The following is a 57,671-nucleotide window of genomic DNA, read 5'->3' as shown; positions in this document are numbered from 1 at the left end:
CGCTATGAAGGCGTCGATGAAAACTATCTCATTGGTATGCTAATGGTTCAGGCTGCTAATATTTGCTTTGCTACCGGTCAAGTAACTTACAAACGTTTAATGCAAGATCAGCAACTCCCCCACTCTCGGGTGTTTGCTTGGTTCTTTATTGGCGCTTTAATTGTCGCACTGATTTGTTACGGCTTATTTGGTGATACCAGTAAGCTGCCCACCACTACTACACAATGGGGCGTGTTAATTTACTTAGGCACGATCGCTTCAGGGCTTGGTTATTTCGCTTGGAATAAGGGCGCGACCATCGTCAATGTAGGTGCGCTGGCAGTAATGAATAACTTACTGATCCCAGCTGGGATCATCGTTAACATTGTTATTTGGAACCGTGATGCTGATATCATCAAGCTTGCCATTGGCGCAGCGATTATCTTATTAGCACTTATTATAAATCAGAAACTTAATAAAACTGCCATGGAGCAATGATAAGCTAAACTCTATTAGATTAGAGGAATGCTGTTATGCGCGCACTGGTTTTATGTTGTTTAGTTTTCATTATTCAAGGTTGTAAGAATCTGCCTGATGAGCAGGCAGTGCAAGTTGGCGCTAGGCCTTACTATTTAATCGACAATATGCCTGATGGGCCGTTAAAGCAGCAACTTGCGGCATGCGGTAATGGCCCTTTTTACAAAACTGATTTTGTCATTGGTCATCGCGGCGCCCCCATGCAGTTTCCTGAGCACAGTAAAGAGTCATATTTAGCCGCTGCAAGAATGGGCGCTGGCGTACTTGAATGTGACGTCGCCTTTACAAAAGACAAACAACTCGTGTGTCGTCATTCACAGTGTGATTTACACACCACTACCAACATTTTAGCGATTCCTGAGCTCGCAGAAAAATGCAGCCAACCTTTTACCCCTGCCAAAGACGGCCAACCAGCTCAGGCTAAATGCTGCACCAGCGATATCACCCAAGCTGAGTTTTTAACCCTAAAAGCTAAAATGGATGGCGCTAATGCAAATGCCAAAACGGTCGCAGAGTATATGCAAGGCACACCAAGCTGGCGCACTGATTTATACGCAAAAAGTGGCACCGTAATGACCCACCAGCAAAGCATTGAGTTATTTAAATCACTAGGTGTAAAAATGACGCCCGAGCTAAAAAGCCCAGAAGTTAGCATGCCATTTAACGGTTTTAGTCAGCAAGATTATGCGCAAAAAATGCTTGATGAGTATCGAGCTTTAGGTGTGAATAGCCAAGATGTTTATCCGCAATCATTTAATCTTGAAGATGTGAAGTATTGGCTAAACAATCACCCTGAATTTGCAAACAGCAGTATTTATCTTGATGGCAGAGATGAGCAAGCACACTTTGATGCCATGGATGAAACAACTTGGCAGCCATCAATGCTGGCTCTGTATAACGATGGAGTACGCATTATCGCACCGCCAATGTGGATGCTTTTAAGCCTTGATGAGTCAGGTAAAATTGTGCCTTCACTTTATGCTATTAAAGCTAAACAAGCCGGGCTGAACATCATTACTTGGAGTTTAGAGCGCTCTGGTCCATTAAATAATGGCGGGGGTTATTATTACCAGTCAATTGCCAGCGTGATTAAACAAGACGGGCAAATGATGAATGTAATAGACGTCCTTGCTAAGCAAGTGGGTGTGATGGCCATTTTCTCTGACTGGCCTGCTACTCTTACCTATTACGCAAGCTGTATGCAGTACCCTGCTTCAAAGAAATAACTGAGCATCAATAAATTTCAAGGGCTTTGACTCGTCCAAAAGGTGGGGCTGAGGTATTATTAGCTAAACCGATTTTACAAGGATTAACATGATTATTCAGCACCATAGCCACGACATAGCGACCAACACAGGAGCAATGCGCACCAGTATTTATCGTCCTGTAGAAGAAGGTAAATACCCGTGTGTTATTTTCTATTCTGAGATCTTCCAAGAAACAGCACCGATTGCGCGCTCTGCTGCAATACTTGCTGGTCATGGCTTTGTCGTATTAGTGCCAGAAGTTTTTCATGAGTTAAATCCTATTGGGACGGTACTTGCCTATGATGATGCAGGTAAAGACAAAGGCAATGCCGACAAATGGGCAAAACCGCTTGAGAGCCATGACTCAGATACTGACGCTTTAATTGCATTTGCGCGTCAGCAAGATTACTGCACAGGAAATGTAGGTGCCATGGGCGTATGTATTGGTGGTCACCTCGCGTACCGCGCTGCATTAAACCCAAGTATCAAGGCCGCTTTTTGTTTATACGCGACAGATATACACAGCGATACCTTGCCTGCACAAGCGGGTAATAACTCGTTTGAGCGCATGGCAGATATTAAAGGTGAAATTCATTTTATTTGGGGTAAACAAGACCCACATGTACCAAAAGAAGGCCGCCTTAAAATTTACCAACAAGCGGTGGCAACAGGAATTAATTACCAGTGGCAAGAGGTTAACGCCCAACATGCCTTTATGCGCGACGAAGGCGACCGATACGACCCAGCCCTTGCGATCAGCATGTATCAACAAGCCGTTGCTTTATTTAACCGAACACTGGTTTAAATTGTCATAGTAGCAACTTGATTAGTAAAATAATCTTTCAAGTAATCAAGTAAAACCCGCAATTTTTTACTTCCCGCCGCCCCTGGCGGGAACACCCCAAAAAGCTCAATATCTGCGGTTTTGTAATCATCTAAGATTGTCCGTAACAATCCCGCTTTGATCCTTGGCAGTGCATCATAAACAGGGATCTTCGCTAAACCATGCCCAGCTTCAACAAAAGCTGTTCGCGCAGCAGCATTATTGGTACTTATGCCACCACTAACAGGCACCTCATAGCGGCGTTTATCTTTTTCGAGTGTGACAATGGCACTACTTGGTTGATACACCACCCACGTATGCTCAGCTAAATCGGCAATGCTCTTTGGTATAGGGTATTTTGTAAAGTAATCGACTGAGCCACATATGCAGGTCGCCAGACTTGCAAACTTAGTGGCTTGTAGATTTGAGCTCTCAAGGGCTACGCCTCTAATCGCTAAGTCATAGCCCTCTTTGATAATATCAACCACATCATCACTGAGCTGTAAATCGATATCAATTTTCGGATACAAACGCTTAAACTGAGCCAGTGCCGGTACCACAAGTTGTAAGCCAACATTCACCGGACAACTCAATTTAATAACCCCAACGGGCTCACTCTTTAAGTTTTCAAGGTGTAAGTTAGCAGCCTCAGCATGCTCAGTGATAGCCTGACAACGTTCGTAATAAGCCATCCCTGCTTCGGTGAGGGCCATGGTGCGCGTTGAGCGATTAAGTAACGTCAGCTTTAATTGCTGTTCTAATTTCTTTAAGTGGTAACTGACAACGGCCCTTGATAAACCAAGTTGTTGAGCCGCTTTAGTTAAGCTGCCTTGCTGCACAATATGGGCAAACACCACCATGCTTTTTAATTGCTCAAACGATACTTTCATACAAACTCCTAATCTAACCTGAATAATTGTATCAATTATTAAACCAATGAAGTCAAATTTATCTGCGTTGTTTAACTCGATTTTCACCCCTATAGTGTTATTAACGATGTTTAATAAGCAAAAAAGGGATTCACTATGTCAGCTAAGAAAATTTTAATGGTACTTACTTCACACGATGAGCTTGGCGATACCGGCCATAAAACGGGCTTTTGGGTTGAAGAATTTGCGGCGCCCTACTACGCCTTTATTGATGCTGGTGCAGAGGTAACTTTAGCCTCTGTTAAAGGTGGCCAACCTCCGATTGATCCTAACAGTGCGGCACCTGATGCTGCAACTGATGCTACAAAACGCTTTGATCAAGACAGCGCAGCACAAACCTTAATGGCTAATACAAAACCTCTGGCTGACGTAAAAGCCAGTGATTACGATGCGGTATTTTACCCAGGCGGCCATGGTCCGCTATGGGATTTAGTTGATAACCAAGATTCGATCAATTTAATTGAGCAATTTCTTAATTCAGATAAGCCAGTAGGTGCAGTGTGTCACGCCAGTGCAGTATTACTTAATGCGAAAAATGCAGCTGGTAAATCTGTAGTGTTTGATAAAAAAGTAACTGGCTTTAGTAACTCAGAAGAAGACGCTGTACAGCTTACCAATGTAGTGCCATTACTTGTTGAAGATGAGTTAATTAAACAAGGTGGTCAGTATCAAAAAACCGATGATTGGGGCGAACTTGCGATTGAAGATGGCCTACTAATCACAGGGCAAAACCCTGCAAGTTCAGAGCTTGCTGCGAAAAAACTACTTACCAAATTAGGTTAACCCAAGCCTTTAGTAAACACCTTGCTTAGCAAGGTGTTTACCTTCACTTTTAATAAGTTATACTCATTCGGTCACCTTGATTTAAGAGCTTCTCATCATGACTGAAAAAAAAGCTGTCAAACTTTCTCCTATCAGTAGTAAGCGATTCGCCATTTTAGGCATTATGCTGGTGTGCTTGGTACTACAAATAATTAATACCCTACCCGGCATCAATTTGAATGGTTTAGGGATTTTACCAAGGCAAATGTCAGGTCTATCAGGGGTGTTTTTTGCGCCATTTTTACATGGTGGTTGGGCGCACCTTTTTAGTAACCTAGTGCCATTTGCTATTCTTGCATGGCTAGTTTGCCAATTTAGCGTAAAACGCTTTTGGCTGGTGTTTGCAGGCACAGCGCTTATTGGTGGATTACTAGTATGGCTATTTGGCCGCAGCAACATTCATGTTGGTTTAAGTGGTGTAATCTATGGTTTATGGGGCTACTTAATTTGCTACGGCATTATGCACCGCTCATTCAAAGCAATTTTAATCAGTATTGCGGTTGTTGTGTTATACAGCGGCCTAATTTGGGGTGTATTCCCGCAGCGCATCCATATTTCATTCGAAAGCCATTTATTCGGCGCAATTAGCGGCGCATTCATCGGCTATATTATGGCAAAACGTAATAAACATAAGAATCTGAAGCTTTAAACTTAAAGCTTCTAGCTTCTCAGCTTCATTGTCACCATCACAACGCCATGGTCGGTGCTTTGATCATCATAGGCAAATTGCGGGTTGATCAAGTGCTGATCGTAGGTGTGATAATCCACCACTTCAAAAAAACTGCTCTGAAACCCAGCATCAAACTCTCGAGATAACAAAATATAATCAAACACTGAGCTGCTACTGCCAAAATAGTGGGTTGCTTCTCTATCATTTTCGATTACAACATGGCGCTGATACAGTTGCCAACTATCTTGTAGTTTAAACTCTGAACGAGATGGGCTATTTTGCCTATGACCGCTAAAGCGAAGATGATCAGCTATTAGGTGGTTAAGCACACCATCGTGTAACTCATTATTAAAATCCCCCATTACAATCACCGGGTTATTGCTGTGCGCTCTGCGTTTAATAATTTCAACGAGTAACAATACGGCTTCACTGCCACGCTGTATGCTGGATGCCCAGCGTCCAAGAGCTTGTGATTTTAACTGCATAACTAAGTTTTGCTGTTCACTGTGGCTTTCATCATCCTGATGATGGAGCATGCTGCGCTTTGATTTAAAGTGCACCACATAGCAATCGACGTGCCCTAAGTGAGGTACTTCAAGTGTCGCACGAATAATGCGGCGACTAAAGTTGAAATTAGCGCTTAAGCCCATGGCTAAAGCATCATCTTGCACTGCCTCAACCTGACTTACATCGACAATTTTATAACGTGAGGCAATCGCGACAACTGGATCGCGATAAATAAAGTCATCAATGACAGTCGGCTCATCAACTACTGCAAAATAGGGGTAACCCTCTGCGTTAACTTGTTGTTTCAGTTCATTGATACTGAACACTTCTTGAAAGCCAATAATGTCTGGCTGCTGATTTTTAAGGTAATCGGCCAACCAGCGCTGCTTTTTGGCCCATTGCTCAGCACTATAAATACGCTGAAAATCATAAAATGCGTCAGGTGGCGCTAAATAATTATATAAATTAAATGTTGCGACCTTTAATTGATTATAGTCTGTCACTTATGTCCTTGTTCATATAGCCATTCGCGAGCGATTGTTGCATCTTCAAAGTACTTAACTTCGCCACTGGTAAACCAATTACCAACTTTCCTAGCAACTTGTTGCCATTTTTTATTACCCAGTACCGCAATGCGACAAAACTCTTTGTTATGTTTTAAGCCAAATTTAAAATCATCCCACGCCGCTTGTAATTCCCATCCTTCAAGCTCTGTTATATCTACAAACACTCTCATTTTGACCCGAGGCACCGAAGCAAGTGCATTATCAACCAGTGGCGTTAAGGTCGAATAATCGTCGTGAGTCAATTTACCCACCACTTTTAAGGTAAGGTAAAAGGTAGTGCCTGTTCGCTCTAAACCAATAGCTAAGCCATGCTTTTTCATAACAGCCTCCTGAAAATTATTTAAACTTAACAAGTTAACAATATCGACATAATACTATTTTATAACTCTACTTCCCTTGCTTAGGTTGATCAACTAGGATGGTAATCTCGTAATAACATTCATTAAAGCACAATTTAGGGAGTTTCAATGAGTAATACCGACAGTTATACGCCACCTAAAGTGTGGCAATGGGATGCAGAAAACGGTGGTGAATGGGCTAAGACTAATCGCCCGGTCTCAGGTGCGACCCACGAACAAGACTTGCCCGTTGGTAAACACAACCTTCAACTCTACTCACTTGCAACACCGAATGGTCAAAAAGTCACCATTATGCTCGAAGAGCTATTAGAGCTAGGTATTGATGAAGCCGACTACGATGCATTTTTAATTAAGATCGGCGATGGTGATCAATTCTCTTCTGGGTTTGTTAGTGTAAATCCTAATTCAAAAATTCCAGCCTTAATGGATCACAGTACTACACCTGTTACTCGCGTGTTTGAGTCAGGGGCTATTTTACAGTACTTAGCAGAGAAGTTTGATGCACTGATCCCAAGCGATCATACTAGTAAAACAGAATGTCGCAATTGGCTGTTTTGGCAAATGGGTTCTGCCCCCTACTTAGGCGGTGGTTTTGGCCATTTTTATAGCTATGCACCTTATAAAATGCAGTATCCGATTGACCGCTTCACAATGGAAGTTAAACGTCAGTTAGACGTGTTAAACCGTCACCTAAGTGACCATGATTATATGGCGGGCAGTGAATACTCAATTGCCGACATTGCTGCTTGGCCTTGGTATGGCAGCCTAGTGCTTGGCTATTTATATGATGCAGCTGAGTTTTTAGATGTCGAGTCATATAGTCATGTAATACGCTGGGCAAAACAAATCGAACGTCGCCCTGCCGTAAAACGTGGTCGCCGAGTAAACCGCACATGGGGTGATGAAGCTGAACAATTAGCTGAACGCCACTCTAAAGATGATTTTTAAGGGCTTAACGGCCCTTTTTCATAAATACTAACTATATGAAAAAACTCAGCAAAGAAGACATATACCAACGCCTTAGTAACACCGAAGATGCCCGTGCCTGCAAAGCAATTGATGAGGCGGCTTGTAAAGTCGTACCCGGCAATTTTATTACCTTATTAGTGAGCCAACTATTTAGTAAGTTTGCCGATGCCTTGTTAAACCCAAAGGTAACCCTGCCTTGGCTGTTACAAAGCATTAATGTGCCGAGCAGTTTTATTGCTTGGCTTGTGCCTATTCGTGAATCAGGTTCTATGTTGCCACAGCTGGCGATAGCAAGTGCCATTCGTAAGCTGCCCGTCAGAAAGTGGGTGTGGGTAATTGGCGCGATTGTGCAGGCTTTGTGTATTGTGGGCATGTTGGTTTGTGCTTTAACGCTGCAAGGTACAAACGCTGGGTTTGCTATTATTGCTCTTTTGATTGTTTTTAGCCTTGCTCGCGGCTTTAACTCTATTGCTGCAAAAGATGTATTAGGTAAAGTTATTCCTAAACAACAGCGCGGAGGTATAAGTGGTCTTGCTGCCAGCTTTGCCGGATTTGCAACACTCACCTTCGGTCTTGGTTTGTGGTATCTACAAAGTCTTGGTTATGAGAATGGAGTGTATATTGCACTGATGCTAGCTGTGCTTATGTGGGTTTTCGCAGCGCTTAGTTACAGTCGTATTAAAGAATACAAAGGCGCAACAGAAGGCGCTGAAAACGGCTTGCTACATGCTCTTAAAAAACTAAAACTGCTTTACCAAGACAAGCAATTTGCACATTTTATAATTACTCGTGCATTGTTATTGTGCTCGGCCTTGAGCGCCCCTTTTTATATCGTACTTGCCAGTGAACAAGCTTTCGACTTTTCATTGCTTGCTACGTTTATGGCGCTATCAGGACTAGCAAACTTAGTATCCGCTCCTATTTGGGGTAGGCTCAGTGATTTGTCTAGTCGCCGCGTTTTAGTGCTTGCTGCGATACTCGTTACTTTTAATGGCTTTGCTGTTTATTTGGTTGCTTACTTAAGCCCATCCACTCTCAATGAGTTTTGGTTATTACCACTGTGTTATTTTTTACTCACTGTAGCTCATCAAGGAGTACGCCTTGGCCGTAAAACCTATCTTGTTGATATGGCAGAAGGTAACAAGCGTACAGACTATGTCTCTGTTAGTAATACAGTGATCGGGGTTATCTTACTTTTACTTGGCAGCGTTGGCTTACTAAATGCGTACTTAAGCACCGCCGAGCTTATATTATTTTATAGCCTTTTAGGCTTGGTAGGTGCTATTAGTGCTTGGTTTTTACCAGAAACTTAATTCAAAAAGGCGACCAAAGTCGCCTTTTCTCTTCAGTTTTTCAAATTCTTATCGAAGAACTCTAAAAACGCTTTCAATGTTTTAATTCGATACGGCTGATGCGACAAATAGTGGTCACCATCTTCAAGCTCAATATAGGTTACGTCTTTGCCTTCGTCTTTAAGCTCATCTTCCATTTCTCGGCTATGATAAACAGGCACCACGTTATCATCAGAACCATGAACGAGTAACACTGGGCGATTAATTTGTTTTGCAAAATTAACTGGCGAGACCTTTTCTAATTTATCGCCATCAGTACCAAATTGCTTACGCACAATTTCTTTATTGGTGAAATATCGTGCCTTACTAACAATACGCTCAAGATCTGTGACACCAGCAAAGCTGGCCGCACATTTGAATGTTTCAGGGTGCTTAACCACCGCCATTAGTGCGGCATAACCACCATAACTTGCTCCACCAATACAGATTTTATCTTTATTAGCGATACCTTCACCAACAAGCCAATTCGCGGCATCTTGCAAGTCATCTTGCATTTCTTTACCAAAACCTTGTACAGCAGCCATTTCAAATTCATGACCATAACCACTTGAACCACGAAAGTTTGGTTGTAGCACTGCATAACCATTATAGGCAAGCAACGCAGTCCAGTAGTCAAAGTCTGCGTAATCTCGAGCCATTGGGCCGCCATGTGGGAACACAATGGTAGGCAATTTATCACCTTTTTTATAACCCACAGGTAAGGTTAAATACCCTTCAATAGTTAAACCATCACGGGCTTTATAACTGATTTTCTTTTTACCGCTGTAAACTGTGTCATCAATATCCGGAAATGCCGATACAAACACTGTTAACTCGTTCGTATCACGGTTACCTAACATATAGGTGCCGGGGATTTGCTCACCTGTAACCAAAACCACATATTGACGTTGATCTTTGCTGGTATCAATAATATCAATATCAAACTTATCTGCTGGCAGTACAGCGCGTAAGCCATTATAAAGGTTGCTTAAATCTTCATCCCAGTAATGGATCCCCTCATCAAGCTGTGAGTGAGTAAACCCTGCGACTTCACCAGTTAAAGGTGAATAGAATATATGACCGTCGAAGTCAGAGTTATCATCGCTAAACACTAACTCTTTATTCATGGTCGTTAGGTTCATTTTATAAAGCGCATCGTAGCCATCTTTAAGTGCTTTGTAATAAATAATATTAGGGTCTTTATCAAAGCCCAAAACACTTACTACATCAGGGCTAAATGCTTTATATTTGAATAATGTTTTACGTTTATCTCTATCTTCGTCATATAGAATATATTCAAATTCGTCTTCATCCATTTTAAGGGCAATACGTACATTGCCTTGGCGGTCAATAATCCAATCGGTAACTTTGTTGAATGAACGCTGCACTTTCTTTTTACGAAGTGTATATAAATCAAGTTCATACACACCTGGCGCATTAGCAAAATCAAAGTCACCTTGAACTAAGATTTTGTCTTTTTTACTCGGTAAAAAACTGATGACCTGATCGCCAAATTGCGGTTGGCGCTTGTCACGATTAAAGTCTGCTTCATTGGCTGGTCTAACTTTGCCTTTATCGTTAATGTTATAAGCATACATAAAAGTTGTTGAATATTTTGGGCCACCAAATTGACGTTGGATACGGCGTGCACCTATCAACAAAACTTCATCATTCGCCCACTCATACCAATCAAAGAAAATAGTGTGGTTATCTGAACGGATCAGAGAGTTGACTTCTTCTGTTTTACGGTTATAAACCGTTAACACCAACTCTCCATTTACATTTCGAATAAACGATAGATGACTACCATTTGGTGAGAGCTTTACTTGACTAAAAGCCCGTAAAGAGGCGAATGATTCTACAGGGAGTTGCGTGTTTTCAGCAGCACGGGGCATTAAGCTTAGTACCGCAAATAGTGAAAGCAGTAAGTACTTCATCATAAAGTCCATTTCATTTTTTACTGTTCCTAAATAATAACATTAAAAGAAAATAAAAGACTATGTAAGAAATTTCACCTCTGACAATCATTCGTTTAAAACGAACAAAGTACTCGATTAAAAGCATTATTAATTTATTTTTTGCTAATTATAATGACTGCACAAATTCAGTTTTCTTAGGTGACATGATGAAAAAAGTACTTGTGTTAAATTCATCTTTAAATGGTGAACAAGGTAATTCAACCAAGCTTAGCCAACAATTTGTTGAGCAGCTTGCTAACAACCAACAAATTTCAGTAACAACTCGCGATTTAAGCGACAATGCCATTGCTCACTTAACGCAGACAGAAATGGCTGCCTGGATGACTGATGCAAACGAACGCAGTGATGAACAAAAAGCACTTGCTGCAATATCTGACGATTTAATCGCTGAACTTAACGACAACGAGTTAATCGTTATTGGAATGCCAATGTATAACTTTGGTATTCCTTCGACATTTAAAGCTTGGATTGATCGTATTGCCCGTGCAGGTATTACCTTTAAGTACACTGAGCAAGGCCCTGTAGGTTTAGTTGAAGGCAAAAAAGTAGTGGTACTTGCAGCGCGTGGTGGTATCTATCAAGGTACCGACATGGATACACAAACTAAATACTTAAAAGATGTACTTGGTTTTGTAGGTATGACTGACGTTCACTTTATTTATGCTGAGGGCCTAGCGATGCCAGACGCAGAGCAAAGTCTAGAAGCAGCGAAAAACGAAATCAACACATTTGCTGCAGCACTATAATCAGCAAAGTGTAAAAAAGCGGTCATCATGACCGCTTTGTGATTTACGCTGTGACCGATAACAGCGAATCACCTTCAGATAAAGCAAACTTTTCTTGCACAGAGGCTAGAATCGCTTCTTTATCTTCTTCTCCCAGTTGATCAGAATATTGCGCTAACAACTCATCTAAATAACTGACAACCTCTTCAGTATCAACCTGCTCTAGTGAGTTACCACTTGGCGGCGGTGGTGGACCAGGCGGGCGTTCACCTTCAGGACGACCTAATTCACCGACTTCAGCGGCATCAAAGCCAGCTTCAGCCATAATTGCTTCCATTTCTTGACCAGGTTGAATACCTGCGTCCATAAATGTTTGCATAATGGATTGTGCATCTTCTGCAGTTAAGTTTTCAGGATCAAACTGAGCTAAGGTTTCATTCATTAACTCTGTTTGTTCACTGGTTAACGGCTCTGCTTGCGGTCGTTGCATGGGCTGAAAATTCGCACTCGATGAAACACTGTTGATCATCGTTGATTTTCCTTACGTTTTGGTGGTTTATGGTTGTTGAACTCGTCTTCAGTTACTTCACCATTTTGATCAGCATCCATGTCATTGAAAATGGTTTGCAGCATATCTTCTGGCATAGGCTGCTCACTAAACTCAGTAAAATCAATCACCCCATTGCCATCAATGTCAATCGTCGGAAAGTCAGGTCGTGGAGGTGGACCGCCTTGATGGTCGCGAGCAAAGCAAGCGGGCGCTGTGGCTAACAATGAAATAGCTAAAACAGAAAGTGCAGATAAATGCTTCATAGCGAACCTCTTATGTCATTCAATTGACCGTAAGCATAATCTGAATGCAAACCAAAAGTGTGTGGGTAATATGCAACAAATGTGGAAACTTTGTGGATTGCGTTAGCAATTAATCGAAGTTGTAACTTGTTACGTATGAAAAGCAAAACAATTTTCCAACACAACGATTATGGCAAGCTTAAATAAGCAAAAAGTGAATCTTGTTTGGTTCAAACGTGACCTAAGACTTTCTGATCATCAACCACTTGCCAATGCGATTGCATCAGACCTGCCCTGCATACTGATTTATAACTTTGAGCCACTGTTGCTCGAAGATCCCCATTACAGCTTAAGGCACTGGCGTTTTGTTGCTCAGTCACTTAAAGACATCAACCAACAACTCGAAAAATACAACGCTGAAATCACCATTTATAATCAACAGATGATTACATTGCTAGAAACACTCAATGACGAGTTTGAAATTGCTGGAGTTTATAGTCATGAAGAAATTGGGCTTTACAACACTTTCGAGCGAGATAAACAAGTAAAACTCTGGCTAAATAATAAAGCTATTCCATGGCATGAAACGCCATTAGGAGGAGTAAAACGAGCACGACCAAAACAGTTTGATTGGCAAACTCATTGGCACGAGGTGATGAACCAACCTCTCGTAAAACCAAATTGGCAAGCTTTTAAAGCCGTACTACCTAATAATTATCAAGCAGCAGAGTGTTTTGACGATTTTCTAAACCACGATCCTCAGTTTCAATATGGCGGCCCTCATGAAGCAAGAGCCTGTCTTAAAAGCTTTATAGAACAGCGAGCTAAAGGCTACCAAAGCGGTATTTCAAGCCCATCAGAAAGTAGAGATTCATGCTCAAGACTCTCTCCATATTTAGCATGGGGGAATTTAAGCCTAAGACAGGTTTATCAAACATTGAGATACTACCTACCAAAACAACCTAAAAGTTGGCGACGTTCATTGCATGCCTTTGAGTCACGATTACATTGGCATTGCCATTTTATGCAAAAGTTTGAAACTCAATGCAGCATGGAGTTTGCTCCGCAAAACACAGGCTACCAGCACTACCCTTATCGCGATGATGATCACCTTGATGAGCACCTAAATCGCTTTGAGCAAGGCCAAACAGGCATTCCTATTATTGATGCCTGTATGCGCTGCCTCAAAGCAACTGGTTACATTAATTTTAGAATGCGCGCTATGTTAGTCAGCTTTATGACCCACCATATGAACATTCACTGGCATCCTGTTAGTTTAATTTTATCGCGTTATTTTTTAGATTTTGAACCGGGAATTCATTACCCACAAATCCAAATGCAAGCATCGGTCACAGGAACCAACATCATTCGTTTATATAACCCAATAAAGCAATCTGAAGATAAAGACCCAGATGGCATATTTATTAAAACATGGTGTCCTGAGCTTAAAGAGCTGCCTGTAGAAGATATCCACCAGCCATGGCAACTGCCGCCAATGGAAGCTTTGTTTAATAACTTTAAACTAGGTGAAGACTACCCCGAGCCTATGGTCGATATAGAAAAGGCTGCCAAACAAGCACGTGAGCGATTATGGTCATTCCGAGAACGTGATGATGTAAAACGCGGCACAAAAGCCGTACTGCGTAAGCATGTGATTAGCCTAAAAAGGCAACGTCATGGCACATAAAAAACTTAATTTACCCAGCAAAACCTGTCCCGTATGTGACAGGCCATTTGTGTGGCGTAAGAAGTGGCAACGAGACTGGCAGCATGTTAAATATTGCTCTGAGCGTTGCAAGCGCGAAGCGAAAAGAAATATTGGCGTTTAAGTTGCAACTATATCGTTAACTCACACTTTTCGGCACGAAACCCTGAAAGCTTTTCACGGTCGTCGAAAAATTTACAAAGGAGATGACGATGACGATTAAAAAATCTGCACATACAAGTTGGTCTGGTGATATTAAATCTGGCAAAGGCTACATTTCTAGTGAAAGCGGTGCACTTGATAAACAGCCATTTGGCTTTAACACCCGCTTTGAAGGCAAACCGGGCACTAACCCCGAAGAACTTATTGCTGCTGCTCATAGTAGTTGTTTTAGTATGGCACTGTCGCTGGCACTAACCGAAGCAGACTTTGTGGCTGACGACATAACCACCAAAGCAACCGTTAGCCTAGATGAGGTTGACGATGGCTTCGAAGTAAGCCATATCGCACTAGATGTAAGTGCGAAAATAAAAGAAATTTCGAGCGAAAAGTTTGAGCAACTTTGTGAGCAAACCAAGCAAGGCTGCCCTATTTCTAAACTGATGAATGCTGAGATATCACTCACCACAAAGCTTAATTAATCCCGTTCGGCCAAGCACTGCTTGGCCTTTTCATAATCTAACAGGCCCACAACACTTTATTACAATGTAAATTCCTGCTTGTTGTATTATCTTTATGAAACAAAAACCAAATACAACAAGGATATGTATGTTTAAACAACTAGCCCCTATTGCACTTGCAACGCTCGCTTATTCAAGCTATTCAACAGCCGCAACAGAGCAACAGGTGAGTAAACAGTGGTTCAATAGTATCAATTACACTCACGTAGAGCATGACAGATATAGCTTTAATGGCTACCAATTAGCAAGCCATTATTACTTTGAAGAGCAGCAGAGCTCGGGTGTGCTCGATGATTATGGCTACCTAGATACAGATTCAAACATCCTAGTCAATTACTCAGGAGGAGATTATTACAATGACATTGGTATATTTGGCGAGTATTTTTTAAATAACTGGTTTGCTGTAGCCGATATAAGGGATGTGAGGGATTTAGACAATTACACTCTAGGTATAGGCTACTTATTTGCCGATGCCTTAAAAGTTTCTGTAAATAGGGATGTGCGTGAATATGGTGATGATTATTTCCGCTTGAAAGCGCAATATAACCTCCAAATCAACGATAAGGATTACCTTGGTTTTAGCGCAGAAACAGATGATGAACTCGACGTTTGGAATCTCTCGGCCAGATACTTTAATCACTTAAGCGGCAGCCATTACATTACCGTTGATGTTGGCCATCAAGACAGCGTTAATGATTCAGCAAGTAATGCCATGATCAGCTATTACTTTGGCGAACACTATGCCATAGGTGCAGGTTTGGATGATTCTGAACTCGTTTTACAAGGTAAGTACTTTATTAGTGATAAATATTATTTAACCGCTAATTACACTGAAAGCGGCTCAGCTGAACTCTACAACCTCAAGTTTGTTGCCCAATTCTAAACAGAAATGAGTCAACAGTTTTAAACAAAAACGCCGCTATAAAGCGGCGTTTTCAGTTTATAGAATTACATATTACCTAGCTTCATCATCATTGCAGTGTACATTTTTAAGTTCAGCGCTAACTGCTCTTCAGTAATAAACTCATGTTCTGAGTGACCTGTGTACTTTTTACCTGGCATTGATGGACCAAATGAAACAGCATTATCAAATAGCTTCGCATTGGTGCCACCACCGATTGACACAAAGCCCGCGTCTTTATCGCCCGTAAAATGCTTAAAGATATCAAGTAAAGCTTGGGCGTGAGGTGCACCATCTAACAGCATTGGCGTACCAATTACCACTTTTGTGTCTTTTAACGTGACATTGTTAGAGGTTTGCCAAGCGCTAAGTGCTTCATTAATTTGCTGTTTGAGCACAGCTTTTTGTTTACCAACAGGACGGCGCATATTAACCGACAATTTAATATCGTTACCATCGCGGCTTAATAACGTTGGCGAAACAGTCATCGGCCCCATAAAATCATGCTTGTAAGCAATTTCACCGAATTGCGCGCCATATAAATCAAGGCCAATTAGCTGATTAATAAACTCAATTGCTTGACCATCGCTATTGTTCTCAAGGTCGATGCCTTTGAAAATTTCTGCAAGATACGCAATGGCATTTTCACCCGCTTCTGGCTCAGATGAATGCGCTGAAATCCCCTTCACTTGCACTAACAAGCCATTATCTTGCTCTGTCATCGCCACTTTTACGTTTTTAAGCTGAGCGACATTGTCGTGTAATTTAGCTACTGTCGCAGCATCGGCGTTATGCACAACCACACTGGCATCTTCAGGGATTTGGCTAACAAAGGCACCGCCTTTTAAGTTACTTACATATAAGCCTGTTTTTGCAGAGGTCGCTGAGAAAGTCGGCGCAATTAAGCTCCAGCCTTTTTCTGCAACAACCACAGGGTAAGAAGCATCAATAGTGACAGCATATTTTGGTTGCTGATAGGTTTTCATAAACTCTTCGAGTGGTGCCCAGTCAGACTCTTCTGCAAGGTAAACCATTAATTCAATACGGTTATTTAAAGTAATGCCGTTATCTTTAATCGCCTTCATTGCATGCAATGCTGTGGCAATAGCACCTTTATCGTCTTCTGTACCACGGGCAATTAGCTTTCCAGGTTCAGAGGTTTTATCCATTTTAAATGGGCTTTGCTGCCATTTACTAGCATCGGCTGGTTGCACATCACCATGGGTTACTATGGTTACTTTATCAGCTTGGTTACCCATGCCAATTAACACTGTGTAGCCTAAATCTTGATAATCAAAACCAAACTGCGCCGCTTTCATTTTTAAGAACGACTTAAAGCCAATGAAATCTGGATTATCTGGAGTCGCGAGACCTTCTTTATTTACCGTTGGGTACGAAACTAAATTCTCTAAGGTATGAATTTGCGCTTGTTGATATTGCTCTACCGCGTAGTTAGCCAGCTTTTCACTTTGCTCAGACACATCAGCCTGACTAGAGAAGGCAGTTAATAAGAATGCAGCAAGTAATGAATGTTTCAAGATAAGCTCCAGAGTTTAAAAAGATTTTTAAAGGTACTCGTTAATTGTAACGATTCTGACCAAGACATGATATCTCTAATTTAAGTAAAATGTATCGCTTAAAAATAACAACAAGGTACAATAGCCATTCACCCTATTAATTCGTTTGTTAGACTCATGAACCGCAGAAAAAAGATCTTCACTAAACTTAAGCAAAAAGATAAGCGTGCCAATGCCAAGTTGCATAAAAGCAATAAACCGGCCTACATCTCAAAGGCAGATCGCGAAAAATTAGCACAGCAAGAAGCTGAGCAGGAAAGTTAAAATACCTAGCGGTAAGATTGTAGGCGCGATTTTATATCGCGCAACACTTCTATGATTCACAAAGAGGATAAGAGACGCTTCGCTTTAGAGAAAAACAAAAAAGTTTTAATATTACTTCCTCATTTTCTTCTCATTCTTTCTCTTTGTACAATTTGCTTTGACGCGAAATAAATTTCACGCCTACGTCAAAGACATTTATTTTCACAAAGAGGATATAAGGCGCTGCGCTTTAGAGAATACAACAAGTAATCTATTGTTTTCCCTCATTGTCTTCTCATTATGTTCTCTTTGTGCAATTTGTTTTAACGCGTAATAAATTTCACGCAGTCATCAAAGACATGTATCTGCACAAAGAGGATAAGAGGCGCTGCGCTTTAGAGAACACAACAAGTAACCTATTGTTTTACCTCATTGTCTTCTCATTCTGTTCTCTTTGTGCAATTTGCTTTAACGCGAAATAAATTTCACGCCTACATCAAAAACATTTTTTGCACAATGAGGATAAGAGGCGCTGCGCTTAAGAGAATACAACAAGTAATTTATTGTTTTCCCTCATTGTCTTCTCATTCATTTCTCTTTGTGAAGATATTTCGGCACCAAAGTACCTTCTACGAGCTAGGCATTTGGTAAAGGCCTGTAAGCAGCACCATCTGATAGCAGATCGCTCTTAGTGCGTTGGGTTTCGCTCCGCTCTACCCAACCTACGAGCTGATAGCTTTCTCTAAAACCGATAACTTACACTGGCATTATACGAGCGGCCTTGTCCGGCAAGTTGCTCAAAACCATTACTCATATCTTGCTTGTAATTAGCAATACTTACACCGCCAAGTGGCTGTTGGTAGTATTCATCAAGTAAGTTAGTAATTGCCAACTTAAAGGTTAAATTTTGCCACGTTTTCTGACTTGAGATAGCCAATAGCTGATAACTGTCGGTTTGGTTTTCTAAACGGCGTTCATCAACATGGGTTTTACTATCAACCCATTGCCAGCTCAGTGCGTTTTGCCAGCCTTTGTATTCGTGCTCTAGGCTCAGCTCAGTGTGCAGTGGCATAATTTGATATAAGTCTTCATTGCTATTATCACGTTCGCCATGTGTACTGGTTAGTGAGCCTTTTAACTGCCACTTCCCTGCTTGCTTTGTGTTGTAAAGCTCTACCAAGCCCGCAAGTTTTGCACCGTAAAGAGTGGCATCTAAATTCGTAAAGGTAAGAATATTACGCTTGGTATGCGCCATGTCGGTGCGATTAAAGCTCTTAGTCACTTCAGCATCAATATAATCATTTACTTGCGTGTACCAAACATTTGCGGTTACTTGCCAGCTATCGTCTTTGGCAAGTTTGGTGTAGCTAGAGCTCAATGTGTGGGCTGTTTCGGCTTCTAAATCTGGGTTACCAATGTAACCATTACCATCGCCAAACCAACCAATCATAGTGGTTGCCATCGAACCTACACCCCAGCTGTAACGCTCATATAAATTAGGTGCGCGGTTCTTACGAGCTAAACCAAATTGCAGCTCATCGTTGTTCGATAATTGATAACGAGCAAGTAAACTAATATCAACTAAGGTGTCGTCACGTTTACGGTCTAATTGGTTAAATTCCATCGCAGCTTGGGCGTCGGTTTTTGACATACCCATCATTGAGCCCATATTAGCCATGCCGCTCATGCCACCTTCGTTATAAGCCTGCACTTCGCCAGTATCTATGGTGACTTGCTCAACTCGAACACCTGCCGACACCCACCATGCTTGGTTTACTTGGTTTTGGTACTCAGCAAATGCAGCAAGGCGGTCACGTTTGCCATCGTTAATGTTTACGTATTCATTTGGGCCCATCATCATTGACCCTGCAACTGCAGGCCACCAATCATCAATTCGATAACCGTAGTATTCTTGCCCTAGCATTAATGATGACTGTTTTGATAAATCAGTGCGCCAATGAACTTGATAACTGTAATCTTGTGCATCGGTATTCATTGGCATCATGCCGGTTTTCTCATTACTGAAAAAACCCATTTCGTGTTTTACATCATGCGCATTCACTTGCACCTGCAAATCACCATTTTCAAGCTCTCGTTGATACTGAGCAACGAAACCATAGCTGGTGTTATCGGTCATATCCATGTATTGATTTGGAAAGCCTTGGTAAGGAATTTTTTGATGCGTCAGTTTAACAACAAGCTGTTGTTTTTCATCACGAATAGCGCCTATTAACGCATGATTTTGCACTCGATATAAGGTATCAAGTACACGCTCACCATGCCCATCATCATAGCTGTTCGCATCTTCAAAGCTGCCTTGGTAAGACAAGCTAAACTGTTTGCTCGCAAGGCTGGCACCTAGCGCGTATGCTTGGCTATCGTTAACGCTCTTGTACTGGGCGGTAACATAGCCTGCGCGCCAGTTCACTGAGTCTGTATCACTAAATTCAGGGGCAATCGTATTTACCCTAATAACACCGGCAATATTATCCCCGCCACTGCTTACCGGTGATACACCAGCAACGACACTGTAAGAGGCAATTTGGTTTGCCGACACATAAGAGAGTGGCGGGTTCATTTGATTAGCACACGCTGCTGTGACATCAGCACCATCGACTAAAACTTTAACTCTATCGCCCATCATGCCGTTCATTACTGGCAAGTTAGACACCCCTCCGGCCGCTGAAAAATCAACACCTAAATCTTTCAGTAACGCGTCTGCTGAGCCAACTAACTGATGGTTATTTTGGGCATGACCTTGTACTTCTATCACTTCAATTGAATCATCAGCAAAGGCCGAAATACTTAAAACACAGCTAAGTGCTGCAGCAATTTTAGAAAATAAAAAACCAGGGCGAGAAGATAGCGTGTTCATAACTCTTTTAAAATCAAAGCAAATAATTAATGACGCCGATTATAAAACTCATTAATTAGTCTGAACACGTGACATATTGTCGCACCCTGTCACAGGTAAATAACTTAGCGCAGCACCACTAAAGGAATACGGCTATCTTCAAGCATTTTTAAGGTCGTGCTGCCTAAAAAGAACTGCCGCCATTTAGAGTGACCAAATGCGCCCATCACCATTAAATCAACGGCGTGGTCACTTTTATATCGCCACAGCGCTTGGTAAACATCGCCATCGAGCATGCGCGCTCTCACATTAAAGCCATTTTCTGCTAGCCTTGCTGAGGCAGTATCAAGTTTGTCTTGGCAGTGACCATCTTGTTTATCCACCATCACCAAGTGGCAATCTAAGCCAGATAAAATTCCGCCATTGATAATTTGTGTAATCGCTTTGTCGGTACTTTCGCTGCCATCATAAGCCAGCATAAAATTTGTAGGCTCATGAAATTGCGGCGGCACAATCGCAACCGGGGTATGCACCTGACGGATCAGCGTTTCAATATGCGAGCCCAGTACTTTAAAATCATCGTAATGGCCTTTACCAGAGCGGCCAATAATCATCACACGGGCATTGTCTTCATGTTCAAGTAAGGCATCAACAAGACTCATTGAAAGCTGCTGTTGCTCAATCTCGGTTAGGCCTGCATGCTCGGCTTTTTTCATTGCTTCATCTAGCAATAATTGACCATGCTGCGACGCCACTTTGTTGCGCTCTTGTTCAAGTTTTGCCAATTGCTCTAACAATGAGGTTTGCGAACCTAAACCAATAATTGCGGTTAAATCATCACTGCCCTGCGGCAAAGGTGGCTCTAATGCATGCAGAAAATTAATTGGATGGCTGGAGCGCTTAGAAATCCAAACCGCCGCTTCTGTCACCGCATCGGTCATGCATGAACCGTCGATACAAGCAAATATCTTTTTCATTACACTCTCCTTCAAACCAATTTAATTAACCAAGTATAGTTGGCTTTTTCTCTGTATTTATTTTGAACAGCAAAGACTTAAGAAGTTCAGGTTATTTTCTTATAGCAAACAAATATAGAACGTTCCAAAAAGTACTGTATCAACCCCGTTAATTTGTATTACAATAGCGCTGGGCACACATCTCTACTTCAGAACAAAGTATTTGTTACTGGCATTTTCAATTATCAAAAATCTATTTTGTTTTTAAATTTATTTTAAAGGAATTACATGACTAACGTAGCCAACTCCCAAGGCAACGCAACCACGTTTACCATTCTGATAGTTTTGGCTTTAGGCACATTTATTTTAGGCCTATCAGAATTTTCTATGATGCCAATGTTGCCCCTGATCAGCGAAACATTTTCGTCTACGCCAGCGCAAAGTGGTTATGCCATTAGTGCTTACGCGATAGGCGTAGTCGTCGGTGCACCACTATTTATGATCACAACCGCCAACATGCGTAAGCGCAATGCACTGTTGATGTTTGTCACTATGATGTTTTTATTCAATGGCTTAAGTGCTTTTGCAAACTCGCTTGAGCAACTTATTTTATTTCGATTTTTAAGTGGTTTACCACACGGTGCCTACTTTGCCGCTGCTATTTTATTGGCAGCCGACATTGCCCCTGCCGATAAACGCGCAAGCTTTATGTCAAAAGTATTTATGGGTTTAACCATTGCCACTATTGTTGGTGTGCCCATGGTCACCCTAGTGGGGCAAAACTTTAGCTGGCGTTATTGTTTAGCGGGTACCGCTGTACTTGCGTTAGTTGCCTTGGTATTGATTGTGAAATACGTACCTAACGTAAAAAATACCGCGCCAACATCGATTCTCGATGAGCTAAGTGTATTAAAGAACAAGCTCGTATGGACCATTCTGGGTATCATCATTATTGGTTTTGGTGGTGTATTTTGTGTTTACACTTACATTGCCGACACTATTTTAGAAGTCACCCATACCCCTGCTTACACTATCTCTATTGCTATGATCATGTTTGGTATTGGCTGTACTTTAGGTAACTACGTATTAGGTAAAGCAGCCGACCACTCACCGCTGAAAACCACAGGCGCTGCGCTAATTGGTGCTGTAGTATTTGCAGCCAGTTATGTAAGCGCAAGCCATAATATTTGGCTGTTATACGCGGTGATTTTCTTTATTGGTTTTAGTGTTGGTTTAGGTACCGTGATCCAATCGCTATTAATGGATGTATCACCACAAGGGCATGCCATGATTGGTGCGCTAGTACAGTGTGCGTTTAATACAGCCAATGCGATTGGCCCTTGGCTTGGCGGCATGGCTATTGCCGAAGGTGCACTCCCTAGTCAAACAGGCTATGTTTCTGCGGCACTATTCTTAGGTGGTTTTTTAATGTGGTCGTTAAGTGCGATGCAGATGAAAAAACAAAGCTGTAAGCCTTAAGCTGTCAGCTGTAAGTCTGATCGCTGAAGGCTGAAGGCTATCAGACTTACTCATCCTGAAATATCTCTTCGATACTCAGGTTAAATAAACGCGCGGCTTTAAATGCTAATGGCAAACTTGGGTCAAATTTACCTTTTTCTATCGCATTAATAGTTTGCCTAGACACATCCAAAAGCTCTGCGAGTTTCGCTTGGGTGTAGTTGTGCTCTGCACGAAGCACTTTCAAGCGGTTTTTCATTCTTCGCCCTCGTCGTTTAACTGCTTATTCATCATTAAAAGACTCACTAAATAGGTTAAGCCCATAAAGAGCACGAGGTGTGAAATATCTTCTTTAAAACTAATTAAACCGCTTGATTGCACCACCGAATAAGCCAAACCAAATACCAAGCTTGCACCCAAGGTGATGGCCATTGCATTAAGGTGCATACGCTGCTGCAGCTCATCCATTCCTTGTATTTGTCGTTTGTTAGATAAAATCATCATGATGCCAACTACTACATTAATTAAGATTGCCACAACACTAAAAACAGCCTGCTCTTGCCATAAAAAATGCGGCCCAAATGAGGCAATCGCTAAAGTAATAACCCATGCAGATGTCCATTTCGCGAGGTTTAGCGTGTTCTGCTTATTACGTTGTTTAAAGGTTAATCCTGTTTGATTCATTATTCTCACCTTAAAAGTAAAGCAAACTTGACTAAAGATTAACCTAGCAACACAAAAAGTCAAACAAACTTTACAAAAAGTTTTGTATACACGACATTAATATGATTTTTTAATGTCAGAAAAGGCAAGGCGCTTGCTGTTAATCTCATAATATTGTATTAATCAAAGTATCCCGTAGTCTTATAAAAAATCGGTCCACTCGGACTGCGTTTCTAACAATAACAATGAAGATAACACTATGAATACGGCACTGTTTTTCGTTGGCGAATGGCAAGTTACCCCGGCCACCAACTCAATCCGACGCGGTGAACAAACAAAGCATCTTGAACCAAAGGCGATGGATGTATTACTGCTGCTATGCGAAAAACAAGGTGAGCTACTAACGAGCGAAGAAATTATCAGCCATTGCTGGCCAAATGTAGCGCTGGGTGACAACCCCCTACATAAAGTGATCACCCAATTACGTAAAGCCTTTGACGATAAAGCAAGCGATCCGCATTACATAGAAACCATTCGTAAACGTGGTTATCGGGTTATTGCCGAAATCAACTTTCCACTCAACGAAGAACAAAAAGCCAGCCAAACCAGTTGGCAAGGTGATTCGCCCTTTGTTGGCTTAAGTGCGTTTGCACCAGAGCAAGCCGATGTATTTTTTGGTCGTAACAAACAAATTGCCACTTTGCTACAGCGAGTGTCGGCTCAAATAGAATTTGGTCGCGCATTTTGCTTAATTTTGGGAGCCAGTGGTTCAGGTAAATCGTCGTTAGTTAACGCAGGTGTATTGCCCGCTTTAATGTCGAGTAATGGCTACGATGGCATTAGAGTACACAGTTACTGCCAACTCGACTTTGCCGATGTCAGCAAAGAGCGCTTACTGCTTGATTTAGCCTCAACCTTGCTCGATTTAGAAATAAACGACGCACCTGTACTTAGCGATATAAGCGCCGATGCGTTGGCTGAATTGTTATTAAAAGACCCAGAACAGGTTATTTCCCGCTGTAAAGCAGCACTTGCAGCGCTAAATGCAGAGCGCAATACGCCCTATTTATTTTTATTTATCGACAGGCTCGAAGTGCTATTGTCATCGCCGCTATTTAGCGATGACGAGCGCAACCAGCTTTTAGCACTTATTGAGCGCTTAGCAACAAGTGGCTGCATGATCATTTTTAGTGCCTGTCGTAATGACTTTTACCCGCAAGTAGTGAGTCAACCAAGTTTAATGTCGGGCAAAGCCAATGGCGCACATTTTGACTTATTAGCGCCAACTCGCTCTGAGCTTAAGCAAATGATCCGTTTGCCAGCACTTGCAGCAGGCTTAAGTTGGCAACATCACCCAGAGCACCACACACCGCTTGATGAACAACTTTGTAACGATACTGCCAATAACCCAGATGCATTGCCAATGCTGCAATACACCTTGCAGCAGCTTTACTTGCAGCGCAGCCCTGACAACGAATTATTGTTTTCTGAATACCAAGCCCTAGGCACCATCGAAGGAGCCATCGGCCAAAAAGCCGAACAGGTATTTTGCCAATTACCCAAAGACCAACAAACTGAACTTGCCGTAGTTCTTTCTAAGCTGATCACTTTAAATCCAGATGGCGAAACGCTCACCAGCCGCGCTGCACGTTGGAGCGAATTAACCAGCCCTGCTGCGACCAAGCTTGTTCAGGCTATGGTCGACAGCCGTTTGTTTGTGTCGCACCTTAAAAATGAGCAAGCCTGCTTTAGCCTTGCCCACGAAGCGCTGCTGCGCCATTGGCAACGCGCCATAGATTGGGTGCAAGAGCACCAACAAAGCTTAGCAATTCAAAGCCGCGTGCAACTTGCCACCGAGCGATGGCTGCTTGAACAAAAACACAGCGACTTTTTATTAGCCCAAGGCAAACCGCTGCAAGAAGCACAAAGCCTAGTTAAAAACCCTATGTTTAGCTTATCGAGTGACGAACAAGCGTTAATTAAGGCTTCTAACAATAAAGCCAAACGTAAAAAACGCGTGTTACAAATAACAGCAGCTGCACTTGTGTGCTTAACCTTTATTGCTACATTTATGAGCGTGCGCAGCTATCACGCCGAACAAATAGCAAAACAAAAACGCCAAGAAGCTGAGAGTTTATTGGGTTTTATGGTCGGTGAATTTGCCGACAAACTTAGAAGCGTTGAACGTATGGATTTACTTGATGGTATTAGCAACAAAGCCCTTGAGTATTTTACTAATCAAGACGAAGAAGCGCCTTCGTTGTTTGACTTTAGCGATACACAAGCCGAGTTTAATAACCGTTTTCAATACGCTCAAACCTTAGAGGCTATGGGCGAAGTGGCCTACTCGCGCGGCAAAACCGACGAAGCCTTCACTGCCTTTGAAAATGCGCGAACGCGCCTAGAATCTTTACTAAAAGTTCAACCCAATAACCTAGATGTTTTAATGCTCGCAGGGGCCAATGCGTTCTGGCTTGGTAATTTAACATATGAGCAAAGTAATTACTTAGCTACTGAGCCAATGTTTAAACGTTACTTGGCTTATAGTGAAAAAATGTATCAGCTTGCCCCTAATGACTTTAACTCTATTATGGAGCTATCTTACTCGCACAATTCTCTTGGTTCGTTGTATTTAAAGCAGTTTAATTATGCACTTGCAAAACAGAGCTTTACTGAATCTTTAAAACTGAAAAACCAAGCCCTTGAGCTTAAACCGAATAACAAAAACTTATTACGCGATAAAACAGACACCATTAGTTGGATTGCAACCACAGAAGATAGGCTCGGTAATTTAAACGCTGCACTCGAACTACTTGAACAAGCCTCTCAAGAGCTAATCAACATGCTTGAAACATCACCGAATGACGCAAGCTTACATAATTATTTAGCAAACACTTTTATGCAACAAAGCTTTTTATTGAGCTATTTTCCAAATAAGAGAGCAGCATTTTTAAAAGCTGAAAAAGCAACTGATGCAATTAATAGAGCAAGAATCCAAGATCCAAAAAATCAAAAGTTTCAACGCACCTTTTATAGAACACTTGCATACCAATTAATGCTGTTAGATAAAAGTAAAACAAGTGAAAGAGTAAAAGATGTTTTGAGTTACATTGATAACCAAGGGTTTTCAGATACAACTTTAATAAATATTCAAATAGGAGTGATTCATTATTTAATCAATCGAGACCTTTTAAGCGAAGCCAAAGACCTCTTGTTAAAATTAGAGAACAACTCAGACTTTATCGAGAGAATATCTGATACTAGCAAAATAGAAAACCTCGCTGCTCTAATAAAGGTTAATTTAATTAAAGCAAAGCTTTCTGAAGACAAAATAGCAAGACAAAAAGCATGCCAAGAAGCTATTAATGCAATAGAAGAAAATAAAAACGGCGATAAAAGTATAAAAAGAACTTACCCACTTATTCAAGCCTACACCTGTTTAAATAGGGTAAGTGAGGTAAACACAGTTAAAAGTAAACTAATAGAGTTAGGCATTACTAACTTTGAACTATAAAAAACAACTAGAAGGTAATAATAATGAGCGAAAGTCAAACTTTCAACTTTACAGTGAATATTAAACTTAACACTGAAAATGAAGCTTTATTTACATACTTCCAAGACGGTCAGCAAGTTTCTGGAGGCGGTACTGTCAATGAAAGAAACAGCCTAGGCATTTATACACTTGATGACGCAACTGTTGATGCTGGCTTTCAATTTACAGGCGCGAAATTTGCAAACCTTGAAGGTGATTGCGAGCAAGACTTTAGCTTTAAAGTCACTAACAATGGTCAAACAATTGAGATTGCAGATTCAGATGAAAATAGCGGTACTGCGTGTATGATTTTCATTGTAGAGTGCAATGGCACAAGCTATGAAAGTGCCGATCCACAAGTGAAAAATGATAAAGAAGACTAAAAAACACTCACTTAAAGCTCCTTTTATGGAGCTTTTTTACATTTAAAAACAAACAATTAAAACCAGAAGATTACCAGAAGGTTAATTTGCACTTTTTTAAGTAACTTTATAGACACCAAAATCGTTTGCATCGGCAAAAAGGAAACGAACGTGTCTACTAACAACAAAAATGAACAACCAAGCACTGCTAAATCAGAAGCTAAAAACGCACTTGCGCAGTCTATCAATTCAGAGCAACTTGCACTAATTGCCCAAATGTTTCAGAACATTCCTGAAGGGGTGTTTATCATTAATGGTCAAGGCACGTTTGAATTTGCAAACCCGATGGCGGCACAACTTTTAGGTGACAACCAAGAAGCGTTAATCGGTCAAAACCTGTTACATTACCTACACGACACCGACCGTGATAAATACATGTATACCCTACTCAGTTGGTTAGATCATAAAGACTCGCCGATAAGCCTTGGTCCAAACGAAGTTAAAATAAACCGCGCCGATAGTAAAACCCTTGAAGCGGATTTATGTATTTCAAGCTTGCCAAAAAACATTGCCGTTGCAGATAATTTATTTATTTGTGTATTACATGATTTATCATCGCACAAAGAGCAATATAATCGCTTAGTTAAACAGGCCACCACTGACCATTTAACCGGCCTTGCAAATAGATTAACCCTTGAGGAATCATTAAAAGAGCACTGGCAAGAAAGCGTGCAAACCAACCAAGCTATTAGCACTATATTAATCGACATTGATTATTTTAAATTATTTAATGACCGATTTGGTCATGTTAAAGGCGATAAGTGCTTACAAAAAGTAGCGAGTATAATTGCAGAATCACTCCCCTCTCATGACTGTTTGGCAGCCCGTTATGGTGGTGAAGAATTTGCGGTTATATTACCAAGGTGTCAAAAAGATACGGCAGCAGTTATTGCAAAACATATTCAAATAAAAATAAACAATATGTCATTTACTGAAATTGGCCTACCGAGTGATTTTAGAATAAGTGTAAGCCAAGGAATTGCTTGCGAGTTTAATAATCAATACCGTACTTCTGAGGCACTAATTTGTGCTGCAGATACTGCTTTATACCGAGCAAAAACAGAGGGCAGAAATAAAATAAGCATAAGCGCATAAAAGGTTATTTTAGTGTAGAACTATGAGCTAAATAGCTTGTTTAGATAATCATATAGTATACTTTTATGTTATTTGTTTGTTCCTTTTTTATTGATAAACTGCAACGTGAAATCAACGTCACAAGGGATCCAACAATGACACTTTTTAAAAAAGTACCTTTGCAACTCGCTATTGCAAGTACGCTAGCTACATCAGTGACTGCAATCGCTGCTGAGCAAACAACAGAAAACACTGCTCAAGATGTTGAAGTTATTTCTGTAACAGGTACTCGCCGAAGCCTTCGTAGTATTTCTGAAAGTACTGTACCTGTCGATTTATTAACAAGTCGCGATCTAACAAGCACTGGTCAACTTGATATGAGCCAAGTACTTGCCTCTCAGTTACCTAGCTTTAACTACCCTAGTGCCACCATTGCTGATGGAACTGACCATGCAAAACCGGCTGTTTTACGTGGCCTTGCTCCTGACCACACATTAGTACTTATCAATGGTAAACGCCGCCATGCGGGTGCACTATTAAATTTAAACGGTACAGTAGGCCGTGGTTCAACAGCTGTTGATTTAAATAATATTCCTACTTCAGCAATTAAACGCGTAGAAGTACTTCGTGATGGTGCTGCTGCTCAATACGGCTCTGACGCGATTGCTGGTGTGATCAATATTGTATTAAAAGACGCCGATGAAGGCGGCAGCGTGAGCTTCACATATGGTGAATACGATACACAAATGGCAGGGTCTCCTCAGCTACTAAACACCACAACTGATAGCGAAGGCAACCTTAGCTTTGAGACTGGCGGCGACCGTGAAGTAAATGATGGTATTTCACGCACAGCAAGCGCTAACGCGGGTTTTGCGCTGGGTGATAATGGCTTTATTAACCTGTCTATTGAGTCACGAAATAACGAGCCAACGAATCGCTCTGGTTTTGACCAACGCGAACAGTACAGCCGTGATGCAAATGGCAATTTAGACCCTCGTGAATTCGACTTTGACCGCTATAACCACCGTTTTGGTAAAGCAAGCATTGAAGATTTCGCGCTTTTTTATAACCTAGGTTATGAGTTTGATAACTCGTTATCACTTTACTCTTTTGCAAGTTACTCAAACCGTGAAGGTAACTCAGGTGGTTTTTATCGTCGTGCCAAAGACTCTCGTAACTTAACTGAAGTGTATCCTGACGGCTTCTTACCGCAAATAGATACTGATGTAGATGACTACTCATTTGCAATTGGCCTTAATGGCGAAACCAATGACTGGGCGTGGGATGTAAGCAGCAATTATGGTCGCAATGACTTTGGTATTGGCGTAAGCAACAGTTTAAATACCTCTATGGGTGTTAGCAGCCCAACAGAATTTGATGATGGCTCGCTCGTATATGAGCAATACCTAGTCAATATGGATGCCAGCAGCACGCTAGATTTAGGTTTACCTGATGATGTGTTTGTGACGATTGGTGCTGAATACCGCCACGAAAACTATCAAATCAAAGCGGGTGAAACGGCCTCTTACCTAACCGTATTAGATGACGAAGGTAACCCTGTTGCTGCCGGTGGCGCACAAGTATTACCGGGTTTCTCACCTGAAAGTGCAACTGATAAAAGCCGCCATAACATTGCAATATTTGCTGAGTTTGATACTTATCTAACAACAGATTGGAACCTTGTTTTAGCAGGTCGTTTTGAAGATTACAGCGATTTTGGTAGCACCTTTACCTCTAAACTAGCTTCGCGTTACAGCATTAATGAGTCACTGTCGTTACGTGGTGCAATTAGCACAGGTTTTAGAGCGCCATCACTTGCCCAAACTTCATATAAGTCGGTAAGTACTTTATTTGAGAATGGTGTGCCAAGTGAAGTAGGTTTATTCCCTGTAGATGAACCTGCAGCGCAAGCACTAGGGGCTCGTGATTTAGATGCTGAAGAGTCAGTTAATATGACGGCAGGTTTCATCTTTACTCAAGGCGGTTTTAGCTTAACTCTTGATGCGTATCGCATTGAAATTGATGACCGTATCGTATTATCTGAAAACTTAAGTGGCCCAGAAGTTGAAGCGATTTTAGCCGAAGCTGGCGAAGTTAATACACAACGCGTTCGCTACTTCACCAATGCCATTGATTCACGTACACAAGGTGTTGATATTGTTGCTACTTACTCATTAGGCTTAGAAAGCTATGGTGATTTACGCTTAAGTGCTGCGGTTAACTTTAACGACACTGAAGTAACACACGTTAAAGAAAATCCACCGGAATTAGAGGCGTTAGGTGACAGCTACGAGTATTTTTCTCGTCGAGAAGTAACTCGTTTTGAAAAAGGTACACCAGCGGATAAATGGAACCTGTCTGCAACGTGGGATTATGAAAACTTCCAAACCACATTACGAGCAACTCGTTATGGTGAAGTTATTGATACCTCAAATAGTGCTGAAAACGATGAAGTACTTGATGCAAAATGGATTGCTGACTTAGAAGTGGCTTATCGCCCTGATGAGCAGTGGAAGTTTGCATTAGGTGCCAATAACCTATTCGATCAGTACCCTCAAGATACTGTAAGCAATATTGGTTATAGCGATTTTAACCACATATTCCCTTATAGTGGCTTTGCGCCATACAGCTTAGATGGCCGTTTTATTTACGGTAACATCACTTATAGCTTCTAAATTAATGTGTGCTGGTTTAGGCTAGCACACAGCTAACTTTTTAAAATTAGGCGCTTTTTTAAATAATTTTTAAAAAAGCGCCTATGCCATAAACTTTATTCCCACTTGCTGCGACTAACTAATTAACATTACCTATTAGGAAGGACAGCATCATGAATTTACGAAATTTTACCACAAGAGCACTCCTCATCACTGCAAGTGCTGCATGCATCAGTTTAGCAAACGCAGATAATGCAGTTTCTCAGGGCGATTATCGCGTTATTACTTTTAAAGACTGTAAAAAGGTAAGCGAAAGTACCCTCAATAACGAACAGATTGCTGCATACCTAGAGCTTGAACGTGAACAAGTAAAACTAGAAGCGCTAGAACAACCAATTAGTACCATAGAACAACAAGTTACTGACTATTCTGAGCAAATAGAAGCGATCACCGAAGAAGCAGTTATTGAAGACGAGAACCACCTACGAATTAATAAAAGCTTATTAAAAGAGCAAGATAAACTGGCTAAAGAACTCAATAAACTTATGGCTGCTCATGATGCCGATTTTAAAGCGTTAGAACAGCAAGCAAAATTAATTGAACATGCCGCTAAACAATTTGATAAAACTATGAAACCGTTGATGGAACAAGGTGAGTCAACTCACCTACAAATTTTAGCGCCGGGTGAAGACGAAAAACCGGGCTGTTTTTACAATATTTAAAGTACGTTTTCTAGCTGTGCATAAAGCTTCGCGTGTGTTTTACGAATGTCACCTTTATGCACTTGCTTAAACCACTTTAAAGCTTGTTCTGGCTTGCCTGCCTGCCAATTGATTTCAGCCAAGCGTAGCTTATAAATAGCAAGAACAAAACGATCAGACTCTACATCAATATACTTAAGTGATTGAACATACAATTTATCTGCTTCGTCGTACTGAGCAAGTATTTGATACGTTCTCGCTAAATTGCCTAATGCTACAGAGATTTTACGTTTATGGTTTGTTTTTAAAATCCAATCTACAGCAACCCGACGACTTGCGAGTGCTCCATCTACATCACCCAGTGAATGGAAAACATTGGCTTTATTTGAAGCAAGTTCAAAATGAAAAATAGGATCTTTGCTCTTTCCAAAGCGACGTTCAGCCCTATCTAATATGTGCAATGCTGTTTCTTTGTTGCCAAACACGTATTGCAAATTGGCCAATTCAACCATGCGCATTGGGTTACCGAATGAATCGAAAATAGCCTGTAGGTTTTCAAATGCCAAAGTCGCGAATTTGCGGCCTTGTTCATGATTGCCGAAATATTGCATCGACTTTGCGTAATAAAAATAAACTTGAACTTGAAAAACAACAGGAAGGTCTTTGCCATTTATAAATGGCTCGGTGCTATCTTTAAGGGCGAGATATTCCATTTTGTCGTAAAAGTAATCAAACTGATACGACTTAATTTCATACCAGCGTGCCGAACCAGGCTCTGCTACCGCTAGCTGTTGATTAATATAATCTAAGCATAGAGCCTGAGGTTGTTGGCTACAGAATATCTCATGGTCACTAAAGTTCTCTGATGCTAAAGCATTAAAGCTGCAGAAACTAAATAACAAAAAGGTTAAACTTTTCTTCATCTACTAACTTCTAAGTGACAATACACACAGAAAAATAACAAAATATCCTGCTATATTACAGCACTTTTTAGTTAAATTTATAGTTAATATTAATAATTTAGATTCTTCACACAGTGAATTTAAGCATTTTTATACATTTAATAAGTTTGAAATTGCATGACTAACAAATAAGCAGGCTAAGCACCGAGTTAACCTGCTTTAAAATTATTTAGAGTAGCAACAAACTACCTAAGCCAAGAAAGGTGACAAAACCCACAATGTCGGTGACTGTGGTAAGAATCACAGAGCCTGAAAGAGCAGGATCGATTTTGAGCTTATCCAAAATAGATGGGATCACGACTCCCGATAACGAGGCAGCCACTAAATTAAGTAAGATAGCGATAGTAATGGTTAAACTTAACATGCCATCGTTGAACCAGAAATAAGTAAGCACGCCAATCACAAAGGCCCAAACACAGCCATTTAATGCCCCTACTCTTAGCTCTTTTTTCAACAGCGCTCTGCGGTTAGAGTCGGTCACCTGACCGAGTGCTAAACCGCGCACAATAACCGTTAACGTTTGACTACCTGCAATACCGCCCATAGAAGCGACAACCGGCATAAGTACCGCTAGTGCAACCACTTGCTCGATAGTTGCACCAAACAAACCGATAAACCAAGAAGCTAAAAATGCCGTTGCTAGGTTAATACCAAGCCATATACCGCGGTTTTTTGCCGATTTGGTCACGCTCGAGAACAGATCCTCGTCTTCACGTAGACCACCCGCTTTTGCAGCGGCTTCGTCTGTTACTTCTTGACGCAATTCATAGGCTGATGACACCGACAAACGGCCTAATAGTTTGTTGTCGGCGTTAACCACTGGCATCGCCATTTTTTCGCTATGAATAACCACTTCGGCCGCTTCGTATAAGTCGTCATCAGCGTGTAAAGCCGACACATCAAGGTTCGCGTAATCCAGCAGGCTGTCGTTATCATTGGCTTTAAATAACGAATTAATTGCAACTTCACCAATGAGTGTGCCTTTACGACTCACCAAATAAATCACTTCGGTGTACTGTGGTAAACCTTTTTGAAAAATTTTACGCGCGCCAGGTACGGTGAGTTTTTCTGACACTTTAAGCGCATCAAAATCGAGCCAGTGACCTAGCTGCTCAGGATTATATTGCTGTGCAAGGTCGTATTGCTTCGTTTGAACTTCATCAAGTTGTCTGCGTGCATAATCAACAAAGCGTTCGGGAATAATTTCTTCAAGTTCAAGTAGCTCTTCAACGCTAACTTCGTCAAGTAACTTAAAGCCCTCAGCTTCATCTAAACTCTGTAACAACCAGCGACAACTATCACCACCTAAGTTAATGAAAATTTCATGCTGGGTATCTTCATCAAGTAATTGCCAAATTTCTAAACGTTGTTCTTTAGGTAATGCTTCAAACAATAACGATAAATGCTCAGTAGAAAGCTTTTCTTTAGCATCAGCAAGTAACTTATTTTTACGTGTTGTAGTGTCACACTGAAGCAAGTCATCAATTAACTGGGGAAGTTGGTCAACAGGATACTCAATCATTTGAGACCTCGGTTAATTACATCAATAACAGTAGTCTAACGCAGCTTAATTAAAATAACTGCCCGTAATTGATATATTTTTATCTTCATCCAATCAGTCATATAGATGAGCTTAAGGGCTTTTTTCAATTATCACTCAGTAAAACTAAGTGAGTATTACCCCTTCAATTGACTTGGCGTAAGCCCGGTCCAGCGTTTAAATGCTCGTCTGAAATTAGCAATATCATAAAATGATAAGCGCATGGCGACTTGCTCATTGCATTGCTCGCGCATGGCAAGCAGGTAAATAGCTTTGCGCTTACTTTGCTCATCGTACAAGCTAGAAAAACGCACGCTATGAGCTTTTAGTTTGCGCTTGAAGGTTGCAGGGCTCATAGCAAATTGACTGGCTACCTGCTCTAAATTTAACGCTGGATTTTGATAAATTAATCGGCTTACGGCTTCCACAAAAGTGCTGTTTGCAGTATTTAATGCCGCTAGTTGCGAGTTAATTTGTGAAAACCTAAAACTACTAAACGCGGGGTTAGTGAGCCTAAGCGCGTGTTTATTCAATACCCAACGAGTTATAGGCTTTTCAAAAGCGACTTTGAGGCCTAAGTGTTGCTCGTATTCTTGGCTATGTCTGGCGCGCTTATAGGCAAACTCAAACTGACAAGGGACTCGCTCACCCGCCACTTTTTTAAGAACTTGGTAAAACGCGGCGCTGTAAATTTCCATAACGTACTGGCTTATTTCATCATCCAAGCCTACTGCGTTTTGCAGCACAATGTAATACTGCTCGTTATGCACATAACTATAACTAAATAACAAAGGTGCCAGTTGCATGCGCAAATTGTGTAACTGCTTTAAAGCTTGGCCGATATGTGCTGCATGTAACACGCCTTGGGCGGCAACAGAGGTATCGTTTGCCAGTTGACTGCCTAATAAAAAGCCACTGTCGGCGGATTTCATCAACTGCTTAAACTGCGTCAATAAGCGCACTTGCTGCGAAATACTAAACTGATGCTGCACACTCATTAAGTCTTGCTCAAACACCCCTGTGCCTCTGAGTAACTTATGCAGTGCAATGCCGCGACTTAAGGCCAGCTCCACCAGCGTGGTGATCAGGCCCTGTGCGGTAAGGTATTTGTCATCTTGGTTAAGATACGGCTTCACAATGGCTGACTCTTTGTTGTTTTTGTTGTTGTAACTTAGCGTGTAAACGCGAGCTTAAACTTTGTGGTGTATCGCCTTGCATACTGCCCACTAAGGCCGCTGTTACATCTTGAAACTTAGCATGTTTTTCGCCTTCAACCTTAAAAGCACAATGGCTCAGCGCCGAGGTAATTTGCGCCACCAGCTCTTTTGCTTGTACTGCGCTGGTATTTGGCATCAGCACCATAAAGCAGTCTCCTGCATAGCGGCACACTACATCGGTAAGGCGGCAATTCATCAATAAAAGCTCGCTTACTTCACGTAGTAAGCGGTCTCCTTCGATAAAACCAAATTCAGCGTTAAAATCAGCAAAACCACGAATATCAATGGCGGCCAGTTGCAGTGACTGTGGCTCACTTAATTGTTCTTTTAACACTGCTTGTAAGTAATCAGCCTTATACAGCCCTGTTATTGAGCACACTAACTCATGCTCACGATGCTGTGCTTCACGGCGCTTTAATTGCCTGTTAAGTACGTATTGCTCTTGATGCCATTGATACAGCCCAAGGCTTGTAAAAATCATACCTATCGGCGCAGGTAACGATTCAATCCAAGTAAGCCAAGTATTGGTTGGTTGATGTAACCACTCATCAAATAAATCGAGGGAAGCTGAAAACATAAAAAGCCCAAGCCCTAGCACTAAAAAACTGGTGACTTTGCCGGGCGGCCTCGAAATAAGCAGCGCAGCTATCCAAGTAAGGGTCATTAGCACAATGCCACCCTCGCCTAAAATATCTAACCATGCGATATCAGCAAGAGGCTTTAATTCTCCTGCTTGTGCGCTTAGCAAAAACGCAATTACAAATAGAGCAATAACTGCATTGGTTAAAAGTCGATGATGAGTAAAAGGGTTATATCGCATTCTCAGTACCTAACAATAATTCACGCTGCCATGCTAACTCGTTAGCGTTTAAAGCAGCAGGGTCATATTAGCTCAATGATGTGACAGCAAAACGACAGTCAAACCTTGTTAAACCCCTTAAGCACTGTATTTACCTTAACAAGATGGGGTTATTGCAGCTCAAAAGTACTTTTAAAATCCGCTAATCACTTGTTTTTACAGGCTGTTAGCGATTTTCTGTCACATTTGCGTCATTTAAGCTGCGTACTTTGCTCATCAAACCAAGGACAACCAGGAGCAAACCCATGAAACAATTTAAAACGAAGGCGTTAGTAAGCGCCCTCGCCTTATGCCAATTTGCCGCTTACGCACAAGACGAACAAAACAGCGATGAGAAAAAAGTAAAAGTCTCTGAAGAGCTTGTTGTCTATGGCGAGATTGGTTATCGCAACCGCTCACAGGAGCTGGCACCGACGCTTGAATACTCACAAGAATACTTTCAACGTTTTGAACCGCTTACTGCCGGTGATGCATTAAAACGCGTACCAAGTGTGACGTTTTTATCGGATGTTTTAGAGTCTGATGGCGCGCGTATGCGTGGCTTAAGCCCAGCTTACACAAAGGTCCTTATCAACGGTGAAGAAGTACCTGGTGCAGGTGCTGACCGCTCATTCTTTGTTGACCGTATTCCTGCTGAGCTAATTGAGCGTGTAGAAATTATTCGTGCTTCAAGTGCAAACCGCTCTGCCGATGCCATTGCCGGTACGCTAAACATTGTATTGCGTGACGGTTACAGCCTAGATGGTGGTTACCTTCGTGCGGGTGGCCTGCGTTATGACGATGGCGAATTAAAAGAAAGCTTTGCTGGTGTTTACGGCACCGAGTTTGCTGGCGGCCGCTTACTACTTGGCGCTAACTTACAAGGTCGTTATAACCCAAAACAAAAATCAAGCCTACGCTATGGCGATAGCCCAGAGAATAACGCTAATTACAAAACCGAAGAATTTGATAACCGCGAAGATCAATCAGATATTCGCGACGGTGACGATACCTCGCTAAATGCCAGCTACGAAATTGCTTTTGATGATGGCAGCAAGTTTGATATCAGCGCGATTTGGGTTGATACCGACCGTACTGAAGATGAGCGTTCATTTGAATATGACGACCCAACAGCAATCAATAACTCAATTGTTGAAGGCGGTAATCTTGAAACCGACAACGCCAATGTATCTTTCATCGATCAAACCAACTACAACATCAACTCGGGTTATGAGTTACCCCTTTTTGGTGGCACCAGTAAATTCAAACTTGGTTTTGCAAGCTTTGAAGAGTCTGTTTACGAGCAAGAAGTAGAAATCGATACCTCTGAACTACCTATGGTATTTGAGGAAGAAGAAGAAACCGTAGATCTTGATGACAAAGAGTGGTCATTACAATGGCAACATAGCTTGTTTGCAGGCGAGAACAAAACGATTCAATTTGGTGCCTTTGTACAAGGTAAAGAGCGCGATACTGCGGTTTATCAAGCCGAAGATGAAAGCGAACAAAGCTTTACAAACTGGGATCAATTCAGCCAAACACCAATGTCACTGGCAGGCTTTAACAACGAGTTTGAAGCAGCCTCTGGTGGCGTAAATAAACTCGAAGAAGACCGCCTAGATGTATTTGCATTAGTTAAGCACGAAGACCAAGACTTCTCGTGGGAGTTAGGTGTGCGCTACGAAACAACTGACTCAACCATTACAGACAAAGCAGAAGGTGTGAGCGCTAAAAACGATTATGACTTCTTCTTACCATCGGCACATTTACGCTACAACGTCTCTGAAAATGGCCGTGTTAGTGCCTCGGTTGCACGTAGCTTACGTCGCCCTGATTTTGATTACATCACCCCAGCTCTACTTGAAAAAGAATTAGGCGATAACGACTTTTTAGGTAACCCAGACCTACAACCAGAATCATCATGGGGTATGGACTTAGGCTATGAGTATCGCTTAGGTAAAAGCGGCGTAGTAGGACTCAACGTGTTCTACCGCGATGTCACTGACCTTATCGAAATTGCTAATACAGGCCAACAAGGTTCAGAAGGTGATGGTACTTACATTTTGCAACCGCGTAACACAGGTGATGGCAACGTAAAAGGTATCGAGCTTGATTTATCAACGCCGCTAAGCGCCATTAGCATGCCAAACACCGGGGTATTCTTTAACTACTCATGGCTTGATTCAGAAGTAGATGACACTTTCGGTAGCCGTAAATTCAACGACCAATCTGACTATGTGTTTAACGTTGGCTTTATTCAAGACCTACCTGATTTAGGCGCTTCGTTCGGTGCAACTTACCGTAAACAAGGTGATGCTTATGGCCGTATCGTGGGTGAAGAAGTGACCACACACTACGGCGCAGACCTTGAAGTATTCGTAGAAAAACGCTGGCAAGACGTCACGCTTCGTTTAGTGGGCTCAAACCTACTTGATGCAAGCAAAGACGAAACCTTTAACAAGTTCGACACGGTTGATGACCAAATCAACCGCGACTTTGACGAGTATGAACTGGAGTCTGAAGAAGCAGGCCCTGTTATTCAGTTAATGCTGCGCTACGCGTTTTAATACACAAAAGAGTTATTAAGGCAGCGCATTGCTGCCTTGTTGTATATTTGGGGATCCCATGAATTTTAAAAAACCACTTAATCTTGTTGCCAGTGCAGTAATACTGAGCACCCTAGCAGCGTGTAGCCAAACAACGGCAACCGAGGCACCAAGTAAAAACCAATTAACAGCCTTTGGCACAACTGAAAATATGCAAGGCTCACAAGCAGCAGCCCTTGCTGATGACGCTTGGCTATTAAGCTCACAAAGCCAAGGCCTTCAGCTTATTGATGCCGCAGGTAAACAGCACGCATTACAAAAAGGTAACTTCGAAGCGCTATCTGTTAAAGCAATCAACAAAAACAGTTACCTTGTTGCTAGCATCGACAACGAAGCCGACCAAGCGGTGATTTTTAGCTTACAAAAAGCGCCTAAATGGCAGCTGACTGAAATCAGCCGTATAAGCCCACCCAAAGCAAAACCTGAAGCGGTGTGTTTATTTGCTAACCCGACTACTCAAGCTGTGTCGGCATTTGTGGCAGATGCTCGAGGTCTTATTCGCGAAACACTGGTGTTTGATATGGCAAACAAGCGCGCATTAAACCTTGAATTACGCGAGTTTGCTGGCGTAAGTGAAACATCAGGCTGTGCGGTTGATGATCACAGTAAAACCCTTTACCTAAGCGAAGGCGAGCTAGGCATTTGGCAAATTAACGCCGACGCTGAATCTCGCGCCGATAAAAAGCCCCTTGCTATGATGTCGCCATTTGGCAGCTTAGCGCCTGAAGTTGGCGGTTTAAGCACAACAGATGATGGTAGCTTATGGTTTACCACTTCTGATGATAACCAATTACATCGCTACGAAAAGAGTACTAAACGTTTTCGCAGCTGGCAATTTGCTGGTGAACTGGCAATTGAATCTGCCGCAGTGCGCTTTAACAATAATCAAGCTGATATCGTGCTATACGATGATGAATCAGGTCATTATGTAAAAGGTCAAATCGATGGGCAAATTAAAGCACAAGCTAAGCAACAAAATAGCGCTAAAACAGCGGCTGTTACTTATATCAATGCACAAGCGCAAACCGATGCAGTGCGTGCTTTTGGTGATGCCGCCGATGACCCTGCCATTTGGGTAAATCCAAAAAATGGAGCAAAAAGCCTGATCCTAGGTACCGATAAACGCCGTGGTTTAATGGTGTATGACCTTGCAGGCAAAGAGCTACAAGCGCTAGAAACAGGCCGTTTAAATAATGTTGATGTGCGCCAACATGCCAGTATCAACAACGCAACGAATACCTGGATTGCAGGTAGTAACCGTTCTCATAACAGCATCAGTGTTTACACCGTTGATACAAGCAATCAGGTGCAACATCTTGCTGAGTTGCCAACAACCCTAAACGAAATTTACGGTATGTGTATGTACTCATCAAACACAGGCAACTATGTGTTTATGAATGACAAATCAGGCCTGTTTCAGCAATACAAACTAACTGGTGATAATGAGAGCGTATCAGCACAACTAGTACGCGAATTTAGTGTACCGAGCCAACCTGAAGGTTGCAGTGCAGATGATAAAACCGCACAGCTATTTTTAGGTGAAGAAGACGAAGGTATTTGGTTTATTGGCGCTGAGCCAACAGCAGGAAATAAACCTGTAATGTTACAAACCGTGAACGATATGCTGGTTGATGATGTAGAAGGCATGGAAATCTATCACGCGAAAGATGCCCGTTATTTAGTGGTTTCTAGCCAAGGTGATTACAGCTATGTGCTTTATAAAATTATCGATGGCAATACCCCTAGCCTAGAGTTTGCGGGTAAATTTGCAATCAGCAATAACCTAGAGTTAGCAATAGATGGCGTATCAGAAACCGATGGCCTAACGGTAACACCAGCTGCGTTACCGGGCTACCCTGAAGGGGTGCTAATTGTGCAAGATGGTTACAACCGTATGCCACAGGCACCGCAAAACTTTAAAATTATTGATTGGCGCGAAGTAAAAAAAGCTATTCAATAAATTACTCCGTAAAGGTGCTCGGTTTATCTGGGCACCTTTTTTATCTGCACATGTTTAATCAGTAAAATAGGTAACTAAAGCCCCCAACTATTGCTCCGTAAATTAGCATCGGCAAAAAGGTTTTCTTAAGCACTGGCCCTTCTTGATTATTCACTCCAACAATACTGGCTACAGCAATAATATTGCTAATACAGATCATATTACCCATCGCCGCCCCTGTTGATTGCAACGCAAGCACTAAAGTTTCTGATAAGCCCACTTGCTCAGCAATACCATATTGAATACCGCCAAAGGTAAGATTAGACACGGTTGCCGAGCCTGAAAAGAAAGTGCCGAGTGCCCCCAAGTACGAGGCAAATAACACCCAGTGCTCACCACTTAAATCAGCAAAGGTACTCGCCATATAAAATATGGGTGCATTATGGCCGCCTTGCATTAAAACATTCACCATCACCAATGCACCGATTAAAGCAATACATGGCATAGCAATACGGCCTAAGGTGTCGGAGCACATTTTCTTTACTTGTGGCTTACTCATCTTAAGTAACGGCACGCAGATCAACACCACCAATACAAACGGGATCAAGGCTGGAACAAACAAGGTTTTATACGACCATCCCACCGTCGTGCCAAATATCTCATGTAAAGATAAGATCAGTGCTTTGCTTAATTCAAATTGCGCAAAGCCCAAATTGACACTCAGCCAGAGCGTTTCGTCGTTAAGCAGTGCTTTAATACCCAGCTGATGAATACGGGTTATGACCAGCACAACAATCAAGAGTAATAGCGGGAATAAGGCTACAAACAGCGTTTTAGGTGTGAACTCAACCTTGTTTTTCGAGCTTTGTGTATTTGCAGCTGAGTTATCTAAACCCACTCCCCGGCTTGCTAAATAAATAGTGACTAGTAGCCCCACTGCACCACCAATCAACGATGGAAACTCATAGTTCCACTGGGCAAACAACCAATAAGGCAAGACACATGAAAACACGCTTAGATAAATGAATACGCTATTTTGACGCACCTTTTTTAGTGGCAGCACAAGACACAGCGCAATCATAGGAATAACCAAAGCAGCAATAACATGGCACAGTGCCGTCCATTTTGAGATAGCCAGCACTTGCCCATCATCTAACTGTAGCGCCGAAAAGCCAAACCACGTTGGCGTGCCCACAGCCCCAAAAGAAACGGGAATTGAGTTTAAAATAAGAGTGAAAACAATCACTTTAAAAGGCGAGAAACCAAGCCCAACCAAAATGGGCGCAGCAATAGCTGCTGGCGTACCAAACCCCGATGCACCTTCGAGCATAAATGCAAATGCCCAACCTATGATCATCAATTGCGCAACCTGATTACTACTTATTGATTCGAGCCAGTGTTTAATCGTGGTTTCGGCTCCTGATATTGCCAACATGCGATTAAGCAAAATAGCCCCGGCAATAATAGAAATGGGCGTCATGACAGACAACACACCAGCAAACACATTGGCAAGCAACAGCCTTAAATCAGCTTGAAAGTAAAACAGCTGCAGTAAAGCAGCGAGCAGCGCCGTTATTGGTAAAGCAATGTAAGAAGCGATGGGGCTGCGTTTTACCATCATCCAGATCAATAGCAAAATAGGCAGTGCAGCCACTAGGGTATTCATGGGTCATCCTGTTGTTTTTAAGCGCTTTCCTTAATTAAAAGTATAGACAGGATAACCATAATCAGTATTTTTTATTTGTTAAATGAGTGTGCTAAGCCACCAAATTAACAGTACTAACACAGAAATAGCGACTAAGGCTTTAGTTTTGTGCTTTTGAATAATTCGCTCAGCCTGATTACCCGCGTAATAAACAACTGCAGCAAGGGCAAAGTAACGGATTGAGCGCGCAATGACCGTAGCCAGTAAAAAGAGAAAAATTGAATACTTAGTTGCACCCGCGGCAAGCATGGCAATTTGAAATGGAATGGGCACTATACCGAGCGTCAATACAAACCAAAAGCCTTGCGCTTGCATTTTTTGTTTAACTTGCTCGAATTGCTCAGGATTTGAGAAGGTATTAATTACCCAATCGCCTACTACGTCAAATAGGTAATAACCAAGGGCATAACCAAAAATAGCACCAATAATACAGCCAATGGTCGCCATTAATGCGATTAACCACAGCTTTTCACGGCGAGCTTGCATTAACGGAACAAGCACAGCTTCAAGCGGTATAGGCACTATGGTTGACTCTAAAAATGATGCCACCGTAATCGATTTAAGCATATGTTTAGAGTCGATAAACTGCCGTGTTTTTTGCTTTAACTTTTTAGCAATTGCCATTATTCATCCTTAATCGTTTTGCTCGGCTTTAGGGTACAACAAAAACCCTTAACCGTCCCTTACGGTTTATGAATATAACGGCTACGGCCTTGGTTTTTAGCCTGATATAGTGCCTGATCAGCTCGTTTCATTGCATTACTAAATGTTTCTGTGGCGCGTTTTATTGCTGAACCTACACTCACACTGAGTGTTTTACTCGGCGTAACCATCACGTTACTGGCCAAGCACAATAGTTGCTGACATGTCTGACTCAATATTTCTTGATCTTCAGTCGGAACAAATAAAGCAAACTCTTCACCACCTATACGGGCAAATAAAATATGCGGGTCTAATGCCTTATGGCATTGCGATACAAAATCAATCAACACCTGATCGCCTACATCATGACCATGTTCATCATTGATCGCTTTAAAGTGATCAATATCTACAATTACAATACTATGCGGTGTATCTTGATTTTGCAGTACATAGTGGTAGAAATAACGGCGATTATAGGCTTTGGTAAGCACATCTGTTTTTAGCTCTTCTTCAAGTTGCTCGCGGGTTTTAGCTAAGTCTGACAAAGCTAAAAACAAACCAAAGCCAGTAACCAACATACCAATTGTTCGAGCAATATCCTCGATATAAATTCCCACCCAAATAGGCTGAAACACAAGTTCATCTAGAAAGTCGAAGGTCAGCCCGACACTCCATAGAAAAATACCAATACTTAAAAATAAATAGCTTCTTTGTGCTACTACCGATGTTTGCACAAAGGCAAATATACATATGAGGATCAATAGATTAATAGCATCTGTTAATACGCCATTGAGATAAATATCATTTTCTAATCGATTAAAATGGTAAAGATATGTCACCACAATCATCAACAATGAAATAATGAACACGCTTATAAAAAGCTGCTTTATAACTAGAGGTACTGAGTTTAACTCAGCTTTAACTTCGATTGGTGGAGGTTGTATACTCATAACAGATCACGACAACTTACTGCAATTGGCTCAACATTAGCAAAGCGTGTTTAAAAGTGCATGACAAAGCGACCGTGAATTTTAAAAACCAGCATTTTGGCTGGAGTAATTAACCTAAAGCAATCCCTTTTAACCAGCAAAAAAGTCTAACGTCATGCTATTTGTTTGTAACAGTCGCATTCTCGAGATTAATTTTTTATCATCTGAGCGAATTCTGTTTAAATAAATATTAGCATAATGATTAACGCACGCTTTATTCCTTTTCGTAAACACGACATCATCAACCTTTGCCAAGCCTATTTAGGTGAGTCGCAATCAAATTATTCGTTTAAGGAGTTTGCTACACTTTTGCAAAGCGTGACCCATTATCAATATCACGGATTGCTGGAGTCATTAAAAAACAACTATGCGCCATTTGACCCTAATAGCGATACCCGCACGCTGAAACCTATTACCGATGCTGAGCGTGCCAACTATCAATCAGCTTTTGCTAAAGATTTTGCCACGGTACTCAATGCCGCCAATTTTGAAACCATTACCAATCAAGACTTGCAAGATGCATTGAATGAAGAGTCTTTATTTAAAGTGCGTTTAGCCGTTGAGTTTGATGACTTCGCAGAAGTGGTCTTTTACCGCCGTGGTGAATCGCAAAAAACCGAGACGCTGCGCAGTTTTTGGGGGCTTAAGAAAAAACAGATTCAATTTACTAACTATGACCGCGTTGCCATATTCATCCGCTTTAAAGACGAGCAGTACTTTTTAGAAAAAGGCAAAATGCCGGTAGGATTCGAGCCCAATTCAACCATCGTCAAATTATTCCAGAATGTCCCCAAAGCCGATTTAGAAATGCTGTTTCCGAATAGCGAAGTAAAAATGCGCCCGATTGATAAACTTATCATTGGCTCATCTGCCCTGATTGGTGGTGCTGTGGTGTTGGTAACAAAATTAGGCGCGTCAATTTTACTGCTGATTGCCTTGATTGCTTTTTGGGGCGGTTGGCGCAGCGAAGAAGTGCATATGAGTCAGCAGCACTTTATTACCTTTGCAATCGGCATGGGTGTGTTTGGCAGCTTTATATTTAAAGAGTGGAGCAAGTTTAAAAATCGTAAAATTCGCTTTATGAAAGCACTGGCCGACAACTTGTATTTTAAAAATCTCGATAACAACGCAGGTGTTTTTCATACCCTCGTTGATGCAGCTGAAGAAGAAGATGTAAAAGAAGCGCTGCTTGCCTACACCTTTTTATTAAAGAGCAAATCTGAGATGACTGCAGAGCAATTAGATAAGCAAATTGAGCAATGGTTTAACGAGCAACATAATTGCCAGCTCGACTTTGAAATTGATGATGCTTTAGACAAACTCGTCAAGCTTGAACTGGTTAATCAAAACAATGATCTTTATTCGGCGGTTGATTTAGCCAATGCCAAACAACGCTTAGATAGTCGTTGGGATGACTATTTTAAGTTTGCCTAAGCCTTTAAAATCAGGTACTAGCGAAGCACATATAGACTTTGAGTCAATTCAACTGGGGTAAATGCAACTTTATCTCAATGTGCTTGCGCACAGCATGGTCTGCTTTTAGGATAAAATTTTACGGCTAAAAAAAGACCATTCCATGCAATTAAAAAAATCAATTTTTATTGGAGCCAGCTTGCTGTGCGCAGCAACAACAGCTCAGGTATATGCTAACGACAAATTTGTTTCTGAAGATATTTTTCAACTTGAATACGCAGGCGACCCACAAATAAGCCCAGACGGTAAAAAAATTGTTTATGTGCGTAGCGGCTACGACATCATGAAAGATGGCAACAAACGTAGCTTTTGGCTGTACGATTTAAAGTCTGGTCAACACACGCCGCTGTTTTCTGATGAACATAACTACAGCCAACCAACTTGGTCTCCAGATAGCCAAAAAATTGCTTTTACCAGCAATTCAAGCGGCTCAAATCAACTTCACGTTTATTGGTTAGCGCAAGACAAACAAGCACTTTTAACGCAACTACCAAAATCAGTACGTAACTTAACTTGGTCGAATGACTCAGAGCAAATTGCCTTCACTATGAGCATTCCGGAAGGTAAATCTGCGTTCGCTAAATCAGTAAAGCTGCCAAAAAAACCAAAAGGCGCCGAGTGGTCAAAACCAGTTAAAGTAATTGAAAAAGCGCGTTATCAAGCTGATGGTGCAGGCTTTTTAGAACCTTCATATCGTCACGTTTTTGTTATTCCTGTTTCGGGTGGCACACCACGCCAATTAACATCGGGTGATTATCAGCACTATGGTCCACTTGCTTGGGATCCAAGTAACACAAAACTGGCTTTTTCTGCTGATCGCAATGATGAGTGGGAATACCGCACTACTGAGTCAGACCTTTATGAAATTAACGTAAAATCAGGTGAGCTTACACAGCTAACAGATTTACCGGGCCGAGAAAGCAATCCTTACTATGCTAAAGACGGTGATGAACTAGCCTTTGTTGCTCGTGATAACGCCCCTGTGCCTTATATTAACTCAACGCTGTCATTACTTGATTTAGATGATAATTCAATCAAGCATATTACTGAAAAATTAGACCGTTCAGTGGCTGATTATAAGTGGTCAGGCGATGGCGACTTTGTTATTCAATACGATGATTTTGGTAAGCGTAAGCTCGCTAAAGTAACCAGCCGCGGTAAGGTAACTGATTTAACTGATACGCTATCGGGCACTTCAATTGGTCGCCCGTATGTTAGCGGTAGTTTTAGCATGGCCAACAATGGCGCCATTGCTTATACAAAAGGCAACGAGTATCGCCCAGCTGATTTAGGCTACCTATACAAAGGTAAAACTAAAACGCTTACTTCATTAAACGAAGATATATTAGGCCATAAAAAGCTAGGTAAAGTACACGAGTTGAATGTTAAGTCGCAGTTTGACGGCCAAGCCATTCAAGGTTGGTACATCACGCCACCTGATTTTGATGAGAGCAAGCAATATCCATTAATGGTTGAAATTCACGGCGGTCCACATCTAGCCTATGGCCCAAGCTTTACTGCTGAATTACAACGTTATGCCGCTGAAGGTTATGTGGTTGTATATGTAAATTACCGTGGTTCAACAAGTTACGGTAAAGACTTTGCATTACTGTTAGATGGTAAATACAGCTCAGAAGAAGACTTTGCTGACCATAACTCAGCGGTTGATGCCATGATAGCAAAAGGGTTTATCGACAAAGATAACCTATTTATTGCTGGTGGTTCAGCAGGTGGTATTGCAACAGCTTATGCTGTTGGTTTAACAAACCGCTTCAACGCGGCTGCAATTACCAAACCAGTGATCAACTGGTTAAGTAAAACACTGACTGCCGACAGCTACATTGGTCAAATTCGCAACCAGTTCCCGGGCATGCCATGGGATAATGTTGAACACTACTGGAAACGTTCGCCGCTTTCATTAGTGGGTAACGTAACCACGCCATCATTGATCATGACAGGTGAAGAAGACCGCCGTACGCCAATTTCAGAATCAGAGCAATTCTATCAAGCATTAAAACTGCAAAAGGTAGATACCGTGCTTATTCGTGTGCCGGGCTCACCACATGGTATTGCGGGTCGTCCATCGCGTATGATTTCGAAAATTGAATACACGCTTGCGTGGTTCAAACAATATCAGAAGTAATAAATTAAACAGGAGTGAGCTGCTCACTCCTGTTTAAAAATAATGATGACTAAGCGCAAGTTGGGCAGAGCCTATTGACTGCGCTTTTTCTCCGCACACACCTAAACTCACTTCACAGCTACGTAGTCCACGACTATCTAAGCGTGCAAATGCTGCAATTGATAACTGCTTGAGCTGTTCAAGCGCTTTACTCGGTAATGGCGAATCAATAATCACAGCTTGCATATCTAACAAACTTAAACTGTTATGCATGGCAATACTGATAGCTTCTGCGGCTTTTTCAAGCCAAGGCTGAACTAGCCCTTTATGCTCTGCAAACTGACAGTCTGTTAGCTCATACACAGAAATGCCAAGTTGCGCATTATTAAACTCGCTTTGCAATGACAGTAACGAACATTGGCTAAGTAACTGCTCCCGTTCAGCGTTTAGCATGGAGCCTATTGCACCGGCATTACCACTTTTGCCTTCGAGAAGCTGATGGTTAATCACCACAGCGCCACCTAAAAAAGCCCCTAAATAGACATATAAAAAATCGCTATAGTTATTAGGATTTCCGAGGCTTAACTCTGCACAGCAGGCTGCGTTATTGTCGTTACTAATATAAACAGGTAACTGAAACTGACTTTCTAAGTAGCCTTTCAAATCAAAGTTTTGCCATTGGCTAAGGGGATTTTTTGCTGAGTCTGAAGTTGCTTGCCATTGCCAAATATCAAACGGCATAGCGACCCCAAGCCCGCACACATGTGAGCGCAGCTCAGGTTCTAATTGACTGATTAATTTAGGAATATGTGTTTCTAAAAATACTTTAAGCTCATCAACCGATGCCTCATTCACCTCCAAAGATACAGACGCTCTTTGCGTGCTTTGTAAATCAACGAGTATCAGATCGAAGCGTCGTCGTCCGATTTTTAAACCAAAACTAAACGCGCCATCAGGGTTAAGTCTAAATGGCACACTTGGCTGCCCTACTCGGCCTTTAACAGGTGCATCACGAAGCAATAGCTTATCTTCTTCGAGCTTGTTGATATTCACTGTTGCCGCCTGAGCAGACAAAGCTAACGCCTTCGCTATTTGTGCCTTAGGCATGCTTTGCTGCTGCCTAATTAAACTTAAAATTGCGCGCTCGTTATTGCTTCTTGGTGCTCGCGATAAACTGCTCTTCATAACATCCTTCTTGATACAACCTGATAAGCGGCCTATTAGACCTGTTTGGCGTACTATCTACCAGTCAAAATAATAAATCAACTAGGTTGATTTATTATTTGTAGTCGTGAATACTGTCGGCCACAACAATATGAACACATTAATCTGGTGAACTATGCAAACACAGTCCGCTATTGTATCGCGCCAAATGCTATGGCCTTTTATTCTGCTTACAATTTGCTTTGCTGCTTGGGGCACTGCAGCCAATATGACAGACCCATTAGTGAAAGTTTTTAGCAAAACATTTTCGATGAGTGCCTTGCAATCAGCATTGGTGCAGTTTAGTTATTATGGCGCTTATTTTTGCCTAGCTTTACCGGCGGCAATGATCAATAGACGGTTTAATTATAAAACGGGGCTGTTAGTAGGTTTAGCCATGGCCGCCTCTGGTGCTTTATTGTTTTACCCTGCTAGTCAAACCATGCTCTATAGTCACTTTTTATTGGCCTTGTTTATACTTGCAGGTGGTTTATCTATTTTAGAGACCTCTGCAAATCCCTATGTCATGCAGTTAGGGTGCGAGCAAACAGCAACCCGCAGACTTAACCTGGCACAAGCTTTCAACCCCGTTGGGACTAATATTGGTGTGTTTTTGGCGGCGACGTTGATTTTACCAAACTTAAATCAAGCCGATAGTGCAAGCCGCGCTTTGATGAATGAGGCACAATTAAAAACCGTTGTTAGTGCTGAACTCGATGCTGTGATGGTGCCGTATGTGGGCATGGCCTGTTGTTTAATCTTGCTATGGCTATGTATCTTCTTTAGCCGCTCTCCTGCAACAGAAACAAAAGTAACAGCGCAGCCGTGCAAACTTAAAAAGACCTTTCAACATTTGTATCAAAACAAGCATTATCGATTTGGTGTGCTGGCACAATTTTTTAATGTTGGCGCTCAAACCTGTGTATGGACCTACACCATTGGCTACACCATGGAAGCACTTAACACCACAGAAGTTACTGGCGGTCAGGTGTTACAATATTCTATGCTGGTGTTTTTAGTGTCTCGCTTCATTATGACATGGCTCATGCGCTTTATTAGCAGCGCTAAATTACTGCGCTTTATGGCTTTAGTTGCAGCCGTGCTTTGTTTTATTGTTACCACCCAAGTTAATTTAGTGGGCGTAGTCGCACTTGTCGCTATTTCAAGCTGTCTATCTTTGATGTTTCCAACCATTTACGGCACAGCACTTGAAGGCCTCGGCGAAGATGCAAAAGTGGGTGCAGCAGGCTTAGTAATGGCTATTTTAGGAGGCGCATTTTTACCGCTGCTCCAAGCCGCAACCATAGATGCCTTTAACACTGCGGTTTCGTTTGTTGTACCACTTGTTTGCTTTTTAATTGTTGCTTTGTATGGCCACCATACCAAAGTAGCAGCAATACCCGCCAAAGCGCAGTTGCAGGACTAAACGCATCAATGAGATAATGCACCTCGTTTACCTACTTAAGCGAGGTGTATCGTCAATTAATGGCACATATTACATTTTTCATGGTCAAGTTTTTGGCCTTTTCTGTTGGCTGTTTTGCCTGCTTTTTACTTCATGACCAAGCTAATGTTGCCCTTGTTTTATCTGCCGCAGTTACTGGGTTAGTTGGCACATTCATTCCTTTTCCTGCTCGTTTTGGTAATCACCCTTATGCAGCCATATACGCTGGCAGCTTTGCTGGCATGTGCTCATCAAGTTTAATCAACAGCTACTGGGAACTGAGCTTTATCTCTTTAATTGGTGCCTGCCTTTACGTATTAACTATGAATCTATTTGCAGGTTTTGGTGGTCGTCTTGGTAGCGTTGCTTTTGCCAGTGTAGCGCTTTATATGCTGGCAAAAGGGGTCTTTTAATGGATTTATTTATTGCTATTACCGCTTTATTAGGTGCCTACTCAACGTACTTTTTAGCGCATCATAATCGCTTTGATGGCATCCGTGCATCAGCGGCTACCAGCATTATTGCATTTAGTGTCTTGAGCCTTTTATCTGTTGATGTGGAGCTCTATAGCGTGGCTTTCTTTGGCGGGACTTTCATTGGCATGAGCGCACCAAAGCGCTTTGGTATCTTCACGTTAGCCATTTCTTCGTTATTGTTTGCAATGTTGTTTGAATACTTAGTGCCACGTTTGCATGGCTACGGCGGCGCACTTGGCGTAAGCGCATTTTTATCTGTATGTGTTTGTCATATAGGTATTTTACTGGGTGCTCCTCGCAGTAAAAAAAGTAACTAAATCTTACGCAGCAGCTAAAAACCTATACCTTTTCACTAATATTAATTAATATGTTAATAACTTGTTTAAGGATAAAGGGTCTTTATGCTGCTCCGCTCATTTCTGATTGCTACCCTGCTTTGTTTCATCAGTTGTGCGACGGCTGCGAAAACACTGACCTTTCTTGCCGAAGATTTACCACCGTACCATTTTAAAAATCAGCAAGGCGAAGCTGATGGTGCGCTTGTTGAAGTAGTAAAAACAGCTCTGGCACGCGCAAACATCTCCGGCGAATTCAGAATTATGCCAATGGCACGGGCTTTCTATGAGCTTGAAAACAATCCAAACATGTTAATGATTTCGTTACTAAAAAATCCAGCTCGTGAAAGCCGGTTTAAGTGGTTAGCACAAACCTATTTTTCAGATGCTTATTTAGTGGATCTATCGAGTAAAAGCCACAAAATATTTAGCTTAAAGCAAGCCCAGCAGTACCGTGTAGCGACTATTCGAGGCTATTCAAGTGAACATTATTTGAAGCAAGCGGGATTTAATGAAGATAAAAACTTGGTGCTAGTCAGTCATTATCATCAACTTTGGCAATTGCTTGAAAAAGAGCGCATCGACTTTGTGCTTACCAACACTCTAACCTTGCAAAACGAACTGGCATTATCTGGAGTTGACCCTAGTGACATTCATAAAAGCCTGCACTTAGACGACTTTCCTTCAGGCCTTTACCTCGCTGCAAACCTTAATATAGACAAACAACTCGCTATACAATTAACTGATGCAGTTAAAGCTTTGAAGCAAAGCGGTCAATACCAAGCAATTTTACAAAAATGGCAGTTGCCTTTACCCAAATAAAAAATGAAAAATACTCCATTATTTTACAAAAGCTTAGCTTTGGCTTGCGCCCTTAGCTGCCTATCGTTAAGCGCCTTTGCAATAACTCCTGAACAGGCTCAAGAAAAACTAAACGAAGCACAATTGCTACGTAACAGTGATCCAAGCCAAGCAACGGATATATTTGAGCAGTTAACTAACGATACAACCCTCATCAATCAGCCACAGATCATTCAAGAAGCGCTCGAATCGTTGGCGTTTATGAATGTAAGCAATGGCGATTATGACCAAGCACTGAGCTATGCAGAGCAACTACTAGATTACGGACAAACACAGAACAATCAGGCTGTAACGGTACGAGCAATGCTTATTCAGGGTTACGCACAAGGTAGAAAAAGTAACTTTCTAACAGCAGAGCAGCACTACCGAGATGCATTATCCATTGCCAAACAGATACAAGATTCTATGCTGATTGCCCAGTCCTATGAGCGATTAGCAGCCATTTTACGCTGGCAAGATAAATACATAGCCGCCCTAAATGAGGCACAAAAATCTGTTAATATCTTACATGAGTTTGATGATGAAAAATCGTATGCATCGGCATTACTAAACTTAGGAATAATCGAAGCCATTATTGGCGATCACAATGCGGCGCTTGCAAGTTTAACTCAATCATTTTCTTTGCATCAAAAGCTTGATGACAAAAAAGGCATAGCCGATTCGCTTTACGAAATTGGCGAAGTTTACCGCCGTATGGGCGACAGTGCTCAATCGTTAAAGCACTTTAAAATGTCTCACGTGTTGGATTTAGAAATTGGCTCTAAAGTCGATATTGGTAATAGTGCCATGAAAGTTGGCTATGCTGCACTTAAACAAGGTGAACTTGCTACAGCCACCGATTACGCTGAGAAGTCGATTAGCTATTATCAACAATCATCTTCAAACACAGGGCTATGTCGCTCGTATAATTTAATGGCGTTAATTGCTTTAAAACAAGGCAACATTAGTGAAGCGCAAGCATATATTGATCGCGCTTTAGCAATCGCTACTGACTATAATTTTCGATCACACTTAGTGTCTTTAGGGATCACCCAAACACGTATTTATCAAGCCCTTGATGATCACGCTGAAGCAATTAAAACCGCAGAGCAGGCTTTAAAACAGGCTGATGAGCTGCAAGATGTTGAAGATCAAATCAGCTTAAATAAACTACTCACTGACTCTTACCTTGCATTACAACTGTATAAACAAGCATTTGAATCGCAAAGTCGCTATCAAACCCTTGAAGATAATACCGGTAAAAATCAGCACGACTTAACCGTGGCCGCAATGCAAAGCCAAGTGGCTTTTATGCGAAATCAGCAAGAAATCAATCAATTGAGTGCTGATAAGCAAATTCAAGCCGCCCAACTAAGCGAAAGTGAATGGCAATTTAAAGCGTGGTTATTGGGCTTAAGCTGCGTGATTTTACTGATATCAGGCTTTGGCTACCGCTCATTTAAAAAGCGTAAACTTGCCAGCGAACGAGCACAGCTACTCCAAGAAGTTGTTGATAAAAAGAACCGCTTACTAGCCGATGTATCTCATGAAATTCGCACGCCACTCACAGCACTACAATTGCAAGTTGAAGCATTGCAATACAATATCGCCAAAGACGTTGATGCCTCTTACGATGCAATTAATCGAAAACTTACCGATATCAATATACTGATCCGTGATATCCATCAACTAGCACAAGCAGATTCAGATAGCCTGTACCTTAACTTAAAACCCTATTTACTTGCTGATGTATTATCCGTTTGGCAGCAAGACTTTGCTGCTTTTGTAGAAAACAAAGGCTTTGAATTTACCAGTAACATTCGCGTTGCTGCTGATATCAAGGTGACATGGGATATCGATAAAATTAAGCAAGTACTGACTAACCTTTTATCAAACAGTACTTTTTATACTGATAAACCCGGCAAAATTAAATTTGTAGCGACAGCCTCAGAGCAGAGCATTTCTTTTAGCATTGAAGATACCCCACCCGGCGTTACCAATAATCAGTTAGTTGAAATATTCGAACGCTTATACCGCGTTGATAAGTCGCGCAGCCGTCAAACGGGGGGCTCAGGCCTTGGACTGGCGATTTGTAAAAGCCTGATTGAAACACACAAAGGCACTATAAAAGCTGAGCACAGTGAGTTAGGTGGCGTTAAGATCCTCATTTGCTTACCGCTTATTAGTGAACAACAGGTTTAGTATCACAACTCCCTGAAATCGCCCCTAAACCGGGCGGTTTCATTACATCTAGCCCAATTAATGCCGACCAAGGTCGCATATTATTTAATCAAAAAAACACCTACATTTTTTAGGGTCTCTCACTAAAAAGTATAGGAGCCTCACAATGGCGGGCGAATATCAACAACAATATCAACAGTTCCAGCGCGATCCGGGTCAGTTTTGGCTTGAGCAAAGTAAACGAATTCCTTGGTTTAAAGAGCCAAGTGCTCCTTATCAATATGACGATAATGATTTTTACCATTGGTTTGCCGATGGTCAGTTAAACACTTGTTACCTAGCCCTCGACCAACATGTCGAAGCAGGCTATGGCGACCAAACTGCACTAATTTACGACTCCCCTGTTACCAATACTAAACAACAATACACTTATGGCGAGTTACAAATTCAGGTAGCTAAATTTGCAGGGCTCATGCAATCCCTTGGCGTAAGCAAAGGTGACCGCGTAGTCATTTATATGCCAATGATCCCACAAGCGGTTATTGGTATGCTGGCATGTGCGCGCCTCGGTGCCATTCACTCCGTTGTATTTGGTGGTTTTGCACCGCACGAACTCGCGGTGCGTATTGATGACGCAAAGCCTAAGCTTGTGCTTACTGCGTCTTGCGGGGTGGAAATCAATCATGTGATTGAATATAAGCCACTGCTTGATGAAGCACTCGACAACGCCAAGCATGCTGTTGAACACTGTATTGTATTTCAGCGTGAACAAGCCATCGCCGAGATGCAAGATGGCCGAGACATCGATTGGCAATCAGCCTCTGAGGCAGCAAGTGCAGTCGCTGCAGTACCTGTTGCAGGTGACGACCCGCTTTATATTCTTTACACATCAGGCACTACAGGAACTCCTAAAGGGGTGGTTCGAGAAAACGGGGGGCACGCAGTTGCAATGCATTACAGCATGGAAACCGTGTATGGCATGAAACCCGGTGAGGTATTTTGGGCAGCTTCTGATATTGGCTGGGTAGTTGGTCACTCATACATTGTATATGCGCCGCTCATTTATCGCTGTGCCACCGTACTTTATGAAGGCAAACCAATTAGAACCCCTGATGCCAGTGCGTTTTGGCGTGTTGTCGAAGATTATAAAGTCACTGCTTTATTTAGTGCTCCAACTGCGTTTCGCGCAATTAAAAAAGAAGACCCTAACGCTGAGGGCTTTAAACAATACGACACCTCAAGTTTAAAGCGTTTATTTTTGGCCGGCGAGCGCCTCGATCCACCCACCTATGAGTGGCTAAAAGACAAAACGGGCTTGCCCGTACTCGACCACTGGTGGCAAACAGAAACAGGTTGGGCAATTGCGTGTAACCCTATTGGTATTGAACAACTTGCCACTAAACCGGGCAGCTCTACGGTACCAACACCGGGCTTTGATGTACAAATTCTTGATATGAACGGTGAGCAGTGCGCAGCAAACGAAAGCGGCGCTGTGGTTATTAAACTGCCTTTACCTCCTGGCTGTTTACCTACAATTTGGCAAAACAATGAACGCTTTCAAGCGGGCTATTTAAGTGAGTACCCGGGTTATTACCTCTCTGGTGATGGCGGCTATATTGATGACGATGGGTATCTATTTATTATGGGTCGTACCGATGATGTAATTAACGTTGCAGGTCATCGCTTATCAACCGGTGAAATGGAAGAGATTGTAGCAGCCCACCCTGCTGTTGCTGAATGCGCAGTATTTGGGGTTAATGATGCACTCAAAGGGCAACTACCCATGGCAATGATTGTGCTCAAAGATGATTACCTTGGCGATAGCAAAGAAGTCGAGCAACAGTTAGTTCACTCGGTAAGAAATCAAATTGGCGCCATTGCCTGCTTAAAAAACATTTTGCATGTTGAGCGCCTCCCAAAAACCCGCTCAGGGAAAATACTCAGAAAGAACTTACGCCAATTGGTCGATGGTGAAGAACTGCAAATTCCATCAACCATTGATGATGCGAGTATATTCGATGAAATCAACCAACAACTTAACAATCGCTGATCTGCGTTTGTAATTTTGTAATGTTACCCAAAGGCCTTGTTTAAGGCCTTTATTCGTTTTGGCCTATGGCTTGCAACTTTACATGTAAGTTAGCAAACGAAAAGGTGGTTAACATGGCTGTTATCGCAGGTTATATCCAATTCAATGAATTAGGCAAAACAGAATTTCATTATATTAATCAAATAGCTGATGTGTTTAATCGCTATAAAAAAGCAGATGTTAAGCGCTTTGATTGTGATAATGGAGCTATTTTTCAATATGATTTTGATGCATACCAACAAGCGAGTTGGTTGCAAACTGAGTCGCAAATTGCAACGCTGATTGGTCACCCTTTACTCAGTAGCTCGCGCAGTGATGATTTAAAAGCCATGGCCAATACAGCTTCGCTCAACACCTGCTTACAGCAATGTGAAGGGGTATTTAGCTTTTGCCAGTTTAATAGCCAATTAGGCAGCTTAGTACTTGCCACCGACCCACTTGGCTTAAAACCATTTTACACCTTAAAAACGGCGCAAGGCTTACTGTTTTCAACCAACTTGGGGATATTTAAACAACTGAGTATTGAGCTTGAAAGCGATGCCGAAGCACTCACAGAGCTTGCTGTACTTGGTTACCCGCTATTAGATCACACGCCTTATAAAAACATTAAATGCTCATACCCAGGCGAAATATTACGTTTTGATGCCAGCCACGGCGTGGTAAAACAACGTTACTTTGATTGGGTCGCCCTTGCCAAACAAAACCGAGAGGTGACCGATGCAATAGAAGGCGTTACTCAGGCATTTCGCAGTGTTGTCACAAAAGCGATGCACACCGATAGAAAAGTGCTCAGCACCCTGTCGGGCGGCTTAGATTCACGATTAATTAACTGCGAGCTATTACGCCAAGGGGTTCAGCTAAAGTCGTTTAATTTTTCGCAATCAGATAGCCAAGATCTCTACTGCGCAAAACAATATGCTTCGCAAAATGCCCTTAAACTTGAAGTTGTGCAAGTACGCGACACGCAAAAGCTCTCTATTGAACAGCGCCTTGGCAAATACTGGCGCAAAGCACATCACAATGAATATAAAACCGTTTCAAGACCACAAATTAGTTGGTCTGGTAATGGCGGCAGTGTTGGCTTAGGTGCGGTGTTTTATGGCGACGCTATTTATGCTGCGGCAAAAGAAAACAATCTTGATAAACTCATTCAAGCTTATTTAGATCAGCAGTACGCTTATTTGCCAAAGTCAGTGGTACATAATGCGTCTATGCTGCAACAAAAACTAATTGATAACCTAAAACTTAGTTTTAAACCCTTGGCTGAATTGCCACTCGAAAAAGCATTTCAATTGTTTTTGCTACTCAATGATCAACACCATCATTTGAGCATTCCAAATGTAGTGGTCAACTAATTTTGGCCACAGTTTTAGAATCTTGGTATCTAACCTCTGATTCATTTGGCGCTAAACCAG

Annotated in this window: 49 protein-coding genes (1 of these 49 running past the window's edge); 30 read left to right on the top strand and 19 right to left on the bottom strand. The window is 41.8% G+C overall.

Annotated features, from left to right (window positions below):
* The 3 genes from ACSFVZ_RS10065 to ACSFVZ_RS10055 all read left to right on the top strand — a co-directional run.
* Positions 1–477 carry the 3' portion of a carboxylate/amino acid/amine transporter gene (locus ACSFVZ_RS10065; RefSeq protein WP_435558764.1) on the top strand. The gene continues 381 nt to the left of window position 1, outside the view, so 477 of the gene's 858 nt are visible here — the last part of the coding sequence; its start codon lies beyond the left edge, outside the window; the stop codon is at positions 475–477.
* A gap of 35 nt (positions 478–512) precedes the next feature.
* Entirely contained in the window at positions 513–1,742 is a 1,230-nt protein-coding gene (locus ACSFVZ_RS10060) for a glycerophosphodiester phosphodiesterase family protein (RefSeq protein WP_435558763.1), read from the top strand.
* Positions 1,743–1,830: 88 nt separating this feature from the next.
* Positions 1,831–2,568 (top strand): dienelactone hydrolase family protein, encoded by a 738-nt coding sequence (locus ACSFVZ_RS10055; protein WP_135925699.1) that lies wholly within the window; start codon positions 1,831–1,833, stop codon positions 2,566–2,568.
* On the opposite strand, the gene ACSFVZ_RS10050 is transcribed toward ACSFVZ_RS10055, so the two are convergent.
* Positions 2,565–3,476: a LysR family transcriptional regulator gene (locus tag ACSFVZ_RS10050; protein WP_435558762.1), complete on the bottom strand. Its 912-nt coding sequence runs from the start codon at positions 3,474–3,476 to the stop codon at positions 2,565–2,567. The genes ACSFVZ_RS10055 and ACSFVZ_RS10050 overlap by 4 nt on opposite strands.
* A 135-nt stretch (positions 3,477–3,611) precedes the next feature.
* Here ACSFVZ_RS10050 and ACSFVZ_RS10045 point away from each other — a divergent pair, with 135 nt between their 5' ends.
* Together ACSFVZ_RS10045 and ACSFVZ_RS10040 are read left to right on the top strand one after the other, a co-directional pair.
* Positions 3,612–4,298, top strand: coding sequence for a type 1 glutamine amidotransferase domain-containing protein (locus ACSFVZ_RS10045; RefSeq protein WP_135925701.1), 687 nt, complete (start codon positions 3,612–3,614; stop codon positions 4,296–4,298).
* Between the two features lie 97 nt (positions 4,299–4,395).
* Positions 4,396–4,986: a rhomboid family intramembrane serine protease gene (locus ACSFVZ_RS10040; protein WP_435558761.1), complete on the top strand. Its 591-nt coding sequence runs from the start codon at positions 4,396–4,398 to the stop codon at positions 4,984–4,986.
* 11 nt (positions 4,987–4,997) lie between these two features.
* Here ACSFVZ_RS10040 and ACSFVZ_RS10035 read toward each other — a convergent pair whose 3' ends face one another.
* Both ACSFVZ_RS10035 and ACSFVZ_RS10030 read right to left on the bottom strand, forming a co-directional pair.
* Complete coding sequence (locus tag ACSFVZ_RS10035; RefSeq protein ID WP_435558760.1) at positions 4,998–6,017, bottom strand: endonuclease/exonuclease/phosphatase family protein; 1,020 nt, start codon at positions 6,015–6,017, stop codon at positions 4,998–5,000.
* Positions 6,014–6,400, bottom strand: a complete 387-nt coding sequence (locus ACSFVZ_RS10030) for a SpoIIAA family protein (protein ID WP_435558759.1) — start codon at positions 6,398–6,400, stop codon at positions 6,014–6,016. The genes ACSFVZ_RS10035 and ACSFVZ_RS10030 overlap by 4 nt, the downstream gene beginning before the upstream one ends.
* A 147-nt stretch (positions 6,401–6,547) precedes the next feature.
* On the opposite strand from ACSFVZ_RS10030, the gene yghU reads away from it, so the two are divergent.
* Together yghU and ACSFVZ_RS10020 are read left to right on the top strand one after the other, a co-directional pair.
* On the top strand, positions 6,548–7,387 hold the full coding sequence (gene yghU / locus ACSFVZ_RS10025; protein WP_435558758.1) for a glutathione-dependent disulfide-bond oxidoreductase: 840 nt from the start codon (positions 6,548–6,550) through the stop codon (positions 7,385–7,387).
* 35 nt (positions 7,388–7,422) lie between these two features.
* Complete coding sequence (locus ACSFVZ_RS10020; RefSeq protein WP_235382314.1) at positions 7,423–8,721, top strand: MFS transporter; 1,299 nt, start codon at positions 7,423–7,425, stop codon at positions 8,719–8,721.
* Positions 8,722–8,753: 32 nt separating this feature from the next.
* Here the strand turns inward: ACSFVZ_RS10020 and ACSFVZ_RS10015 are convergent, their stop codons facing one another.
* Positions 8,754–10,676: an alpha/beta hydrolase family protein gene (locus ACSFVZ_RS10015; protein WP_435558757.1), complete on the bottom strand. Its 1,923-nt coding sequence runs from the start codon at positions 10,674–10,676 to the stop codon at positions 8,754–8,756.
* A gap of 188 nt (positions 10,677–10,864) precedes the next feature.
* Here ACSFVZ_RS10015 and ACSFVZ_RS10010 point away from each other — a divergent pair, with 188 nt between their 5' ends.
* Complete coding sequence (locus ACSFVZ_RS10010) at positions 10,865–11,464, top strand: FMN-dependent NADH-azoreductase (RefSeq protein WP_295510491.1); 600 nt, start codon at positions 10,865–10,867, stop codon at positions 11,462–11,464.
* 43 nt (positions 11,465–11,507) lie between these two features.
* Here the strand turns inward: ACSFVZ_RS10010 and ACSFVZ_RS10005 are convergent, their stop codons facing one another.
* Together ACSFVZ_RS10005 and ACSFVZ_RS10000 are read right to left on the bottom strand one after the other, a co-directional pair.
* Complete coding sequence (locus ACSFVZ_RS10005; protein ID WP_235382316.1) at positions 11,508–11,972, bottom strand: hypothetical protein; 465 nt, start codon at positions 11,970–11,972, stop codon at positions 11,508–11,510.
* Positions 11,969–12,256: an EF-hand domain-containing protein gene (locus tag ACSFVZ_RS10000; protein ID WP_435558756.1), complete on the bottom strand. Its 288-nt coding sequence runs from the start codon at positions 12,254–12,256 to the stop codon at positions 11,969–11,971. Before ACSFVZ_RS10000 ends, ACSFVZ_RS10005 begins: the two co-directional genes overlap by 4 nt.
* Before the next feature lie 169 nt (positions 12,257–12,425).
* On the opposite strand from ACSFVZ_RS10000, the gene ACSFVZ_RS09995 reads away from it, so the two are divergent.
* From ACSFVZ_RS09995 to ACSFVZ_RS09980, 4 genes are all read left to right on the top strand, one after another.
* A complete protein-coding gene (locus ACSFVZ_RS09995; RefSeq protein WP_435558755.1) occupies positions 12,426–13,922 on the top strand; it encodes a cryptochrome/deoxyribodipyrimidine photo-lyase family protein in 1,497 nt (498 codons plus the stop codon).
* On the top strand, positions 13,912–14,064 hold the full coding sequence (locus ACSFVZ_RS09990; protein WP_135925712.1) for a DUF2256 domain-containing protein: 153 nt from the start codon (positions 13,912–13,914) through the stop codon (positions 14,062–14,064). Before ACSFVZ_RS09995 ends, ACSFVZ_RS09990 begins: the two co-directional genes overlap by 11 nt.
* Positions 14,065–14,152: 88 nt before the next feature.
* On the top strand, positions 14,153–14,581 hold the full coding sequence (locus tag ACSFVZ_RS09985; RefSeq protein WP_435558754.1) for an OsmC family protein: 429 nt from the start codon (positions 14,153–14,155) through the stop codon (positions 14,579–14,581).
* 127 nt (positions 14,582–14,708) lie between these two features.
* Positions 14,709–15,503, top strand: coding sequence for a putative porin (locus ACSFVZ_RS09980; RefSeq protein WP_435558752.1), 795 nt, complete (start codon positions 14,709–14,711; stop codon positions 15,501–15,503).
* A 65-nt stretch (positions 15,504–15,568) separates the two neighbouring features.
* Here ACSFVZ_RS09980 and ACSFVZ_RS09975 read toward each other — a convergent pair whose 3' ends face one another.
* Positions 15,569–17,059 carry a dipeptidase gene (locus ACSFVZ_RS09975; RefSeq protein ID WP_435558751.1) on the bottom strand — a complete coding sequence of 497 codons (1,491 nt, stop codon included), beginning with the start codon at positions 17,057–17,059 and terminating at the stop codon, positions 15,569–15,571.
* Positions 17,060–17,215: 156 nt separating this feature from the next.
* On the opposite strand from ACSFVZ_RS09975, the gene ACSFVZ_RS09970 reads away from it, so the two are divergent.
* The gene (locus ACSFVZ_RS09970) at positions 17,216–17,362 is read left to right on the top strand and encodes a DUF2986 domain-containing protein (RefSeq protein WP_105174679.1); all 147 of its coding nucleotides are present in this window, start codon (positions 17,216–17,218) and stop codon (positions 17,360–17,362) included.
* A gap of 721 nt (positions 17,363–18,083) precedes the next feature.
* Here ACSFVZ_RS09970 and ACSFVZ_RS09965 read toward each other — a convergent pair.
* Positions 18,084–20,216, bottom strand: coding sequence for a TonB-dependent receptor (locus tag ACSFVZ_RS09965; protein WP_435558750.1), 2,133 nt, complete (start codon positions 20,214–20,216; stop codon positions 18,084–18,086).
* Between the two features lie 104 nt (positions 20,217–20,320).
* A complete protein-coding gene (locus ACSFVZ_RS09960) occupies positions 20,321–21,172 on the bottom strand; it encodes a universal stress protein (protein WP_435558749.1) in 852 nt (283 codons plus the stop codon).
* Between the two features lie 267 nt (positions 21,173–21,439).
* On the opposite strand from ACSFVZ_RS09960, the gene ACSFVZ_RS09955 reads away from it, so the two are divergent.
* On the top strand, positions 21,440–22,630 hold the full coding sequence (locus tag ACSFVZ_RS09955; protein WP_435558748.1) for an MFS transporter: 1,191 nt from the start codon (positions 21,440–21,442) through the stop codon (positions 22,628–22,630).
* 46 nt (positions 22,631–22,676) lie between these two features.
* On the opposite strand, the gene ACSFVZ_RS09950 is transcribed toward ACSFVZ_RS09955, so the two are convergent.
* The gene (locus ACSFVZ_RS09950; protein WP_054551820.1) at positions 22,677–22,868 is read right to left on the bottom strand and encodes a helix-turn-helix transcriptional regulator; all 192 of its coding nucleotides are present in this window, start codon (positions 22,866–22,868) and stop codon (positions 22,677–22,679) included.
* Positions 22,865–23,293 carry a hypothetical protein gene (locus tag ACSFVZ_RS09945; protein WP_435558747.1) on the bottom strand — a complete coding sequence of 143 codons (429 nt, stop codon included), beginning with the start codon at positions 23,291–23,293 and terminating at the stop codon, positions 22,865–22,867. Before ACSFVZ_RS09945 ends, ACSFVZ_RS09950 begins: the two co-directional genes overlap by 4 nt.
* 238 nt (positions 23,294–23,531) lie before the next feature.
* On the opposite strand from ACSFVZ_RS09945, the gene ACSFVZ_RS09940 reads away from it, so the two are divergent.
* From ACSFVZ_RS09940 to ACSFVZ_RS09920, 5 genes are all read left to right on the top strand, one after another.
* A complete protein-coding gene (locus ACSFVZ_RS09940) occupies positions 23,532–26,786 on the top strand; it encodes an nSTAND1 domain-containing NTPase (protein WP_435558745.1) in 3,255 nt (1,084 codons plus the stop codon).
* Between the two features lie 23 nt (positions 26,787–26,809).
* Positions 26,810–27,187 (top strand): DP-EP family protein, encoded by a 378-nt coding sequence (locus tag ACSFVZ_RS09935; protein ID WP_435558744.1) that lies wholly within the window; start codon positions 26,810–26,812, stop codon positions 27,185–27,187.
* Between the two features lie 150 nt (positions 27,188–27,337).
* Positions 27,338–28,321, top strand: a complete 984-nt coding sequence (locus ACSFVZ_RS09930; protein WP_138556587.1) for a GGDEF domain-containing protein — start codon at positions 27,338–27,340, stop codon at positions 28,319–28,321.
* 134 nt (positions 28,322–28,455) lie between these two features.
* Positions 28,456–30,975: a TonB-dependent receptor plug domain-containing protein gene (locus ACSFVZ_RS09925; protein WP_135925721.1), complete on the top strand. Its 2,520-nt coding sequence runs from the start codon at positions 28,456–28,458 to the stop codon at positions 30,973–30,975.
* Positions 30,976–31,127: 152 nt separating this feature from the next.
* Positions 31,128–31,676, top strand: a complete 549-nt coding sequence (locus ACSFVZ_RS09920; RefSeq protein WP_435558743.1) for a hypothetical protein — start codon at positions 31,128–31,130, stop codon at positions 31,674–31,676.
* Here the strand turns inward: ACSFVZ_RS09920 and ACSFVZ_RS09915 are convergent.
* The 4 genes from ACSFVZ_RS09915 to ACSFVZ_RS09900 all read right to left on the bottom strand — a co-directional run bounded on the left by ACSFVZ_RS09915 (position 31,673) and on the right by ACSFVZ_RS09900 (position 36,194).
* Positions 31,673–32,578, bottom strand: a complete 906-nt coding sequence (locus ACSFVZ_RS09915) for a tetratricopeptide repeat protein (protein ID WP_135925723.1) — start codon at positions 32,576–32,578, stop codon at positions 31,673–31,675. The two genes, ACSFVZ_RS09920 and ACSFVZ_RS09915, sit on opposite strands and share 4 nt — an antisense overlap.
* Before the next feature lie 208 nt (positions 32,579–32,786).
* Positions 32,787–34,139 (bottom strand): magnesium transporter, encoded by a 1,353-nt coding sequence (locus ACSFVZ_RS09910; protein WP_435558741.1) that lies wholly within the window; start codon positions 34,137–34,139, stop codon positions 32,787–32,789.
* A 155-nt stretch (positions 34,140–34,294) separates the two neighbouring features.
* On the bottom strand, positions 34,295–35,293 hold the full coding sequence (locus tag ACSFVZ_RS09905) for a helix-turn-helix transcriptional regulator (protein ID WP_435558740.1): 999 nt from the start codon (positions 35,291–35,293) through the stop codon (positions 34,295–34,297).
* Complete coding sequence (locus ACSFVZ_RS09900; protein WP_435558739.1) at positions 35,277–36,194, bottom strand: GGDEF domain-containing protein; 918 nt, start codon at positions 36,192–36,194, stop codon at positions 35,277–35,279. The genes ACSFVZ_RS09905 and ACSFVZ_RS09900 overlap by 17 nt, the downstream gene beginning before the upstream one ends.
* Positions 36,195–36,478: 284 nt before the next feature.
* Between ACSFVZ_RS09900 and ACSFVZ_RS09895 the strand changes: the two genes are divergently transcribed.
* Together ACSFVZ_RS09895 and ACSFVZ_RS09890 are read left to right on the top strand one after the other, a co-directional pair.
* The gene (locus ACSFVZ_RS09895) at positions 36,479–38,779 is read left to right on the top strand and encodes a TonB-dependent receptor plug domain-containing protein (RefSeq protein ID WP_435558738.1); all 2,301 of its coding nucleotides are present in this window, start codon (positions 36,479–36,481) and stop codon (positions 38,777–38,779) included.
* A gap of 58 nt (positions 38,780–38,837) precedes the next feature.
* Positions 38,838–40,778, top strand: coding sequence for a phytase (locus ACSFVZ_RS09890; protein ID WP_435558737.1), 1,941 nt, complete (start codon positions 38,838–38,840; stop codon positions 40,776–40,778).
* 58 nt (positions 40,779–40,836) lie between these two features.
* Here the strand turns inward: ACSFVZ_RS09890 and ACSFVZ_RS09885 are convergent, their stop codons facing one another.
* The 3 genes from ACSFVZ_RS09885 to ACSFVZ_RS09875 form a co-directional block, all read right to left on the bottom strand.
* Positions 40,837–42,423, bottom strand: coding sequence for an L-lactate permease (locus ACSFVZ_RS09885; protein ID WP_435558736.1), 1,587 nt, complete (start codon positions 42,421–42,423; stop codon positions 40,837–40,839).
* Between the two features lie 78 nt (positions 42,424–42,501).
* Entirely contained in the window at positions 42,502–43,086 is a 585-nt protein-coding gene (locus ACSFVZ_RS09880; protein WP_135925729.1) for a YqaA family protein, read from the bottom strand.
* Between the two features lie 59 nt (positions 43,087–43,145).
* A complete protein-coding gene (locus tag ACSFVZ_RS09875) occupies positions 43,146–44,054 on the bottom strand; it encodes a GGDEF domain-containing protein (protein WP_281546472.1) in 909 nt (302 codons plus the stop codon).
* A gap of 237 nt (positions 44,055–44,291) precedes the next feature.
* On the opposite strand from ACSFVZ_RS09875, the gene ACSFVZ_RS09870 reads away from it, so the two are divergent.
* Positions 44,292–45,527 carry a TMEM143 family protein gene (locus tag ACSFVZ_RS09870; RefSeq protein ID WP_435558735.1) on the top strand — a complete coding sequence of 412 codons (1,236 nt, stop codon included), beginning with the start codon at positions 44,292–44,294 and terminating at the stop codon, positions 45,525–45,527.
* 142 nt (positions 45,528–45,669) lie between these two features.
* On the top strand, positions 45,670–47,709 hold the full coding sequence (locus ACSFVZ_RS09865) for an alpha/beta hydrolase family protein (protein ID WP_435558734.1): 2,040 nt from the start codon (positions 45,670–45,672) through the stop codon (positions 47,707–47,709).
* 33 nt (positions 47,710–47,742) lie between these two features.
* Here ACSFVZ_RS09865 and ACSFVZ_RS09860 read toward each other — a convergent pair whose 3' ends face one another.
* Positions 47,743–48,873: an ROK family transcriptional regulator gene (locus tag ACSFVZ_RS09860; RefSeq protein ID WP_435558733.1), complete on the bottom strand. Its 1,131-nt coding sequence runs from the start codon at positions 48,871–48,873 to the stop codon at positions 47,743–47,745.
* A 154-nt stretch (positions 48,874–49,027) separates the two neighbouring features.
* Between ACSFVZ_RS09860 and fucP the strand changes: the two genes are divergently transcribed.
* The 7 genes from fucP (at position 49,028) to ACSFVZ_RS09825 (ending at position 57,611) form a co-directional block, all read left to right on the top strand.
* Entirely contained in the window at positions 49,028–50,317 is a 1,290-nt protein-coding gene (fucP, locus tag ACSFVZ_RS09855; protein WP_435558732.1) for an L-fucose:H+ symporter permease, read from the top strand.
* 80 nt (positions 50,318–50,397) lie between these two features.
* Positions 50,398–50,748, top strand: coding sequence for a hypothetical protein (locus tag ACSFVZ_RS09850; protein WP_135926302.1), 351 nt, complete (start codon positions 50,398–50,400; stop codon positions 50,746–50,748).
* Positions 50,748–51,128: a hypothetical protein gene (locus ACSFVZ_RS09845; RefSeq protein ID WP_135925735.1), complete on the top strand. Its 381-nt coding sequence runs from the start codon at positions 50,748–50,750 to the stop codon at positions 51,126–51,128. The genes ACSFVZ_RS09850 and ACSFVZ_RS09845 overlap by 1 nt, the downstream gene beginning before the upstream one ends.
* Before the next feature lie 84 nt (positions 51,129–51,212).
* On the top strand, positions 51,213–51,968 hold the full coding sequence (locus ACSFVZ_RS09840; RefSeq protein ID WP_138556599.1) for a substrate-binding periplasmic protein: 756 nt from the start codon (positions 51,213–51,215) through the stop codon (positions 51,966–51,968).
* 3 nt (positions 51,969–51,971) lie between these two features.
* Positions 51,972–54,188 (top strand): tetratricopeptide repeat protein, encoded by a 2,217-nt coding sequence (locus ACSFVZ_RS09835; protein ID WP_235382621.1) that lies wholly within the window; start codon positions 51,972–51,974, stop codon positions 54,186–54,188.
* 145 nt (positions 54,189–54,333) lie between these two features.
* Complete coding sequence (locus tag ACSFVZ_RS09830) at positions 54,334–56,217, top strand: acetate--CoA ligase (RefSeq protein WP_435558731.1); 1,884 nt, start codon at positions 54,334–54,336, stop codon at positions 56,215–56,217.
* A gap of 113 nt (positions 56,218–56,330) precedes the next feature.
* Positions 56,331–57,611 (top strand): asparagine synthase-related protein, encoded by a 1,281-nt coding sequence (locus ACSFVZ_RS09825; protein ID WP_435558730.1) that lies wholly within the window; start codon positions 56,331–56,333, stop codon positions 57,609–57,611.
* Positions 57,612–57,671 lie beyond the last annotated feature (60 nt).

Origin of the sequence: Pseudoalteromonas nanhaiensis (assembly GCF_051235485.1) — a bacterium.
GTDB lineage: Bacteria > Pseudomonadota > Gammaproteobacteria > Enterobacterales > Alteromonadaceae > Pseudoalteromonas > Pseudoalteromonas lipolytica_C.
The sequence above is the reverse complement of the archived record's forward strand: the minus strand, read 5'-3'. Positions and strand labels throughout refer to the sequence as shown.

What these genes read in the sequence shown, in the direction of transcription:
- ACSFVZ_RS10055 (WP_135925699.1), top strand. Translation starts at nt 1,831, where the DNA reads ATGATTATTCAGCACCATAGCCACGACATAGCGACCAACACAGGAGCA.
- ACSFVZ_RS10060 (WP_435558763.1), top strand. Translation starts at nt 513, where the DNA reads ATGCGCGCACTGGTTTTATGTTGTTTAGTTTTCATTATTCAAGGTTGT.
- ACSFVZ_RS09825 (WP_435558730.1), top strand. Translation starts at nt 56,331, where the DNA reads ATGGCTGTTATCGCAGGTTATATCCAATTCAATGAATTAGGCAAAACA.
- ACSFVZ_RS09925 (WP_135925721.1), top strand. Translation starts at nt 28,456, where the DNA reads ATGACACTTTTTAAAAAAGTACCTTTGCAACTCGCTATTGCAAGTACG.
- ACSFVZ_RS09880 (WP_135925729.1), bottom strand. Translation starts at nt 43,086, where the DNA reads ATGGCAATTGCTAAAAAGTTAAAGCAAAAAACACGGCAGTTTATCGAC.
- ACSFVZ_RS09830 (WP_435558731.1), top strand. Translation starts at nt 54,334, where the DNA reads ATGGCGGGCGAATATCAACAACAATATCAACAGTTCCAGCGCGATCCG.
- ACSFVZ_RS10000 (WP_435558756.1), bottom strand. Translation starts at nt 12,256, where the DNA reads ATGAAGCATTTATCTGCACTTTCTGTTTTAGCTATTTCATTGTTAGCC.
- ACSFVZ_RS09940 (WP_435558745.1), top strand. Translation starts at nt 23,532, where the DNA reads ATGAATACGGCACTGTTTTTCGTTGGCGAATGGCAAGTTACCCCGGCC.
- ACSFVZ_RS10050 (WP_435558762.1), bottom strand. Translation starts at nt 3,476, where the DNA reads ATGAAAGTATCGTTTGAGCAATTAAAAAGCATGGTGGTGTTTGCCCAT.
- ACSFVZ_RS09890 (WP_435558737.1), top strand. Translation starts at nt 38,838, where the DNA reads ATGAATTTTAAAAAACCACTTAATCTTGTTGCCAGTGCAGTAATACTG.
- fucP (WP_435558732.1), top strand. Translation starts at nt 49,028, where the DNA reads ATGCAAACACAGTCCGCTATTGTATCGCGCCAAATGCTATGGCCTTTT.
- ACSFVZ_RS09875 (WP_281546472.1), bottom strand. Translation starts at nt 44,054, where the DNA reads ATGAGTATACAACCTCCACCAATCGAAGTTAAAGCTGAGTTAAACTCA.
- ACSFVZ_RS09955 (WP_435558748.1), top strand. Translation starts at nt 21,440, where the DNA reads ATGACTAACGTAGCCAACTCCCAAGGCAACGCAACCACGTTTACCATT.
- ACSFVZ_RS09840 (WP_138556599.1), top strand. Translation starts at nt 51,213, where the DNA reads ATGCTGCTCCGCTCATTTCTGATTGCTACCCTGCTTTGTTTCATCAGT.
- ACSFVZ_RS09945 (WP_435558747.1), bottom strand. Translation starts at nt 23,293, where the DNA reads ATGAATCAAACAGGATTAACCTTTAAACAACGTAATAAGCAGAACACG.
- ACSFVZ_RS10030 (WP_435558759.1), bottom strand. Translation starts at nt 6,400, where the DNA reads ATGAAAAAGCATGGCTTAGCTATTGGTTTAGAGCGAACAGGCACTACC.
- ACSFVZ_RS09850 (WP_135926302.1), top strand. Translation starts at nt 50,398, where the DNA reads ATGGTCAAGTTTTTGGCCTTTTCTGTTGGCTGTTTTGCCTGCTTTTTA.
- yghU (WP_435558758.1), top strand. Translation starts at nt 6,548, where the DNA reads ATGAGTAATACCGACAGTTATACGCCACCTAAAGTGTGGCAATGGGAT.
- ACSFVZ_RS09950 (WP_054551820.1), bottom strand. Translation starts at nt 22,868, where the DNA reads ATGAAAAACCGCTTGAAAGTGCTTCGTGCAGAGCACAACTACACCCAA.
- ACSFVZ_RS09860 (WP_435558733.1), bottom strand. Translation starts at nt 48,873, where the DNA reads ATGAAGAGCAGTTTATCGCGAGCACCAAGAAGCAATAACGAGCGCGCA.
- ACSFVZ_RS09895 (WP_435558738.1), top strand. Translation starts at nt 36,479, where the DNA reads ATGAAACAATTTAAAACGAAGGCGTTAGTAAGCGCCCTCGCCTTATGC.
- ACSFVZ_RS09965 (WP_435558750.1), bottom strand. Translation starts at nt 20,216, where the DNA reads ATGAACACGCTATCTTCTCGCCCTGGTTTTTTATTTTCTAAAATTGCT.
- ACSFVZ_RS09910 (WP_435558741.1), bottom strand. Translation starts at nt 34,139, where the DNA reads ATGATTGAGTATCCTGTTGACCAACTTCCCCAGTTAATTGATGACTTG.
- ACSFVZ_RS10015 (WP_435558757.1), bottom strand. Translation starts at nt 10,676, where the DNA reads ATGAAGTACTTACTGCTTTCACTATTTGCGGTACTAAGCTTAATGCCC.
- ACSFVZ_RS09960 (WP_435558749.1), bottom strand. Translation starts at nt 21,172, where the DNA reads ATGAAAAAGATATTTGCTTGTATCGACGGTTCATGCATGACCGATGCG.
- ACSFVZ_RS09870 (WP_435558735.1), top strand. Translation starts at nt 44,292, where the DNA reads ATGATTAACGCACGCTTTATTCCTTTTCGTAAACACGACATCATCAAC.
- ACSFVZ_RS09920 (WP_435558743.1), top strand. Translation starts at nt 31,128, where the DNA reads ATGAATTTACGAAATTTTACCACAAGAGCACTCCTCATCACTGCAAGT.
- ACSFVZ_RS09900 (WP_435558739.1), bottom strand. Translation starts at nt 36,194, where the DNA reads ATGCGATATAACCCTTTTACTCATCATCGACTTTTAACCAATGCAGTT.
- ACSFVZ_RS10040 (WP_435558761.1), top strand. Translation starts at nt 4,396, where the DNA reads ATGACTGAAAAAAAAGCTGTCAAACTTTCTCCTATCAGTAGTAAGCGA.
- ACSFVZ_RS10020 (WP_235382314.1), top strand. Translation starts at nt 7,423, where the DNA reads ATGAAAAAACTCAGCAAAGAAGACATATACCAACGCCTTAGTAACACC.
- ACSFVZ_RS09845 (WP_135925735.1), top strand. Translation starts at nt 50,748, where the DNA reads ATGGATTTATTTATTGCTATTACCGCTTTATTAGGTGCCTACTCAACG.
- ACSFVZ_RS09985 (WP_435558754.1), top strand. Translation starts at nt 14,153, where the DNA reads ATGACGATTAAAAAATCTGCACATACAAGTTGGTCTGGTGATATTAAA.
- ACSFVZ_RS09990 (WP_135925712.1), top strand. Translation starts at nt 13,912, where the DNA reads ATGGCACATAAAAAACTTAATTTACCCAGCAAAACCTGTCCCGTATGT.
- ACSFVZ_RS09995 (WP_435558755.1), top strand. Translation starts at nt 12,426, where the DNA reads ATGGCAAGCTTAAATAAGCAAAAAGTGAATCTTGTTTGGTTCAAACGT.
- ACSFVZ_RS09935 (WP_435558744.1), top strand. Translation starts at nt 26,810, where the DNA reads ATGAGCGAAAGTCAAACTTTCAACTTTACAGTGAATATTAAACTTAAC.
- ACSFVZ_RS09915 (WP_135925723.1), bottom strand. Translation starts at nt 32,578, where the DNA reads ATGAAGAAAAGTTTAACCTTTTTGTTATTTAGTTTCTGCAGCTTTAAT.
- ACSFVZ_RS09865 (WP_435558734.1), top strand. Translation starts at nt 45,670, where the DNA reads ATGCAATTAAAAAAATCAATTTTTATTGGAGCCAGCTTGCTGTGCGCA.
- ACSFVZ_RS09980 (WP_435558752.1), top strand. Translation starts at nt 14,709, where the DNA reads ATGTTTAAACAACTAGCCCCTATTGCACTTGCAACGCTCGCTTATTCA.
- ACSFVZ_RS10045 (WP_135925701.1), top strand. Translation starts at nt 3,612, where the DNA reads ATGTCAGCTAAGAAAATTTTAATGGTACTTACTTCACACGATGAGCTT.
- ACSFVZ_RS10005 (WP_235382316.1), bottom strand. Translation starts at nt 11,972, where the DNA reads ATGATCAACAGTGTTTCATCGAGTGCGAATTTTCAGCCCATGCAACGA.
- ACSFVZ_RS10010 (WP_295510491.1), top strand. Translation starts at nt 10,865, where the DNA reads ATGAAAAAAGTACTTGTGTTAAATTCATCTTTAAATGGTGAACAAGGT.
- ACSFVZ_RS09970 (WP_105174679.1), top strand. Translation starts at nt 17,216, where the DNA reads ATGAACCGCAGAAAAAAGATCTTCACTAAACTTAAGCAAAAAGATAAG.
- ACSFVZ_RS09835 (WP_235382621.1), top strand. Translation starts at nt 51,972, where the DNA reads ATGAAAAATACTCCATTATTTTACAAAAGCTTAGCTTTGGCTTGCGCC.
- ACSFVZ_RS09885 (WP_435558736.1), bottom strand. Translation starts at nt 42,423, where the DNA reads ATGAATACCCTAGTGGCTGCACTGCCTATTTTGCTATTGATCTGGATG.